We start from the raw sequence: 57,671 nt of genomic DNA, 5'->3' as shown, positions 1-57,671 counted from the left end.
TGGCGAAGCTGGCCGCGGCTTTGCGGTGGTTGCCGATGAGGTCCGCAGCCTGGCGCAGCGGACCCAACAGTCTGCCGAGGAAATCGAGGGGCTGATCGGGGGCTTGCACAGCGGCACGCAACAAGTGGCCGACATCATGGACTACAGCCGCACCCTGACCGACAACAGCGTCACCCTGACGCGCAACGCCGGGGATGCCCTGACCGAGATCGCCCGCACCGTGGCAGTCATTCAGGAGATGAACCCGCAGATCGCCGCAGCCGCTGAAGAGCAAAGTGCAGTCGCCGAGGAGATCAATCGAAGTGTCTTGAAAGTCCGCGACGCCTCGGAACAGACCGCCACCGCCAGTGAGCAGACGGCGGCGGCGAGTCTTGAGCTGGCGCGGCTGGGAACGGATCTGCAACAGTGTGTGGGGCGGTTCAAAGTCTGAGCGCCCCTCGCGCGTTACAGGACCTGACGTAGGAATGCCTGGGCCCGTGGGTCTTTCGGCGCGTCGAAGAACTCGGCCGGGGCCGCGTCTTCGAGCAATTTACCGTGATCGAAGAACAGCACCCGGTCCGCCACTTCGCGGGCAAAACCCATTTCGTGGGTCACGCAGACCATGGTCATGCCTTCCAGGGCCAGGGTCTTCATGACGTCCAGCACTTCGCCGACCATTTCCGGGTCAAGCGCCGAGGTCGGTTCGTCGAACAGCATCACCTTGGGTTCCATCGCCAGCGCCCGGGCAATCGCCACGCGCTGTTGCTGGCCGCCGGACAGTCGCGACGGGAACTCGTTGGCTTTCTGCGCAATACCGACCTTTTCCAGCAGCGCCAGGGCCTTGGCCTCACGCTCCTGCTTGCCGCGCTTGCGCACGACTTTTTGCGCCAGGCACAGGTTTTCCAGCACGGTCATGTGCGGGAACAGGTTGAAATGCTGGAACACCATGCCGACTTCACGGCGATAGGCGTTCACGTCGGTCTTCGGGTCAGCCAGTTGCAGGCCGTCGATGCTCACCGAACCCGAATCGAATTCCTCCAGGCCGTTGAGGCAGCGCAGGAACGTCGACTTGCCGGAGCCCGACGGGCCAATGACCACCAGCACTTCGCCCTTGGCGACTTGAGTGGTGACGTTATCCACCGCGCGCACCACATGGCCACGGGTGTCGAAGACTTTTACCAGATCGCGGACTTCAATCACTTTGCGCGAGCCTCCGCTCAAGCCGGCTGGCCATTTTCGACAGCGGCAGGTTGATCAGCAGGTACAGGCCTGCCACGCAGAACAGGATTTCAAACGGCGAGAACGAAGTGGTGATCACCTCGCGGCCACTCTTGAGCAGTTCGGTAATCGCGATCACCGACACCAGCGAGGTGTCTTTCACCAGGCTGATAAATTGCCCGGCCAGCGGCGGCAGCACGCGCTTGAACGCCTGCGGCAGTACCACGTGGCGCATCGACTGGCTGGCACTCAGGCCCAGGGAGCGCGCGGCTTCGTTCTGGCCACGGGTGATGGACTGCACGCCGGCGCGCACAATCTCGGCCACATAGGCACCGGTGAACAGCGACAGTGCGGCGATCCCGGCAAACTCGCGGGACAGGTTGAGCACCGTGCCGATAAAGAAATAGAAAATGAAGATCTGCACCAACAGCGGTGTACCACGCACCAGTTCGACGTAGATCGTCGATAGATCGCGCAAGGTCGGATTAGTGGACAGACGGCACAACCCGGTCGCCAAACCAATCGCCAAACCGAGAATGCCGGACACCACCGACAGCCACAACGTGGTCCACAAGCCCCACATCAGTGGCCCCAACGCCCAATGCCGGGTCACACCGACCACATCGCCCTCGGCCACATCGTCACCGCGCGCCACTTGCAGGCTGTTGTCGGCCACGCTGAGCTTCTGCTCCACGCCGGCATCGTTGCGCAGGGTCACTTCGGCCACATCGCCTTTGCGCACCAGCTCGACCACGGTGGAGATATCGGCGGCACGCTGCGACGTTTCGGCCTGATAGGCGAAGTACTGCGGTACGCGGTTCCAGCGCCATTCGTAGGACATCAACGACGTGGCGTAGTACAACGCGCCGGCCAGGCCGACCAGCACGACCACGGTCAGCAGGTGCCAGGGCCACTGGGCTTTTTTCTGTTTCATTTCAGGTTCCGGGATTGATGTCGCCTGTCAGGCCGCTTTCGCGAGCAAACCCGCTCCCACACTTGACCGAGTTCCAACTTGAGAATGCGGTCAAAAATGTGGGAGCGGGCTTGCTCGCGAAGGACGCGACTCGGTATTCAGCCGAACTTATTCCATGTCCTTGAGCCACTCGGAGCTCTTGAACCACTTGTCATGTATACGATCGTAGGTGCCGTCGTTGCGGATCTGGTGCAGGAAGTTGTTGATGTAGTTGATGCTGTCGTAGTCACCCTTTTTCAGGCCAAACGCCAACGGTTCGAAGGTGAAGGGTTCTTCCAGGAATACCAGCTTGCCGTTACCGACTTTTTTCTCGGCAACCACGTTGTAGGGGGCGTCATACACAAAGGCGTCGGCCTTGCCGTTGACCACGTCCAGCACGCCTTCCTGCTCGTTGTCATAGCCGTGGTACTTGGCCTTGGAGATCAGCTTCTTGGCGACCATCTCACCGGTGGTGCCGAGCTTGGAGGTCAAGCGGTATTTCTCGTCGTTCAAGTCCTTGTAGGACTTGATGGTGCCTTCCAGGTCCTTGCGAATCAGCAGGGTCTGGCCGACGACGATGAAGGGTTCGCTGAAGTTCAGGCGCAGGTTGCGCTCCTGGGTCAGGGTCATGCCGCTGCCGATCATGTCGAACTTGCCGGTCAGGAACGCCGGAATGATCCCGTCATAACCGGTGGAGACCAGCTCCAGCTTGACGCCCATGGACTTGGCCAGGGCCTTGAGGATGTCGACTTCAAAGCCGATGATCTCGCCACGCTTGTCGGTCATCTCGAACGGCATGTAGGTCGGGTCCATGCCGACTTTCAGCGTGCCGCGCTTGACCGCATCGTCGATGGCGCCGGCCTGGGCCGCAGTGGCGGCAACCAGCGCCGTGACGCCGAGCAGCAGCATCGAAAGATACTTTTTCATCATCAAGTCCCCTGAACGTTTCTTATGAGGTCGGCGCGCAAACGGGCTGCACCATTTCGGGGTGCGATCCTAACCCACTCGATGCCCGTCACAAAGGTTTCACGGGTAATTGTTATCGGCGTATGTCGCAAAGGCCCCACAACGGTGCAGCCAAGCGCAGGACTAGACGCATGCACACGGCAAAGCGCCAACGGATTGATGTGTAAGAAGTTGACTTTCAGTGGATTTCCTTCAACCAGGCTGTGTCTTTAAACCACTTGTCGTGCAAGCGATCATAGGTGCCGTCCTGGGCGATCTGATTGAGGAAATGGTTGATCCAGTTGAGGCTGTCGAAATCGCCCTTTTTTACTCCAAACGCCAGTGGCTCGAAGGTGAACGGCTGTTCCAGGGCCAGCAGCGCGCTGTTTTCCGGGCGCCCCAGGGCGATCAGGTTGTAGGGCGCATCATGGATAAAGGCATCGGCCGCACCGGTCACCACCTGATGCACACCCTCCTCCGGCGTGGCAAAACTGCTTAATCGCGCCGCGCCGAGAAAGCGTTGCGCCGCCGCCTCGCCGGTGGTGCCTTCGGTGGTGGCGATGCGGTAGCTGGCGTCGTCGAGGTCTTCAACGCTGCCGACCTTGCCGAGCAGGCTGGGGTGCAGCAGCACGGACTGGCCGACCACGATGAAAGAGTCGCTGAAATTCAGTTTCAGGTTGCGCTCCTGAGTGACCGTCATGCCGCTGCCGATCAGGTCGAACTTCTTCGCCAGCAACCCCGGCATCAGCTCCGTATAGGGCACGCTGACCAGCTCCAGCTCCACCCCCAGGGCCTGGCTCATCACCCTGAGCAGATCGATTTCAAAGCCGACGATATGTCCCTGTTTGTCGGTCATTTCAAACGGAACGTAAGTGGGCGTGGTGCCCACCTTGAGCACGCCGCGCCGAACGGCGTCATCAATCGCCCCGGCCTGGACCAGGCCGATGTGCAGCCACGCGACAGCGACTATCAGCAGTGCCGAACAATACCGTTTATTCATGAATCCCCCTGTGACTACGTCAAATTCGGGGCGATGCTAACCCAGCCGCGCGCACGGCAATACGCCCCGGACGAGGGTCTTTTGTTTCGAAATAACAAGGAGTTAGAGAGATACGGAAGAGGGTCGAAACGCTGTAGGACACGCGTCTCGAACACCCCCGAGGAGAACCCTCGGGGGCGTCTGAATCAGGCCGGTTGGGCCTGGGACGACAGCGGTTGCAGCGGCAGCAACGGCGCGTGCGGATCGGCCTTGATCGAGTCACGCCAGGCGGCGAGCCACTCGGGGTGCCCTTCGCTCCAGACCTGCTCGTGCAGGCGGGCCAGGGCTACCGGATCACTGAGCAAGGCCAGGCGCTCGGCATTGTTGAGGCCGGCAGGGCCGACTTTCAACGCATGACGCACACGCTCGACACGCACGTACTCGATCGGCTCCGCTTCACGGTGCCGCGAGGTCGCCAGGGCGCAGGCCAGGGCGTTCTGCTGCGGGTCGACCACCGAACGCACGAAGCCGTCGTTGAGTGCGTGCCAACGGTTTTCGTGGGTGTACTTCTCGGTCGACAGCAGGGCTTGCGGCGGATTGTATTCCTCAGGGATCAGGAACAGGCTCTCGTCACGCGACTTGAGGCCCAGCTTGACCCGGCTGGAAATCACCGACACCGGGATCGACAGCATCAGCGAACCGACGATCGGGATCAGCCACCACAGGAAACTTGGGTTCAACCACACCACCAGCAGCGCCCACAGGAAGCCGAGCACGGTTTGCGGGCCGTGGCGCTTGACCGCTTCGCTCCAGGGGGTGGAGTCGTCGTCACGCTGCGGCGAATTCCAGGTCGCGGCCCAGCCGAGGAACGCGGCAAGTACGAAACGCGTGTGGAAAATCATCCGCACCGGGGCCAGCAGCATGGAGAACAACATCTCCAGCAGCATCGACAAGGTCACCTTGAACTTGCCGCCGAACTCTTTCGCGCCCTTGGCCCAGATCAGGATGATGCTCAGCAACTTGGGCAGGAACAGCAGCACGATGGTGGTGGAGAACAGCGCTACCGCCTTGTCCGGATGCCATTGCGGCCACAGCGGGTACAACTGGCGTGGCGCCATGAAGTACTGCGGCTCCATCAGGGTGTTGACCGCCAGCAACGCGGTGGACAACACCAGGAAGAAGAACCACAACGGCGCCGACAGATAAGACATCACACCGGTCAGGAACACCGCGCGGTGCACCGGGTGCATGCCTTTGACGAGGAACAGGCGGAAGTTCATCAGGTTGCCGTGGCACCAGCGACGGTCACGCTTGAGTTCGTCGAGCAGGTTCGGCGGCAACTCTTCGTAGCTGCCCGGCAGGTCGTAGGCAATCCACACGCCCCAGCCGGCACGGCGCATCAGCGCGGCTTCGACGAAGTCGTGGGAGAGAATCGCACCGGCAAACGCACCCTTGCCCGGCAACGGCGCGAGGGCGCAGTGCTCGATAAACGGCTTCATGCGGATGATTGCGTTGTGACCCCAGTAGTGGGATTCACCCAGCTGCCAGAAGTGCAGGCCGGCAGTGAACAGCGGGCCGTAGACGCGGGTGGCAAACTGCTGCATGCGTGCATACAGGGTGTCCATGCCCGACGCACGCGGCGCGGTCTGGATAATCCCGGCATCCGGCGTGGCTTCCATCAGGCGGACCAGGCTGGTCAGGCATTCGCCGCTCATCACGCTGTCGGCGTCGAGGACTACCATGTACTTGTAGTCACCGCCCCAACGACGGCAGAAGTCGTCGAGGTTGCCGCTCTTGCGTTTGACGCGACGGCGACGGCGGCGATAGAAGATCTTGCCGAAGCCGCCGGCTTCGCGGCACACGTCGAGCCAGGCTTGCTGCTCGGCGATGCAGATGTCGGCGTCATTACTGTCGCTGAGCACGAAGAAGTCGAAGCGATCCAGGTCACCGGTGGCGGCCACCGACTCGAACGTCGCGCGCAGCCCCGCAAACACACGCGGCACGTCTTCGTTGCAGATCGGCATCACTAGCGCGGTGCGCGCATCTTTCGGGATCGGCTCGTCGCCGGCACTTTTACCGGAGATCCGGTATTTGTCGTGGCCGGTGAGCAACTCCAGGAAGCCCATCAGCGCGGTCCAGAAACCGGCCGAAACCCAGCAGAACAAAATCCCGAACATGATCAGGATGCTGGTTTGCAGGGCGTAAGGCAGTACCTGGGTGGCGGTTTGCAGCAGGGTCTGGTTGCGGATCTCGTCGAAGTCGACCAGCGACCAGCCCTGGTACGGCATGATGCCTTTCATGTACCAGCCGGCGACGATGGTCTGGCCGAGCATCAGCACCAGCAGGATGTAGCGGCGGATCGAACCGACGGTGCGCCAGCGCGCAGCCGGCAACACACGCTCGTCTTTCGGCGGCTTCGGCGGGTTGGTGCGACCGGTCAGGCGCCGCCAGCCACGCACCAGGATATTGGTGCGCCATGGCTCAGGCACGACCTTGGTACGGCGAATCGGCGGCGTGGCCTTGAGGCACACGCGGCCGTTGGCGTCGAGCGCGAGCATTTCGGCGTCTTGCAGCTCTTCGGCCGTGTTCAGGGTCAGCCGGCGGCCGACCGACGCCTGGGCGGCATCGACCGGCGCATCGAACGTCGACGACGACAAGCGCTCGTGCAGCTCGGTGAAGGATGTGCAGCCCGCCAGTTCGGCGCGCTGATCAGCGGTCATCGGGAGATGCGCCAGATACTCGGAGAGAGTCTCTGGCTGGACTTGAGAATTACTCATCGGCAGGCAACTGATAGCTCCAGGTTTCGGTCAGGACTTGCTCGGTCTTGATCGGCTCCGGCGTGGCTGGGGCAGCTTCTGGCTGCTTGGCTTCCTTGTCTTTCGCGTCTTTCTTGGCCTGTTTCTCGTGCTGCTTGGCCAGGACCTTGTCAGCCTTGAGCACTTGCGTCGAAACCTGCTCCGGCTCCGGCTGCACGATGTCTTGCACCAGTGCGGCGCGCATTTCGGTCGGCTTGCCTGCGTCCTTGATCTTCATGCGCAGGGTCAGGCGCCAGCCTTTGGTGTGCTCGTTGTAACGCACGCTGTTTTCCACGATTTCAGCGTTGTCACCCACGCTCACCTGGCTGCGCACCGGGGCGTCCGGCAGCAGTTTTTTCAGGGACGGACCTTCGAAGTCGACCAGGTAGGCAACGCTGCCATCCGGCTGACGGATCAGGTTCGATTGCTTCACATCACCGGTGGAACGCAGGGTCTGCTTGACCCAGGCGCTGTCCGGCGAGTGGAACGCGGCGTCGTCCAGCGTCCAGTGCAGGCGATAGGCAACATCCAGCGGCTTGCCGACTTCCGGCAATTCGGCCGGGCTCCAGAACGCCACGATGTTGTCGTTGGTCTCGTCGGCGGTCGGGATCTCTACCAGGTCGACGGAACCCTTGCCCCAGTCGCCTTCAGGCTCGATCCAGGCGCTTGGGCGCTTGTCGTAGTTGTCGTCCAGGTCTTCGTAGTGGCTGAAGTTGCGACCACGCTGCAGCAGGCCGAACCCACGCGGGTTCTCGACGGTGAAGTTGCTGACCGACAGGTGTTTAGGGTTGTTCAGTGGGCGCCAGATCCACTCGCCGTTACCGGCATGGATCGACAGGCCGCTGGAATCGTGCAGCTCGCGACGGTAGTTGAGGACCTTGGACGGCTGGTTGGCGCCGAACAGGAACATCGAGGTCAACGGGGCAACGCCCAGCTTGCTGACCTTGTCGCGCAGGAACATCTGGGATTTGACGTCGACCACGGTGTCGGTGCCCGGACGCAGGATCAAGCGGTACGCGCCGGTGGCACGTGGCGAGTCCAGCAGGGCGAAGATCACCAGGTGCTTGTCACCCGGCTTCGGGCGCTCGATCCAGAACTCGGTGAAACGCGGGAATTCTTCACCGGACGGCAGCGCGGTATCAATCGCCATGCCACGGGCGGACAGGCCGTAGACCTGGTCCTTGCCCACGACGCGGAAGTAGCTGGCGCCGAGCATGGTCATGATTTCGTCTTGCTTGTCGCCCTTGTTGATCGGGTACAGCACGCGGAAACCGGCATAACCCAGCTGTTCGGTGGCCTTGGGATCAAACTTGACGTCGCCGAAATCGAAGCGCGTCGGGTCGTATTTGATTTCCTGGACGCTGTCGGCAGTGACTTCGTTGATTTTCACCGGTGTATCGAAATGCATACCCTGGTGATAGAAGGACAGCTTGAACGGGGTGTTCTGATCGGCCCACTCGGCTTTTTCGTTGCGGAAACGAATCTTTTGGTAGTCAGCGAATTTCATTTCGCGGAATTCGTTCGGCAGATTGCTGCGCGGAGCTTCGTATTTCTGCCCGGCCAGCTCTTTTGCCTTGGCCGACACATCATCCAGACTGAATGCCCACAGTTGACCCGCGCCGAACAGGCAAAACAGGGCAGAGCCCGTCACCAGTGCGTTTCGTAACCGTTTGGCAGACAATTTTGGTGCATTACAGGGACTAACAATCACGAGCAACCCTCGCCGAAAACAGATCAAAAAACCAACGGCCAGCTATCTATATGCCAGGTTGGCGAGCATTGTTCCGACTCCCCTGGGTCAAAATGATTCCCCAATGGCGATCGGACAAGTCTCTACCTAAGTCAAAAATGGACCAAACAACGCTGATCCCCGTAGCGCGCGATTATCTAGTAGCCCGCGAGACAACGCATCAGGGACAACGAAGTATTTGTAGCGAAACCCTGCGTTTTTAGGCATTAAAGTCGTTTTTAATACATTCATGTCTGTAAGAGGAAGGTCACAGGGCCATCATTGACCAAATGCACCTGCATATCGGCACCAAAACGCCCCGACGCCACCTTGCCATGCAATTGTTGCGCTTGTAACAGCAAGTGATCAAATAGCGCCGCTCCCAGGGCGGGCGGTGCCGCCGTGGAGAAGCTTGGCCGCAACCCGCTTTTGGTGTCCGCCGCCAGCGTGAACTGCGACACCAGCAGCAAACCACCGCCGATGTCCTTCAACGACAGGTTCATCTTGCCCTCGTCGTCGCTGAACACACGGTAGTTAAGCAGCTTGTGCAGCAGCTTATCGGCACTTTCGGGCGTATCCGACGGCTCGACGGCCACCAGCACCAGCAAACCCTGGTCAATCGCCCCGACGATTTCGCCGTCTACTTCGACGCGGGCGCCACGCACCCGTTGCAACAGGCCCTTCATGCTTCTTCTGGCGGCAGATCAAGCAGGCGGCGTGCCATTTCGGCGGTCGCACGCACCAGCGCATCGGTAATACCCGGCTCGGACGCGGCATGGCCCGCCTCGCGGATCACCTGCAGCTCGCTGTTGGGCCAGGCCTGATGCAGCTCCCAGGCGTTATCCAGCGGGCAGATCATATCGTAGCGCCCATGAATGATTACGCCAGGCAGATGGGCGATCTTGTGCATGTCGCGAATCAGCTGGTTGGGTTCCAGGAAGGAGTTGTTGGTGAAGTAGTGGCACTCGATGCGCGCAATCGACAGCGCACGTTGCGGCTCGGAAAAACGCTCCACATGCTGCGGGCTCGGGCACAGGCCGAGCATGCGCCCTTCCCAGCCGGACCAGGCCTTGGCCGCGTGCATCTGGGCGATCTGGTCGTTGCCAGTCAGGCGCTTGTGGTAGGCCGTGATCATGTCATGACGCTCATCGGCCGGGATCGGCGCGATGTAGTCCTGCCAGTAGTCCGGGAACAGGCGGCTCGCGCCCTCCTGGTAGAACCAGTGGATATCCTGCGGGCGGGCCAGGAAGATGCCGCGCACGATCAGGCCATGCACACGCTCGGGGTGGGTTTGCGCGTAGGCCAGCGCCAGGGTCGACCCCCAGGAACCGCCGAACAGCACCCATTTGTCGATGCCCAGGTGTTCGCGGATGCGCTCGAGGTCGGCGACCAGGTCCCAGGTGGTGTTGTTTTCCAGGCTGGCGCGTGGCGTGGAGCGCCCGCAGCCGCGCTGGTCAAAGGTGACGATGCGGTACAGGTTCGGGTCAAAATAGCAGCGGCTCTGGGCGTCGCAACCGGCGCCGGGGCCGCCATGAATGAAGACAACGGGCAAGCCCTCGGGGGAGCCACTTTCATCGACGTACAGCGTGTGGGTGTCATCGACGGCCAGATCGTGCCGGGCGTAGGGTTTGATCTGCGGGTACCAAGTCTGCATTGCGCGCTCCGTAGGGGGTCGGGTTCATCCCTGGGGGGACGTCTTTTATTTTGCCGTCTGGCACTATAAACCCGAATTGTGCAATGAGCATGTCCTTGAGCACTTAGACCTGTGTCAGCCCTTCGCTCCTGAGGTAGTCCAACAGATAGCCGTACAGCCGGTCGACTTCCGGCACCTGGCCACGCGCGCGCAAACAGCCATGGACCAGGCCTTTGCCGGGGTACAGCACAGCGGCCACGCCTGACTGTTGCAGGCGTTCGGCGTAAAGCATGCCGTCGTCACGCAGCGGGTCGAACTGGGCCACGGCGACCAGTGCCTTGGGCAAGCCGCTGAAATCCCTGGCCAGCAGCGGCATCGCATAGGCCGACGGCTTGCCCGCGCCGCGCAGGTAAAGTGCCAGGTAGCAATCGGTGTCGGCGGTGCTGAGCAGCGGCGCGTCCATGCAATCGCGGCGCGAGGGCAAATCGGCCGGGCCACCCAGGCCCGGGTAGATCAACACCTGGGCCCGGGGCAACGGCTGCCCGTCGTCGCGCAAACCCAGGCATAGCGCCGCCGCCAGGTTGCCGCCGGCACTGTCGCCGATCACCGCCAGGCGTTGGGGGTCGATGGCATACGGTGCCGCCCCCGCCTGGAGCGCCTGCCACACCGCGCGGCAATCCTCATAGGCCGCCGGAAACGGGTGTTCCGGCGCCAGGCGGTAGTCGATGGCGATCACCAGCAACTGCAACGCGCTGGCCAGTTCGAAACAGATGAAGTCATGGGAATCCAGCCCGCCGACCACCCAGCCGCCGCCGTGCATATATAGAAGACAGGGCCAGCCCTGCGCCGGCGTGGGCGTCGTCGGCACGTAGCTGCGTACACCGACGCCGCCGAGAGAGACGTCCTTGACCGTCAATCCCTCAGGCACGGGTGGGGTGAACGCCTGGCACATGCGGTCGTAGTTTTGGCGCAGCCCAGCCAGGGAGGAATCGTCGCTGGTGAAGGACTCGGTCCTGGCGACAAAAGCCGCCATCTGCGGAGAAATCGGGTACATGCGCAAATATCCCTGACAATGGAGATCCACCTGTGGGAGCGGGCTTGCTCGCGAAGGCGGTGTATCAGTCGCCTGATGAGTTGGCTGGCCTATCGCATTCGCGAGCAAGCCTGCTCCCACATTTGCTGTGTATTGTTTGATCTACCGAGCCCGGCTCAGGGTTTCAGCTTGGCTTGTACGGACGCCACGCCATCGCTGCCATCAAATGCAGTCACCCCGGCCAGCCAGCGCTGCAAGTCCTCGGGATGGTCGCGCAACCACTGCTTGGCCACGTCCTGCGGCGACTGGCGCGCCATGATCGGTACCATCAACTGGCTTTCCTGGGCGGCGGTAAAGGTCAGGTTTTCCAGCAGGTGGTTGGCGTTGGGGCAGTGCTCGGCGAAATCCGGGGCGGTGACGGTGGACACCGTGGCACGGCCCTCATTGGCGCCGAACACGTCTTCGCTGCCGGTGAGGTAGGCCATTTTCATGTTGATGTTCATCGGGTGCGGCGTCCAGCCGACAAACACCACGAACTCTTTGCGATTCACCGCCCGCTGCACGGCGGCGAGCATGCCAGCTTCACCGGAAGCCACCAGCTTGAAGTCGCCCAGGCCGAAGTGGTTGGTGTCGATCATTTTCTGGATATCGGTATTGGCGCCGCTGCCGGGCTCGATGCCATAGATCTTGCCGCCGAGTTGGTCCTTGAAGCGGGCAATATCGGCGAAGGTTTTCAAGCCGGCGTCGGCCACGTATTGCGGCACGGCCAAGGTAGCCTGGGCGTCGGCCAGGCTGGGGGTGTCGAAGACCTTGACCTGCTTGGCGGCCAGGAACGGCGCGATGTTGTTGTCCATCGCCGGCTTCCAGTAGCCGAGGAAGATATCCAGGCGTTTGTCACGGATGCCGGCAAAGATGATCTGCTGCACGGCGCTGGTCTGTTTGCTGTCGTAGCCCAGGCCATTGAGCAGCACATCGGCCATGCCCGAGGTGGCGACCACGTCGGTCCAGCTGACCACGCCCATGCGCACGGTTTTGCACGAGGCGGGTTCAGCCGCCATGGCGTGCGCACTGAGCAGCGCGGCGCCGGTAAGCGTCAACAGGTAACGGGTGAACAGTCTTTTCATGAAAGAGGTCTCACTCGGCAGCTTTATTGTGGGGAGTGGCGTCTGGTGCGCCGTACCCACAACCTTACCCAGCGAGAACACTGTCCACACGAACTGGGGCGACCGGCAGTTGCACTGGGGCGACTGTGAAGACCCCTTCGCGAGCAAGCCCGCTCCTACATTCAGACCGCACGCTCATGTTGGAACTCGGTCAAGTATGGGAGCGGGCTTGCTCGCGAAAGCTGTTACAGCAGCAGCGAAAATTACCGGTAGTGCTGCTGCCCCCAGGCCAACAACCCTTCCAGCAACTGCTTCAACACCACCCGCGTCGGCTCGGCCAGGTCAGGCCGATAACGGAACGGCTCAAACTCTTCCATATAGGCGCTCTGGCACAACTCCAGCTGCACGGCGTGGATATCCTGCGCCGGGTCGCCGTAGTGCCGAGTGATATGCCCGCCTTTGAAACGCCCGTTGAGCACGTGGGTGTACTGCGGATGCGCGGCGCAGATGGCTTCCAACCGGCTCGCCAGCTCAGGGGCGCAGGCCGCGCCGTTGAAGGTGCCGAGGTTGAAGTCCGGCAGCTTGCCGTCGAACAGGTGCGGGATCACCGAACGGATCGAGTGCGCATCGAACAGCAATGCGTAGCCGAACTCGGCCTTGAGCCGCGCCAGTTCTTCTTGCAGGGCGCGGTGATACGGGCCCCAGATCTTCTGCAGGTAGCTGGCACGCTCGGCCTCGCTTGGCTCCAGGCCTTCGCGAAACAACGGCACGCCATCGAACAGGGTCGCCGGGTACAGACCGGTGGTGGCGCCGGCGTACAAGGGTTTGTCGTCTGAAGGCCGGTTCAAGTCGATGACAAATCGCGAGTACTCGGCCGACAAGGTGCTGGCGCCCAGCGCCTCGGCAAAGTCATACAGCGTAGGGATATGCCAGTCGGTGTCCGGCAGGCTTTGCGCCTCGGGGATCAGGCCCGCTTCCACCGCAGGCGTCAGGCGCAGGCCGGCGTGGGGCATGCTGATCAGCAGCGGCACACGGCCTTGTTTGAAATTGAGAACCTTATCCACAGCAGCACTCCTCATACGGTGGCGTCGACGCCATGGCGCACGACGCGTTTATCCAACTCGCCGCCCAGCCAGTAGGCCAGGTCAGCGGGACGATCAATCTGCCAGGCGACGAAATCGGCGACTTTGCCCACCTCCAGCGAGCCATGGGTGTCGCCCATCCCGAGGGCGGTGGCCGCATGTTGGGTGGCGCCGGCCAGGGCTTCTTCCGGGGTCATGCGGAACAGCGTGCAGGCCATGTTCAGCATCAGGCGCACCGACAACGCCGGCGAGGTGCCAGGGTTGAGGTCGCTGGCGATGGCGATTTTCACACCGTGCTTGCGCAGCGCCTCCATCGGCGGCAACTGGGTTTCACGCAGGAAGTAGAACGCCCCTGGCAGCAACACGGCGACGGTGCCGGAGGCGGCCATGGCGATGGCGTCTTCCTCGGTCATGAATTCCAGGTGATCGGCCGACAACGCCTGGTAACGCGCCGCCAGGCTGGAGCCATGCAAGGAGGACAGTTGCTCGGCGTGCAGCTTCACCGGCAGGCCGAGTTGCTGGGCGACCTTGAACACGCGCTCCACCTGCGCCGGGGAAAACGCCAGGTATTCGCAGAACGCGTCGACCGCATCCACCAGCCCTTGCGCCGCCAACGCCGGCAGCATCTCGCTGCAGATATGTTCGATGTAGTCGTCGGCGCGATCCTTGTATTCCGGCGGCAACGCATGAGCCGCCAGGCACGTGGCCCGCACGCTGACCGGCAGCGCTTCACCGAGACGCCGCGCCACGCGCAGCATCTTGCGTTCGTTGACCAGGTCCAGCCCGTAGCCGGACTTGATCTCTACCGTGGTGACGCCATCGCGCAGCAGACTGCGCAGGCGCTTTTCGGCGCTGGCAAACAGCTCGTCCTCGCTGGCAGCACGCGTGGCACGCACGGTGCTGGCAATCCCGCCGCCCTGGGCCGCGATCTCGGCGTAGCTCACGCCTTGGAGGCGCTGCTCGAACTCGCCGCTGCGATTGCCACCAAACACGGTATGGGTGTGGCAGTCGATCAGCCCAGGGGTGACCCACGCGCCTTGCAGGTCATGCACTTGCGCGTAATCCGCGCTCGGCACCTGGCTGCGGGGGCCGATCCACTCAATGAGCGAATCGGCGGTCACCATGGCGGCATCCTCGATGATCGAGTATTTGCCGCCGGCCATGGTTGCGACGTGGCAGTGTTGCCAAAGCGTTTTCATCAACGCCTCCCTAAGTTATCGATGAGACAAAGCCGGGTCGTAATGGACCTTGGCCGCCTGCCCCGCAGCGGGCTTGACCCACAGCAGGTAGGCAACGACCAGCAACACGATCCACACCGCCCCGACCAGCAAGGCTGCCTGGGTGTCCGGGAAATAACCCAGCACGCCAAACACGAACAGCATGAACACGATGGCCGCGGCCGGCGCGTAGGGCCAGAACGGTACCGGGAATTTCAAGTCGGCCACCTGCTCCTGGGTCATGGAGCGGCGCATGGCGACTTGGGTAAACAGGATCATCAGCCACACCCACACGGTGGCAAAGGTGGCAATCGAGGCGATCAGCAGGAACACGTTTTCGGGAATCAGGTAGTTGAGCACCACGCCGCCGAGCAACGCCGCCCCCATCACCACCACGGTCATCCATGGCACACCGTGCCTGGACAATTGCGCAAAGCCCTTGGGCGCCTGCCCTTGCTGGGCCAGGCCGTACATCATGCGCCCGGCGCCGAAGATGTCGCTGTTGATCGCCGACACCGCCGCCGAGATCACCACGATATTGAGAATAGTCGCCGCCGAACCGATGCCCAGGTTGCTGAAAATCTGCACGAACGGGCTGCCCTGGCTGCCGATCTGCGGCCACGGGTAGATCGCCATCAGCACAAACAAGGTCAGCACGTAGAACAACAGGATGCGCAGCGGCACGGCATTGATCGCCTTGGGGATCACGCGCTGCGGGTCCTTGGCTTCACCGGCAGTGATACCGATGATTTCGATGCCGCCAAACGCGAACATCACCACCGCGAACGAGGCGATCAGGCCGCCGATGCCGTTGGGCATGAAACCGCCGTGGGCCCACAGGTTGCTGATCCCGCTGGCGTGCGTTTCGCCCGCCGAATGGATGCCGAACAGCATGATGCCGAAGCCGCCGAGGATCATCGCCACGATGGCGCCGACCTTGAGCAACGACAGCCAGAACTCCATCTCGCCAAACACTTTGACGTTGCACAGGTTCAGGCCGCCGATCAGAAACACGATGCCGAGCACCCAGACCCAGCGCGCAACCTCGGGAAACCAGAAGCCCATGTAGATGCCGAAGGCGGTGACGTCGGCGAGGCAGACGATGATCATTTCAAAGGCGTAGGTCCAGCCGAGGATAAAACCGGCCATGGGGCCCAGGTAGGTGCTGGCGTACTGGCCGAAGGAGCCGGCCACGGGGTTGTGCACAGCCATTTCACCGAGGGCGCGCATGACCATGAACACCGCGGCGCCGCCGATCAGGTAGGCCAGCAGCACGGCGGGGCCCGCCATCTGGATGGCAGAGGCGGAGCCGTAGAACAGCCCGGTGCCGATCGCCGACCCCAGTGCCATGAAGCGAATATGTCGGGCTGATAGCCCGCGTTTCAAACCTTTTTCTTGCTGGTGCATTTCTCGTCCCTAATTGTTCTTATGAAGAGAAGATCGTTCCCACGCCCTGCGTGGGAACGCATCCTATGACGCTCCGCGTCACGGCTCTAAAAGCAGACGCAGAGCGTCCAGGGCGGCATTCCCACGCAGCGCGTGGGAACGAGCAGTTACAGACTTGGCAACAGCTTGGCTGGCACCAGTTCATTCAAGCAGCGGCTGGCGAGCAGGTCGGTGGCGGCGATGATGTCCGGGGCGAAGAAGCGGTCCTTGTCATAGAACGCCACTTTGTCGCGCAGGATGCCACGCGCTTTTTCCAGCTTCGGCGAGGTTTTCAAGCCTTCACGCAGGTCCAGGCCTTGGGCGGCTGCCAGCCATTCCACGGCGAGGATGCCACGGGTGTTTTCGGCCATTTCCCACAGGCGCTTGCCGGCTGCGGGGGCCATCGACACATGGTCTTCCTGGTTGGCGGACGTCGGCAGGCTATCCACGCTGTGCGGATGCGCCAGCGCCTTGTTCTCGCTGGCGAGTGCAGCGGCAGTCACCTGCGCGATCATGAAGCCGGAGTTGACCCCGCCGTTGCCCACCAGGAACGGCGGAAGTTGCGACATGTGCTTGTCCATCATCAGCGAAATACGCCGCTCGCTCAGCGAGCCGATTTCAGCGATGGCCAGCGCCATGTTGTCAGCGGCCATGGCCACTGGTTCAGCATGGAAGTTACCGCCGGAAATCACATCGCCTTCAGCGGCAAATACCAAGGGGTTGTCCGACACGGCGTTGGCTTCGATCACCAGCACTTCGGCGGCCTGGCGGAACTGGGTCAGGCACGCGCCCATGACTTGTGGCTGGCAACGCAGGGAGTATGGGTCTTGCACCTTGTCGCAGTTCTGGTGCGACTGGGAGACCTGGCTGCTTTCACCCAGCAGGTCGCGATAAGCCGCTGCCGAGTCGATCTGCCCACGCTGGCCACGGGCGGCGTGAATGCGCGCGTCGAACGGCGAGCGCGAACCCAGCACGGCTTCCACGGTGAGCGCACCGCACGCCAGCGCGCCGGCGAACAGGTCTTCACCCTCGAACAGGCCACGCAGGGCATACGCGGTGGACACCTGGGTGCCGTTGAGCAGCGCCAGGCCTTCCTTGGCGGCCAGGGTCAACGGGGTCAGGCCGGCGACTTTCAGCGCGGCGGTCGCCTCCAGCCATTCACCCTTGTAGCGCGCCTTGCCTTCGCCGAGCAGCACCAGCGACATATGCGCCAATGGCGCCAGATCGCCGGAAGCACCGACCGAACCCTTGAGTGGGATATGCGGGTACACCTCGGCGTTGATCAGCGCGATCAGCGCGTCGATCACTTGCCGACGAATCCCGGAGAACCCACGGCTCAGGCTGTTGACCTTGAGCACCATGACCAGCCGCACCAGCGCATCGCTGATCGGCTCACCAACGCCGGCGGCGTGGGACAGCACCAGCGAACGCTGGAGGTTTTCCAGGTCTTCGCTGGCGATGCGGGTCGAGGCCAGCAGGCCGAAACCGGTGTTGATGCCATAGGCGGTGCGGTTCTCGGCGAGAATCTGCTCCACGCAGGCGACACTGGCTTCGATCTGGGCCGAGGCGCTGTCATCCAGACTGAGGGTTACCGGCTGCTGGTAGATGGCCCGCAGTTGGGCGAGGCTCAGTTGGCCTGGAATCAGGTTTAGCGCAGTCACATTCATGCTCCTTTTGAATTATTTTCAGTGCAAATGGGGAATTGTCTGGTGCAGCAGGGCTGTGTCCTGAAGCAATGCAGCGGCGGCCGCAATGTCCGGTGCCAGCCAGCGGTCCTGCTCATAGGCCGGCACCACTTCACGCAGCAGGCGCCAGGCACTGTCGGTGCCCGCGCCGAAGCGCTGCTCCTTGAGGAATTCGAAGGCCTGGGCCGCCAGCAGGTACTCGATGGCGAGGATCTGCGTGACGTTGGCCAGCACCTGGTGCAGCTTCAGCGCGGCGTTGGTGCCCATGCTCAAGTGGTCTTCCTGCAGGCCCGAGGTGACGAAGTTGTCGAGCACCGCCGGTTGCGCCAACTGTCGGTTCTGCCCGCACAGCGAGGCGGCGACGTACTGCACGATCATCATCCCGGAGTTGACCCCGGGGTTGCTGACCAGGAACGCCGGCAGGCCGCTGACGTGCGGGTTGATCAGGCGGTCCAGGCGGCGCTCGGCCACCGAGCCGATTTCGGCCATGGCGATCGCCAGCATGTCGGCGGCCAGTGCCACGGACTGCCCGTGCGGGTTGGCCTGGGACACTACGCGGTAATTGTCCGGGGTACCGAGCACCAGCGGGTTGTCGGTGGCGCTGTTGAGTTCGGTTTCGATCTGGCGGGTCGCGTGCTCCACCTGGTCGCGCGCCGCGCCGTGGATCTGCGGGATCGAGCGGATGCTCAGCGCGTCCTGGGTGCGGATGCCTTTGCTGCTGGCGATCACTTCACTGCCGTCGAGCAGCGCACGCAGGTTGATGCCGACATGCTGCATGCCCGGGTGCCGCTTGAGCGCGATGATTTCTGCATCGAAGGCATCGATCTGGCCGCGCTGGGCTTCAAAACTCATGGCACCGATCACGTCGGCCCACTGCAGCAAATGATGCGCGTCGGCCAGGGCCAGGCAGCTCAGGCCGGTCATGCACGGTGTGCCGTTGACCAGGCACAAGCCGTCCTTGGCGCCAAGCACCACCGGCTGCAAACCTTCTTCGCTGAGGGCCTGTTGCGCCGCGACGATCCGGCCCCGGTAGCTCACAGTGCCGACACCGAGCAAGGCCACGCCGACATGGGCCATATGGGTCAGGTAACCCACCGAACCCTGGGACGGCACTTGCGGCGTGATGCCGTGGTTGAGCAGCGCCAGCAGCGAATGCACCACCTGCGGATGCAGGCCGGATTTGCCGTGGCTGTAGTTGATGACGGCCGCGCAAATGATCGCGCGGGTCTGCTCGTCGCTCAGCACCGGGCCGACGCCGCAGGCGTGGCTCAGCAGGGTATTGCGCGACAGCTGGCTGAGTTGCTCGCCCTTGAGCGACACGTTGCACAGCGCGCCCAAGCCGGTGTTCACGCCATAGGCGCGCTCGCCGCTGGTGACGATGCGCTGCACGATGGCCTGGGCATTGTCGATACGCGCCCAGGCCTGGCCCGAGAGTTCGAGGACCGCGCCATGGCGAGCGACGGCGACGACGTCCTGCCAGCGCAAGGGGCCGTCGGCGATGATGATTTTTGCAGCCTGGGACATCGTTGACCTCTTCATGTTTATCGTTCCCACGCTCTGCGTGGGAATGCCACCTGGGACGCTCCGCGTCCCGCTGTTAGAGGTGACGCAGAGCGTCACGGGATGCATTCCCACGCAGAGCGTGGGAATGATCAGCTACACCACCGCCGCCCGCCGCTGGACAAACCGGTCCACGTACTCATCCGCCGGCGAATGCAGGATCTCGCGCGGGGTGCCGACCTGGATCAGCTTGCCGTCCTTGAGGATCGCAATGCGGTTGCCGATGCGCACGGCCTCGTCGAGGTCGTGGGTGATGAACACGATGGTCTTGTGCAGGGTCTTTTGCAGCTCGAGCAACTGGTCCTGCATTTCGGCGCGGATCAGCGGGTCGAGGGCGCTGAAAGCTTCGTCCATCAGGATGATGTCGGTGTCGGCCGCCAGCGCACGGGCGAGGCCGACGCGTTGGCGCATGCCGCCGGAGAGCTGGTGCGGGTATTTGTTTTCGTAGCCCTTGAGGCCCACGGTTTCGATCCAGTGCAGCGCACGTTCGGCGCAGACCTGCTTGGTTTCGCCACGCACCTTGAGGCCGTAGGCGACGTTGTCCAGCACACTCTTGTGGGGCAGCAGGCCGAAGCTCTGGAACACCATGCTGATCTTGTGCCGACGGAATTGACGCAGCGCTTCCATGTCCAGTTGCAGGATGTCTTCGCCGTCGACCAGGATCGCGCCGCTGGTGGGGTCGATCAGGCGATTGAAGTGGCGCACCAACGTGGACTTGCCGGAACCCGACAGGCCCATGATCACGAAGATCTCACCGGTGCCGATGCTCAGGGACAAGTCGTTCACCCCGACCACGCAACCGGTTTCGGCCAGGACCTGGTCTTTGCTCTTGCCTTGGCCGATCAGCGACAGCGCATCCTTGGAACGGGCGCCGAAGATCTTGAAGACGTTTTTGACTTCGATTTTGCTGACAGTAGTCATTTGCTCGCCTCATGCCGTGGACGACCATAGGCCTGGGTAATGCGGTCGATGACCACTGCGAGAATCACGATCGCCAGCCCGGCTTCGAGGCCACGGCCGACGTTGAGGGTCTGGATGCCGACGAGGACGTCCTCACCCAGCCCACGGGCGCCGATCATCGAGGCGATCACCACCATCGACAACGCCATCATGGTGGTCTGGTTGATCCCGGCCATGATGCTCGGCAGGGCCAGCGGCAGTTGCACGCCGAACAGTTGTTGCCAACGGTTGGCACCGAAGGCGTTGATCGCTTCCATGACTTCGCCGTCGACCTGGCGAATGCCCAGGTCGGTGAGGCGGATCAACGGCGGTGCGGCGTAGATCACCGTGGCGAAGATCGCCGGGACCTTGCCCAGGCCGAACAGCATCAGCACCGGGATCAGGTACACGAAGCTGGGCATGGTTTGCATGATGTCGAGCAACGGCATCAGTACCGAGCGCAGGCGATTGCTGCGCGCCGACAGGATGCCCAGCGGGATGCCGATCAGCACCGAGATCACCGTGGCGACCATCATCAGCGCCAGCGTCTGCATCAGCTTGTCCCACAGGCCGACCGCACCCACTAGGAACAGCAGGCCGACGATCACCGCCGTGGTCACCACCTTGCGGGTGGCGTGCCAGGCAACTGCGCCGACGATGGCCAGCATCAGCCACCAGGGCGCCGCACGCAGCAACCCTTCCAGGTTGACGATGGCCCATAGCAGGGTGTCGGAAATGTGCCGGAACACATCACCGTAGTTGGTGACCAGTGAATCCACCCAACCGTTGACCCAGTCGGCAATGGAAAACGTAAAACTCTCAGGAAACATATCGTGCTCTCGATCCAGTGGGTTGTGGCCAGGCGCCCGGCCACCCCTGAGGGTAGCCGGGCACACTTGACCTACAAGGCCGCGTCGATTTTCTTGGCTGCGTCGTCGCTCACCCAGGCGTGCCAGACTTCAGGATGTTCCTTGAGGAAAATTTTCGCCAGTTTTGGCGACTCAATTCGCTCCTTGGCCATGCGACCCAGGTTCTGGTTCAGCAGGTCGATCGGCAGGTTGACCTTTTCCAGCACGGCCACCAGTTCCGGCGCCTGCTCGTGGAAGGTCTTGGACAAGCCGACCTTGATGCTCACGCTTTTATCGACGCCGGGTTTTTCTTCAAGCTTGACCAGGTCGACCTGGCCCATCAGCGGCGTTGGCGACCAGTAGTAGAACAGGATCGGCTCGCCACGCTTGTAGCTCGACAGCACGGCCGCATCCAGCGCCGGGCCGGTACCTGGACGGAAGTTGGTGTAGGTGCTTTCCAGGCCGTAGCTCTTGAGCATTTCGCTGTTGTCCAGCTCGCAGGTCCAGCCCGCCGGGCAGTTGTAGAAACGGCCCTTGGACGGCTCTTCCTGGTCCTTGAACACCGAGGCGTACTTGGCCAGGTCAGCGATGTTTTTCAGGTCCGGCGCCTTGGGTTCAAGCTTGCGCTTGGCGTCGCCTTCGATCACGTAGCGCGGCACGTACCAGCCCTCGACAGCGCCCACCACAGGGGCGCCGACGCCGACGACTTTGCCGGCCTTCTCGGCCTTGTTCCACACTTCACTGCGGCCTACCCATTCTTCGGCGAAGACCTGGATGTCGTTGCTGCTCAGGGCGTTTTCCATGGTGATGGAGTTGCCCGGCAGGCTGTCGGTTTTACAGTCGTAGCCTTTCTCCAGCACGGTCTGCAGGATGTCGGTGAGCAACATGCCGCTTTCCCAGTTCAGGCCGGCGAATTTCACCGGTTTGCCGGACTCGCACCAACCGGCCGCCTGGGCGCCGGCAGTGGCCAGCAAGCCTGCAGAGAACAGAGTGGCCAACAGGGTTTTATGCATTTTCATTGTTGTGACGCTCCCAATCTTGAAATGGATTACGGCAGTCAGTAGGCATCCTGCCCTGTCCACGTCCCATCAGGCTTGTGCGGCCAGCCCGTTTGTCGTCGTCGGTGCAGCGCCCTGCTCTATCGGCAGGATCAGGTGTTCAGGAATCGCGCTGTGCCACTTTTTCGCAGCCCAGTAATACAGCGCAGCAGGCACCACCAGGCCGATGATCCAGGAGATATCGGTGTCGCCAAGGCTGGCGACCAGTGGGCCGGTATAGAAATGCGTGGAGATGAACGGCATCTGGATCAGCACGCCGAACACGTAGATGCCGATGCCCATCAGGTTCCAGCGGCCATAACGACCATTGGGGTTGGACAGCGCCGGAATGTCGTAGCGTTCCTTGGTGATGCAGTAGAAATCCACCAGGTTGATCGCGCTCCACGGCGTGAAGAATGCGAGCAGGAACAGGATGAACGCGGAGAAGTCCTTGAGGAACGAGTCCTTGCCCAGCAACGCCAGCGCGGCGGCAATCGATACCATCAGGAAGATGTACAGCAGGCGCACCGCACTCGAGATGTGCCGGCTGCCACGAAAGCCGCTGATGATCGTCGCGATGGACATGAAGCTGCCGTAGGCATTGAGGGTGGTCACCGTGACCTTGCCGAAGGCGATGCTGAAATACAGCACCGCCGCGACAATCCCGGTGCCGCCCAGGCCGACGATAAATGACACCTCATGATGGGCGAATTGCGAGCCGGCCAGGGCCGCCGCGAACACACCGAACACCATCGACGCCTGCGCCCCGATCACCGAACCCAGGCCCACGGCCCAGAAGGTTTTCGACGCTGACGTGCTACGCGGCAAGTAGCGCGAGTAGTCCGCCACATACGGGCCAAAAGCGATCTGCCAGGAGGCCGACAGCGAAATCGCCAGGAGGAAACTGCTGAGGGAAAAATGTTTGTTGCCCAGCAGGGCACCCACGTCGTTGCCCGCCAGCAGCTTGTAGAACAGGTAGATGAAGGCCACCACCCCCAACACACTGGCCACACGACCGATGCCGTGGATGACGCGGTAGCCGAAGACGGTGAACACCATGATCAACCCGGCAAACAGCACAATGCCGACCCAGTCTTCGACGTGCAGCAACTGCGCTACCGCCTGCCCCGCCAGCAATGAACCGCTGGCCGAAAAGCCGACATACATCAGGCACACCAGCACCAACGGGATCACGGCGCCATACACGCCGAACTGCACGCGGCTGGAGATCATTTGCGGCAAGCCCAGTTGCGGGCCTTGCGCAGCATGCAACGCCATGACGCCGCCGCCCAGCAGTTGCCCGATCAACAGACCGATCAACGACCAGAACACATCACCGCCGAGCACCACGGCCAGGGCCCCGGTGACGATGGCAGTGATCTGCAGGTTGGCACCCAGCCACAGGGTGAACTGACTCAATAGACGACCGTGTCTTTCCGCTTCCGGGATGTAGTCGATCGAACGCCTTTCGATCAACGGGGTGGTGCTTGCACGTACGTCATTTGCAGCCATGTGTGTTCAACCTCTGATGGATTGTTCATAAAGCCTGGGTAAAACCGCTTTTCTGTGGGAGCTGGCTTGCCTGCGATGGCATCCCCTCGGTTCTACTGATAGACCGAGTCGCCCGCATCGCAGGCAAGCCAGCTCCCACAGGGGTTACTTGATCATCGGGAGGTTGAGCCCCTGCTCCTTGGCGCAGTCGATCGCGATCTGGTAGCCGGCATCCGCGTGACGCATCACACCGGTGGCCGGGTCGTTGTGCAGCACGCGAGCGATACGCTCGGCGGCTTCGTCGGTACCGTCGCAGACAATCACCATGCCCGAGTGCTGGGAGAAGCCCATGCCCACGCCGCCGCCGTGGTGCAACGAGACCCAGGTCGCGCCGCTCGCGGTGTTGAGCAGGGCGTTGAGCAGCGGCCAGTCGGACACGGCGTCGGAACCGTCCTGCATGGCTTCGGTTTCGCGGTTCGGGCTTGCGACCGAGCCGGAGTCGAGGTGGTCGCGGCCGATCACGATAGGTGCCGACAGCTCACCGCTGCGTACCATTTCGTTGAACGCCAGGCCGAGCTTGGCGCGCTGGCCCAGGCCAACCCAGCAGATACGCGCCGGCAGGCCCTGGAAGCTGATGCGCTCGCGCGCCATGTCCAGCCAGTTGTGCAGGTGCGCGTCGTCCGGGATCAGCTCTTTGACTTTGGCGTCGGTCTTGTAGATGTCTTGCGGGTCGCCGGACAGTGCTGCCCAACGGAACGGACCGATGCCACGGCAGAACAGTGGGCGGATGTACGCCGGTACGAAACCTGGGAAGTCGAACGCGTTCTCGACGCCTTCTTCCTGGGCCATCTGGCGGATGTTGTTGCCGTAGTCGAAGGTCGGGATGCCTTGCTTCTGGAATTCCAGCATCGCCTTGACGTGCACGGCCATCGACTGCTTGGCAGCCTTGATCACGGCGGCTGGCTCGGTCTTGGCGCGGGCGCGGTATTCGTCCCAGCTCCAGCCGGCCGGCAGGTAGCCATTGAGCGGGTCGTGGGCGCTGGTCTGGTCGGTGACCATGTCCGGGCGTACGCCGCGCTTGACCAGTTCCGGCAGGATTTCCGCCGCGTTACCCAACAGGGCAATGGAGATGGCCTTGCCTTCCTTGGTGTACTTGGCGATACGCGCCAGGGCGTCGTCGAGGTCGGTGGCTTGTTCGTCGACATAACGGCTGTTCAGGCGGAAGTCGATACTGACCTGCTGGCACTCGATGTTCAGCGAGCATGCACCCGCCAGGGTCGCGGCCAACGGCTGGGCGCCGCCCATGCCACCGAGGCCGGCGGTAAGGACCCAGCGGCCCTTGAGGTTGGAATCGTAGTGCTGGCGGCCGGCTTCGACGAAGGTTTCGTAGGTGCCCTGCACGATGCCTTGGCTACCGATGTAGATCCAGCTGCCGGCGGTCATCTGGCCGTACATGGCCAGGCCCTTGGCATCCAGCTCGTTGAAGTGTTCCCAGCTGGCCCAGTGCGGCACCAGGTTGGAGTTGGCGATCAGCACGCGCGGGGCGTTGCTGTGGGTCTTGAACACGCCGACCGGCTTGCCGGATTGCACCAGCAGGGTTTCGTCGTCGTTCAGGTGAGTGAGGCTCTCGACGATCTGGTCGTAGCACTCCCAATTGCGCGCCGCACGGCCAATACCGCCGTACACCACCAGCTCCTTCGGGTTCTCGGCCACTTGCGGGTCGAGGTTGTTCATCAACATGCGCAGCGGCGCTTCAGTCAGCCAGCTTTTGGCGGTGAGCTTGTTACCGCGGGCCGCGCGGATTTCGACGTCACGGTATTTTGTAGGCCTGGCTTTAGAAAAATCGGTCACGGCTGGACTCCTCGGCATGATGCGCGAACAGGGATGGTGCGAAGGAGAGTCTTACGCACACATCTTTACTTGTACATACAAGCATATGCAATCAAGCGGCCAACTTTTTGCGCGAGTCGTTTGGAGTTTTTTCGAAAGCGTGTGCGAGCCTTGGAAAATAAGGCTTCGAGGCTTGATGAAATTTCTTACAAAGGAGTTTTGCTACGGGAGGGGTTCGTCACCAACGCGTGGTTTTGCGCCACGCTGGGGCATTCGGTAACAAATTGGTGCGCAGGCTGGAAACAGTTTTCTGCTCACCACAAAACAACTGTGGGAGCAGGCTTGCCCGCGATAGCAGTGTGTCGATCAGCACACCCCATGCTGATACACCGCTATCGCAGGCAAGCCTGCTCCCACCGTTTTTTAATCGTGTTGAGTCAGTTCGATGATGCAACTGCGGCCGCTGACCGAGATATCCAGCAGGCCAGTGTTACCGTCCACTTGCAGGCAGTCGTGATGGCCAAGCACGTGGTCCAGCACCTTTACTTCATCCGCCACGCTGAACACCAGCACCGTGTGCGCCGTGCTGAAAAAGCGTTGCACGCCGTCAATCCACTGCAAGCGTGCGTGGTAGCGCTGGGGCGAGTAGATCAGGTTGAAATCGCGGATCGGCCCCGTGATCAAGCGGCACGACACTTGGCTGTCGCCCTTGAACGCAAAGGGTTGCAGCGGCAACAGGCCCAGCTGTTCCTCGCCATCCACGGTGAGCACCATGCCGGCGCCCTTGATCACGGTGATTACGCGCTGATAGCCGGCAAAGGTGGAAAACCCACCCGACTCGGCGATATCGGCAATCGACAGGCGCCAGCCAAAGCCATCCAGGCCGGTACCGGCGTCACGGGTGATTTCTTCGGTGCTGCCACCGCCGTTTTTCCACGGCATGCGCACGTAATCGGCGGCGCGCCAGACTTTCACTGCACTCATTTACTGAAACGTCCTTCCAGGCTATGACGGGAACCGGGGTGGATCAAACGCGCAGCGGTCACCGGCTGGCGACCCGACCAGGTGCGTCGGCGAATCAACAGGCAGGGCTCGCTCGGCTCGATCTGCAGCAACTTGCACTCGGCGGCGTCGGCGAGAATCGCCTCGACCACGTGCTCGCCTTCGGTCAGCGGTGCGACCTGGTTCAGATAGGCGTAGGGGGTTTGCTGGGTGAAGTCCTGCTGCAGGTACTCCGGCGCGACCAGGGCGTTGACGAAACGGTCCTCGATTTGCACCGGAATGTCGTTTTCAAAGTGCACGATCAGCGAATGGAACACCCGTCCGCCTTCGCGCATTTCCAGCGCTACGGCGCGTTCGGAGCCGGCTGCTTCTTCACCAAGGTGAATGACCTGGCAAGTATGCCGATGCCCACGGGAGGCGATTTCATCGGCGATGTTGTGCACCTCGAACAGCGCCGACTGGCTCTTGGGTTCGGCGACGAACGTGCCGACACCTTGCATGCGCACCAACAAACCTTCGGCGGTGAGCTCGCGCAGGGCGCGGTTGATGGTCATGCGGCTGAAGCCCAGCTGGCTGACCAGCTCGCTCTCCGACGGCACGCGGTAATGGGGCGGCCAGTTGCCGTTGAGGATCTGCTGGCTGATCATCTGTTTGACGCGGGCGTACAAGGGCGCCGGACTTTCGTCCATGTGGGCAGCCAGTGAAGACTTGGCGGGCGGAGTCGGCACAGGGAATCCTTGCAAGAGGAAAAGATGCATAGATTGCCGGAGTTTACCGAGCAGGCAAACGTCTGTATATGTATATACAAATAAACACACGACCGGGGTGACATGATCATGTCCGCTTTCTTTGCCGAACGCGCACTGCTGCCTAATGGATGGGCCAACGATGTACGCTTTGAAGTCAGCGCCGATGGCCTGCTGACCCACGTTGAGCCCAACGCCAGTGCAGACGGCGCCGAACGGCTCAGGGGCCCGGTAGTGGCGGGCATGCCGAACCTGCACTCCCACGCGTTCCAGCGCGCCATGGCGGGCCTGGCGGAAGTCGCCGGCAACCCGAATGACAGCTTCTGGACCTGGCGCGACCTGATGTACCGAATGGTGGGCAAGATCAATCCGGAGCAATTGCAGGTCATCGCCCGACAGCTGTACATCGAGATGCTCAAGGCCGGCTACACCTCGGTGGCTGAGTTCCACTACGTGCACCATGACGTCAGTGGCCAGCCCTATGCTGACCGCACGGAGCTGTCGCGGCAGATCAGCCAGGCGGCCGCCAGCAGTGGCATTGGGCTGACACTGGTGCCGGTGCTCTACACCCACTCGGGATTTGGCGGCCAGGCACCCAATGAAGGCCAGCGCCGGTTTATCAACAGCACGGAAAACTACCTGGACCTGCAAGCGCGCCTGAAACCGATCCTCGCCGCGCAACCGGCGCAGCAGCTGGGGTTGTGCTTTCACTCCCTGCGCGCGGTGACCCCGCAACAAATCAATGACGTGCTGGCCGCCAGCGACAAAGCTTGCCCGGTGCATATCCACATTGCCGAGCAGCAAAAGGAAGTCGACGACTGCCTGGCCTGGAGCGGCAAACGCCCGCTGCAATGGCTGTATGACAATGTCGAGGTGGATGAACGTTGGTGCCTGGTGCACGCCACTCACGCGGACGCCGACGAAGTGGCCCGCATGGCCAAGAGCCGCGCGATTGCCGGTTTGTGCCTGACCACCGAAGCCAACCTGGGCGACGGGATCTTTCCGGCCGTGGACTTTCTGGCACAGGGCGGTCGCATTGGGATCGGCTCCGACAGCCACGTCTCACTGAGCGTGGTCGAAGAATTGCGCTGGCTGGAATACGGCCAGCGCCTGCGCGACCAGCGGCGCAATCGCTTGTATCGCAGCGATCAGCCGATGGTCGGCCGCACACTGTTCGATGCCGCGCTGGACGGTGGCGCACAGGCGTTGGGGCAGCCGATTGGTCGACTGGAAGTGGGTAAGCGCGCGGACTGGATCGTGCTGGACGGCAATGATCCGTACCTGGCCACGGCGAGTGAAGACGGGATCCTGAATCGCTGGCTGTTCGCCGGTGGTGATCGGCAAGTGCGCGATGTGCTGGTCAACGGTAAGTGGGTAGTACGGGATGGGCGCCATCCTGGCGAGGAAGAAAGCAGCCGGGCATTCACGCAAGTCTTGAGGGATTTGCTCGGCTGACGGGCGACACAAAAAAATAGGGGAGCTGGCAAGCCAGCTCCCCTATTGGATTGAGGGTTCCCTCAGTTACTGCGAGGTCTTGGCCATCTGCTTGTCCGACGTACGCCAGATCAACCGTGTGGTGTCATACCCCTGTTGCCGCGCCCTGCTGAGCAGGTCTTCGCGAGTGTCGGCATTCACCGTCGGCGTGCGCGACAGGATCCACATGTAGCGCCGGCTCGGGCTGCCTACGATGGCGGTCTTGTAGTCATCGCTGACGTACAGCACCCAGTAGTCGCCCTTGGCGACGCCGGGCAGCAGCGCGGTAAACCAGTTATTGAATTCAACCCAGAGCTTGTCGGTCTTGCCCGGCACTTGCGGCGTGGCCGTGCCTTTGGCTTCTTCCCACTTCCACTCGCTGGTCAGGCAGCGGTTGAACACCGACATATCGCCATCGGGCAGCAGTGTGTAGCGGGCTTCGGACTGCGCGCAGTTGCGCTGGAAGTACATCGGCAATCGGGCCAACTCATACCAGGTGCCCTGGTAACGCTTGAGATTGACGTTGCTCGCGGTCTTGGGTTGCAGATCATCGCCAGAATGACTGGCGCAGCCCGCCAAAAACAGGCTGGCACAAAGGCACAAAACAAAACGCATCATTCTTCTTCTCCCGCAGGCTCTCGCCCCGGTTTACTTCAGGCCTTGCCCGGAAAACATCAGAACTTTGTCACCGGCATATTGAACGCTGATAAAGCTGTTTTTATCGCCCCACGTGCAGCTGGACATGCCCAGTGCGCCAGAACAATCGGTCGGCTTACCCAGCAGCGACTCCACCTCGGCCTTGGCCATGCCAGCCGACAACTTTGCGTAATTTTCCTGGTTGACCTTGCTGCAAGCGGCCAACAGCACGCAAAAAGCCAGCAAAGCGAGACGGCGTAACGACATGGAAAAACTCCTGGAGGGACGAAGCAGCTTGGGTATCTGCCAGAAGCTTAGAAGGGAAAAGAGGTGTCTGGTTCCCGACGAACGAAAACAAAAAAGCCCCGAAAACGCTGAAACGTTTCGGGGCTTCTTTAACGGTGAACCGGCTCACAACACGGCCGATAATTTATCGCCGTGGGTTATGCCTTGTGATAGGCCGTCACACGCTCAACTTCTTCCTTGGAACCCAGGAACACCGCCACACGCTGGTGCAGGCCTTCAGGCTGGATGTCGAGGATGCGCTGGTGGCCGTCGGTGGACGCACCGCCCGCCTGCTCTACCAGGAACGACATAGGGTTGGCTTCGTACATCAGGCGCAGCTTGCCTGGCTTGGATGGCTCGCGGCTGTCGCGTGGGTACATGAACAGGCCACCACGGGTCAGGATGCGGTGTACGTCAGCGACCATCGCAGCCACCCAGCGCATGTTGAAGTTCTTCTTCAACGGGCCTTCCTCGCCTTCCATCAGCTCGTTGACGTAGCGCTGTACCGGGGCTTCCCAGTGACGCTGGTTGGACATGTTGATCGCGAATTCCTGGGTCGAGGCAGGGATCGAGATGTCTTCGTGGGTCAGTACGAAGCTGCCCATTTCACGGTCCAGGGTGAAGCCCTTGACGCCGTCGCCCAGGGTCAGCACCAGCATGGTCTGCGGGCCGTAGATCGCGTAGCCGGCAGCGACCTGCTCGGTGCCTGGCTGCAGGAAGGCCTTTTCGTTCAAGGCTTCGTTCTGGCTCAGGTATTCGTTCGGGCAACGCAGTACCGAGAAGATGGTGCCGACCGGCGCGTTGATGTCGATGTTCGACGAACCGTCCAGCGGGTCGAATACCAACAGGTAGGCGCCTTTCGGGTATTTGCCCGGAATCTGGTAGGCATTGTCCATTTCTTCGGACGCCATGCCGGCCAGGTGACCGCCCCATTCGTTGGCTTCGAGCAGGATCTCGTTGGAGAGTACGTCGAGCTTCTTCTGTACTTCGCCCTGCACGTTTTCAGTGCCCATGCTGCCCAGGACACCACCCAGTGCGCCTTTGGAGACGGCGTGGCTGATTTCCTTGCAAGCACGCGCCACCACTTCGATAAGGAAGCGCAGATCGGCAGGCGTGTTGTTGCTGCGGGTCTGCTCAATCAAATAGCGACTCAAGGTAACGCGGGACATGGAAGGCTCCGGAGAATGGGGGGGCTAAAAACCCGCGCAGTTTAACGCGAGTCGGGGCGTATTTCCTCCTATCAGAGGATTTAAACCCAATAGAGTTCATGGACTTTATTTAACGTGCCACCGGCGGCTTGCGCAGCAAACTGTAGGCCATGCCTCCCAGCGCCGCCACACCCAGCAGGAGTACGGCCCACAGGCCGAGCTTCTTCCAGTCGGTGCCGGCCTCGGTCGGCGCCACCACGACCGGCGATTTGACCACCACCTCCGTCGACAACGTGGCCTGGCCCAGCGCCTTGACGCGCGCGGCGCTGTAATCGGGAATCAGCGTCGACAGCGGCAGGTTCGCCGCCTTCACCGCGGCATTGCCCAACGCCAGCGTGAACGGCGGCTCACCCCGCGCCAGGAACACCAACTGCGTGGCGCGCACGGCAAAACGCAGGGCCGGTGCTTCAACGCCCAGGCCACCGCCGCGCTCATCCACCTGCAATTTCAGCTGGTTGACCACCTGGCCAGGCAAACGCAGCTCATCCTGCACCACGTCCTGGCCGTTCTGGGTCAGGCGGTACAGCAAGCCATTGCTCAACGGTTGCCAGGCCTGCTGGCTGTCCCGCCGCCCTGCCAAGGTCACCGGCGCCAAGGTGTTGGGCTGCTTCAATTCAACCCGCAAGCGCTCGACATTCAGTCCCACCGGCAACTGCCAACTGTACTCCCCCGCCTTGAGCCGCGACCCCGCCAACTGCTGCGACCACACCAACGGCAGCGGCAGACTGCTGCTCGATGCACTCACCAGCTTGGCCGAGGTCAGGCGCGGCGCCGCCTGGCCTTGCCACATCAGGCGCAGGTAGCGTGCCGACTGCCCTGGCAAGCTGACGTCATGCTGCTCGACTCGCTCATCGGCAAACGACAAGCGTGCCACCTGCCCATCGCCCCAGGATTCCCAGTGCTGCAAGTCATCGCTGGCTTCGATGCTGAAACGCTGGAAGCCCTCGTGCTCGCGGCTCCAGTCGAGGCTCAACTGCTGCAATGGCGCCTTGATCGCGCTGGCATCCAGCACCCAGCCGCGCAATACCTGCTTGCCGGGCTTCGCGCCGCTCGAGGGTTTGATTTCCACCAGCGTGCCCGCCGTAGTGGCTTTCATCGTCACGCCAGGCGAAGCGTCACGGGTATCGGAGGCGTACAGCGGGAACCACTTCACGTCAGTGATGTTGCGGCTTTCGGTGCGTTCGGAGGCCTGGCGCGACAGCGCATAGGCTTGCGGCTCGCCGGCGGCGTTGAACACGCGCACATCGCTCAGGTCAGCCTGGCGCGCGGCCAACTGCACGGCGAGGGGCAACTCCAGGCGATACCAAGGGCCGTTGCCACTCACCGCCAGCGGTACCTGGGTGGTGAAATCGGCCGGGGTTTCCTGCGCCCACACGGCCAACGTCGTACACAAGCCCACCGCAATTACGCTCAACTTACCGATCAAGAGGCTGCTCCTTCAGTTTCCAATACAGGTTCGGCACGCTTGGGCGGCAGCGGCGCAAAGTAGCCCACCACCAGCAACAGCCCGCCCACGCCGATGAACGACACGATCCGCGCCAGGCCGCCGCGGTTGCTCAGTTCGACAAAGAACAATTTGGCGACCACTACCGCAATCAACACCGCCCCGATCAACCACACTTCACGACGATGGCGCAGGTGGCCACCGATCATCAAGCCGAGGGCGATGAGGGTCCAGACGATCGACAGGCCGGCCTGAACCAGCATCGACGCCAGCAACGCATCCAGATGGAACGGCACGCCGCCCCAATGGTGGGCCGTGCGCATCACCAATGCAGTGAAGAAGGCAAACAGCGAAACGCCCGCGACACCCTGGGCGATCAACTCGGCACGTGGCCCACGTTGCGGCGCCACGCTGCGCGACCACAGGTACACACCCAGCAGCGCAAACAGCAGGCCCAGGTCCAACGGGTTGAGCAGCGGCACATAGGGCAAAGGGTTCGCCGTGCCGTCACTGAAGCTGTTCGCCAGCCAGAACCAGCCGAGCATCAGCACTGCCAGCGGCAAGGCGGCCAGCACGCGGTACTCACGCGGGTACGCCGCCACTGGCCATGGCCAGGTGCGCGGCGCGGCGGCCAGCACCAGATACAGGCTGGGCAGCATCGCCCAGCCCAGCCAGCGCCAGGCGTTGTATTCACTCGAGAGCCGCAACAGGCCGTACCGCAGCTCCAGCGCCAGTACGCCGATCAGCATCCAGCAGCCGAGCACATGGGCCACGCTCAGCACTCTGGCCGGCACACTCGCCGCCAGACGCCGCAACGCGATGAAGTGCACCGCGAACACCGCCAGCCAAGCCAGCCAGCCGTAGTGCGCCGCCGGGTGATAGTAGTTGTGCGCCGAGACCAGCAGCACCACGCCCGCCGCCGGCATCAGCAACGCGCATAGCACACCGAGCGACGCCCAGTGCAGCCGCGTCGCCAGCAGCGCCCAGATCGCCACGCTCAGCGCCGCGATGCCGAGCAAGGCCGGGCCCTGCAGCTCGTCAGGAAGAAACCGCAGCACTTCACCGACCAACGCCAGCGTCCACCAGGCCGCGCCCCACACCAACAGCAGGTCGGACAGACGCTGCAGCTTCAGCACAGCAAACACCGGCGCATGCGGCTCACGTTGCAAACGCCAGGCGCCGACCAGGGCAGCCAGGCCCAGCACCATCGGTGTCCAGAACCCGCTGTGGGCCAGCGGCCGCAAACCCTCGCTGGTCAACGGCCCCAGCAGTTGCGGCACCGCCAGCAGGAACGCGCTGCCTCCGATCACCTGCAACAGCAGGCCAAAGACGAAACTGACGCGCTGCTGCAAGTGCAGGCTCAGCCAGATGATCAACACGCCACTGGCCGCCCACACCGCGCTGGCGCTTTCCCACGGCAACACGAACAGCACCGCGAGGTTGATCAGCACCAAGCCGGCCAGCAGCACCACCGAAAGCCCGCGCAGCAAGCGCACGTCACCGCGCACGCTGTCGTCGCGGGCCGCCAGCAACATGCCGCCGATCAAGGCCAGGCCGATCAGCGAGGCGGTCAGCAAACCGCTCCAGCCCGCATTGAAGACCGCCGCGCCGTCACCGCCTTGCAAGCGCAGCAGGAACACAGCACCGCCGAGCAACTGCACCGCGAATGCCGTGAACAGAAAGGTGCGCGAGCCGATGCGCAGGCCGACGAACAGCGTCACCAGACCGGCGATTGCCCAACTGATCGCGGTGCCTTGGGTCAGCCAAAAGAACGGTGCAAGCAGGTACAAAAAGCCCAGGCCCAGGCTCGCCAGCACGGGCAGCCCTTTGCGCTCCCACGCTGAGGCCTGCTGCGCCGAGGCCTTGCGCAACTGGTCGAAGCTGAACAGCAACGCCGCGCCGAGCAGCAGCGCACCCAGCGGGGCGCCGTCGAGCAAGGTGTGCTCGCCGATGCGCAGCTCACTGAGGAATGCCAACGCCGAACCCACTTGCAGCAACAAGCCGAAGGCACGCGCCAATGGCCGCTCCTGACGCAAGCCAAGCCAGAAGATCCCGGCGCCCTCGACCGCCCAGGCGGCGGCAGTCCAGCGCGCATCGAGACCCAACGGAATGGCCAGGCTGGCAAAGATCACCCCCAGCGCCAGGCAGGTTTCCGCCAGCAGCAACGCGCGCCCGCCACCCAACAGGCGAGCCAGGCCCATGTAGATGATCCCCAGGCCCAACGCGCTGAACGCAGCGGCAAACTCCAGGTGCTGTACCAGTGCGAACTGCAGCCCGAACCCCACCAGCGGCGGGCCAAACAGCATACTGCCGTCGACATAGTGCCCCTTGGCCAGCGACCAACGCAGCAGTGCGGCCCGGCTGTCATCGTCGGGCGCGTCACGCATTTCCAGCAATGTGCGCCGGGCGAACAACAGGCCGATGGCCAGGTACATCAGGAAAAACAGGATCAGGAACGGCTCGGTGCTCCACAGCAATTCGGGCGTGTAGGAGCGCATGCCCCAGGCGAAGCCGATGCCAAAGGTGCCGACAAAACCGATCAGGTTGAGCAGGCGCCAGGCCTTGAACCACGCGATGGCAAGGATGCCGGCGTTGAGCAGGGCGAAATAACTGAACAGCGCCACATGGTTGCCGGCACCGGTTGAGGTGAGGATCGGCGCCGCAAAGCCGCCCAGCGCCGCCGCACAGGCCAGCCCCAGCGCATCCTGGGTAATCGCCAGGATCGCCGAGAACACCGTGACCGCCACCAACAGCCCCAGCGCCGCGCTCGGGTCGATCAAGGGGTGCAGGCGCATCGCGGCAAACACCGTCAGGTACAGCACCGCAATCCCGGTACCCTGCAGCATCAGTCCGTAGTTGCTGTTGCGCAGCCGCAGCCACCAACCCAGGCCCAGCAGGCCCAATGCGGCAGCGGCAACGCCGGCGTAACGCAGTTCGATCGGCACGACCATGCCTTCGGTGGCGTAGCGCAGCAGGAACGCCAGGCCGAGAAACAACAGCACCACGCCGACACGCAGCACGGTATTGCCGCCAAACAGCCAATTGCGTGCGCCGCTGATCGCGCGTTCGATCAGGTTGGGTCCACGAGGGATTGCAGGTTCCTGGGGCCGCGGCGTGGGCGCGGGGGTCCACACGCCATCCGGCAGCGGTTGGCTGGCTTCGACAGCCGCAGCGACGGGGGCTATTTCTGCTTCTGCCGGCAACTCCCACACAAGCTCTGGAGCCTGGGTGACAGGGGTCGGCTCAGGGATAAGCGGTTCGACACTCACAGGGCTGGCCGGCGTGGGCACTTCCAATTGCCGCAGGCGCTCACCCAGCGCGATCAGCGCTTTCTGCGTGGTTTCCAACTGACGTGCCTGCTGATCCGCCTGGGCCGAGAGCTTCGCCAGGCGAATCGCCTGACCCACGCCCAACCCCAACAGCGCACCGAAACCGGCATCGGTGAACGACTCATCGAGCGTCCAGCCGAGCACCAGGCCAATCAGCATGAGAATCCATTGCATGGTCGATATCCCTAAGCAGCCCGAGGCGGGCGAACTGGCGCCTAGTATATCGACGCAGACCCCATGTGGAAGCACGCTTATGCGGGCGCCGGGCTTGCCCGCGATGCAGACACGTCGGTGTATCAGTCACACCGAGGTGATGCTATCGCAGGCAAGCCAGCGCCCACATAAACCCGTACACATGTTCAGGTCAGCGATGGTTAGTCGAGGGCTTTCCAGATCTCGGTCGCGTACTCCCTGATGGTCCGGTCCGAGCTGAACCAACCCATCCGCGCCGTATTCAGCACTGCCGAACGCCACCATGCCTTGGAGTCGTGCCAATGCGCTTCGACTCGCGCCTGGGCGTCCCAGTAGGAATCGAAGTCGGCACACACCAGGAAGCGGTCGTAGTCGACCAGCCCGTCGATCAGGCCGACATAACGGCCCGGGTCATCCGGCGAGAACACCCCACCGCGAATCGCCTGCAGTACATCGTTGAGCCGATGCGATGCGGCAATCTCCGGCCCGGCGTTGAACTCACCCGCGTGCTTGCGGGCTTCCACCTGCTGCGCGCTGAGGCCGAAGATAAACATGTGCTCGGCGCCCACGCGCTCGTGCATTTCCACGTTGGCGCCGTCCATGGTGCCGATGGTCAGCGCGCCGTTGAGGCCAAATTTCATGTTACTGGTGCCCGAGGCTTCAAAGCCGGCGGTGGAAATCTGCTCCGACAAGTCCGCCGCCGGGATGATGCTTTCCGCCAGGCTGACGTTGTAGTTGGGCAGGAACACCACCTTGAGCAAACCGCGCACGGTCGGATCATTGTTCACGGTGCGCGCAATGTCGTTGGTCAGCTTGATGATCAACTTGGCCTGGTGATAACTGGCCGCCGCCTTGCCCGCGAAGATCTTCACGCGCGGCACCCAGTCGGTGCCAGGTTCGGCACGGATCGCCTGGTACAGCGCCACGGTGTGCAACAGGTTCAGCAGTTGGCGCTTGTACTCGTGGATGCGCTTGACCTGCACGTCGAACATCGCCGCCGGGTTGATCGCGATTCCCAACCGCTCATGAATGATGTCGGCCAAGGCCCGCTTGCTGTGCAGCCGCTGCTCGGCAAACGCCTTGCGAAAGGTCTGCTTATCAGCAAAGGGCTCAAGCTCCACCAGGCGCTCTTCGGGCTTGTCGAGAATGTCCGGGCCCAGCGCCTCCACCAGCATCGAGGTGAGCTTGGGGTTGGCCTGGTACAGCCAGCGGCGGAAGGTGATGCCGTTGGTTTTGTTGTTGATGCGCTCTGGGTAGAGCTTGTGCAATTCGGAGAACACCGTGCTGCGCATCAACTGGGTGTGCAAACCGGACACGCCGTTGACACTGTGGGAGCCGAGGAACGCGAGGTTACCCATGCGCACGCGACGGCCGTTGTCTTCTTCGATCAGCGATACCGCGCGCAGCACGTCGAAATCGTGGATGCCTTTGGCGCGCAGCGAGTCGATGTGCTGGGCGTTGATCAGGTAGATGATCTGCATGTGCCGCGGCAGCATGCGTTCCATCAGGCCGACCGGCCAGGTTTCCAGCGCTTCGGGCAGCAGCGTGTGGTTGGTGTACGACAAGGTTTCGACGGTGACATCCCAGGCGGCTTCCCATGGAATGTCGTGCAGGTCGACCAACTGGCGCATCAACTCGGCGACGGCGATGGACGGGTGGGTGTCGTTGAGCTGGATCGCCGCGTGCTCGCCCAGGCTCAGCACCGAGCCGTGCATGTTCTTGTGGCGGCGCAGCAGGTCCTGCAGCGAGGCCGAGACGAAGAAATATTCCTGGCGCAGGCGCAATTCCTGCCCCGCTTCGGTGCTGTCGGCCGGGTAAAGCACGCGCGAGATGCTTTCGGCGCGGGCCACTTCGGCCACCGCGCCCAGGTGGTCACCGGCGTTGAAGCGCTCCAGGTGCAGGTCTTCCACCGCCCGCGCACGCCACAACCGCAGGGTATTCACACTGGCGCCGCGCCAGCCGACCACCGGGGTGTCGTAGGCAACGGCGCGCACGGTTTCGTTGGGCGACCACACCTGGATCATCTTGCCGGAGGCATCCGCCAGGGTTTCGACGCTGCCGCCAAAGCCGATCGGGTAAATCACTTCGGCACGTTCGAACTCCCACGGGTTGCCGAAATCCAGCCAGCGTTCGGTTTGCTCCTGCTGCCAGCCATCGACAATCGCCTGGCGGAACAGGCCGTGTTCATAGCGGATGCCATAGCCATGGCCGGCAATGCCCAGGGTCGACATGCTTTCCATGAAGCAGGCCGCGAGACGGCCCAGACCGCCGTTGCCGAGCGCCGCGTCGGGCTCCAGCAGGCGGATGCGCTCCAGGTCCACGCCCAGCTCGGACAGGGCTTCGCGCGCAATCTCCAGCACGCCAAGGTTGCTCAGGCTGTCGTAGAGCAAGCGGCCGATAAGGAATTCCAGCGAGAGGTAATACACCCGCTTCTGGCCCTTGCGGTAGATCCGCCGCGTGTGGTCCATCCAGTGGTCGACCATCTGGTCGCGGGCGGCCAGGGCAATGGCTTCGAACCAGTCATGGTCGAAGGCGTGATCCGGGTCCTTGCCCACCGCGTAGGTGAGTTTGGTCAAGACGGCATCGCGAAATGCGGCTACCTCTGCTTCTCGTGCAAGTGGTTCCTGAGACATCAAATGCGACCTCGGGCGAGATAGAAGGAGTTGCTAGAGCCTAGACGGTCTGACAGACGGTAGACGCTCTGGTTCGGCAGTTTTTTAACTCATTCACCTTTGCGGAAATTAGATGCAGGGGCCGTGCCTGCTTTTCCCTGGCGCACCGTTGGAGATGAAATCTGCAAAATATTGTTCAAAAAATCACCAATCCCGGTATGATCGCGCGCCCGGATATCGCCCCACCTTGGAACCCTGATGAAGCCTCAACTGATCGCCGCCGCGGAACTCGACCGTCTCGAGACCTGGCAGAAATATTCCGCCCACATGTGCGGTGGCTGCGTGTCCAGCTGCTGCACGCTGCCGGTCGAGGTGAAGATCAAGGACCTGATCCGCATTGGCATCGTCGATGAGTTCGAGCGCGGCGACCCGCCGAAGAACATCGCCAAGCGCTTGCAGAAGGAAGGCATCGTCGAGCGCTTCAATTCCAAGTCGGAAATATTCACCCTGCAGCGCATGAGCAACAACGATTGCCTGTACCTGGATCGTAAGACGCGTTTCTGCACTATTTATGACAAGCGCCCGGACACCTGCCGCAACCACCCCAAGATCGGCCCGCGCCCAGGGTATTGCGCGTACAAGCCGAAGGAAGTGGTGCGCGAAACCAAGTTCAAGACCCTCGACAAGTTCTGATCCAACCCCCCCTTTGGCAAGCGGGCCTGCTCTGATGAACGAGCTCGCTGTGATGAACGAGCCTGTTGTGGTGGACGGGCTTGTTGTGATGAACGAGCCTGTTGTGGCGAGCGGGCTTGCCCCGCGTTGGGCTGCGCAGCAGCCCCAAACCCAAACACCTCGGTTTGCCTGAAACAACGCACCGATTCCTGGAGGGGCCGCTTCGCAGCCCAACGCGGGGCAAGCCCGCTCACCACAACAAGCCCGCTCACCACAAAAGCCGCCGGCGCCCCCAATAAGCAGGCATAAAAAAACGCCCCCGGCCTTTCGACCGGGGGCGTTTTTCATTCAGCCTGAGTTAACTCAGTTCTTGGCTTTCTTGGCAGCGCGGGTACGCTCGCCTTCGTCCAGGATCTTCTTACGCAGGCGGATCGACTTCGGTGTCACTTCGCACAGCTCGTCGTCCTGGATGAATTCCAGGGCCTGTTCCAGGGTGAAGCGAACAGGTGGAACCAGGGCGATGGTTTCGTCTTTACCCGAAGCACGCATGTTGTCGAGCTTCTTGCCTTTGGTTGGGTTGACGCCCATGTCGTTGTCACGACTGTTCAGACCAACGATCTGGCCGTTGTAGATCTCTTGACCGTGTTCAACGAACAGCTTGCCACGCGCCTGCAGGGTTTCCAGGGAGTAGGTCAGTGCCTTGCCGGTTTCAACCGATACCAGAACACCGTTCTGACGGCCGGACATGTCGCCGGACTTCATGGTGTCGTAACGATCGAAGATCGAGGTCAGGATGCCAGCACCGTTGGTCAGGGTCAGGAACTGGTTACGGAAACCGATCAGACCACGAGCAGGGATGTTGTATTCCAGACGTACACGGCCCTTGCCATCCGGCACCATGTTGGTCAGGTCGCCCTTACGCAGGCCCATCTCTTCCATGACCTTGCCCTGGGATTCTTCAGGGGTGTCGATGGTCACGTTTTCGAACGGTTCCTGCTTCACGCCGTCAACCTGACGGATGATCACTTCAGGACGACCAACGCCCATTTCGAAGCCTTCGCGACGCATGGTTTCGATCAGTACCGAGAGGTGCAGCTCACCACGGCCGGAAACCTTGAACTTGTCAGCCGAGTCGCCTTCTTCAACGCGCAGAGCAACGTTGTACAGCAGCTCTTTGTCCAGACGCTCCTTGATGTTACGGGAGGTCACGAACTTGCCTTCTTTACCGCAGAATGGCGAGTCGTTTACCTGGAAGGTCATGGAAACGGTTGGCTCGTCGACGGTCAGAGGCTTCATCGCCTCGACAGCGTCCGGGTGGCACAGGGTGTCGGAGATGAACAGCGAGTCCATACCGCTGATGCACACGATGTCGCCAGCAGCCGCTTCTTCAACGTCGATGCGGTGCAGACCGTGGTGACCCATCAGCTTCAGGATACGACCGTTGCGCTTCTTGCCGTCGGCGCCGATAGCGACAACCGGGGTGTTCGGCTTGACGCGACCACGAGCGATACGGCCAACGCCGATAACACCCAGGAAGCTGTTGTAGTCCAGTGCGGAGATTTGCATCTGGAACGGACCGTCACGGTCAACAGCCGGCGCAGGTACGTTGTCGACGATCGACTGGTACAGCGGGGTCATGTCTTCAGCCATGTCGGTGTGGTCCAGACCGGCAATACCGTTCAGGGCCGAGGCGTAGACGACTTTGAAGTCCAGCTGTTCTTCGGTAGCACCCAGGTTGTCGAACAGGTCGAAGATCTGGTCCAGAACCCAGTCCGGACGCGCGCCTGGACGGTCAACCTTGTTGATGCACACGATCGGACGCAGGCCGGCTTCGAACGCCTTCTTGGTCACGAAACGGGTTTGCGGCATAGGGCCGTCTTGAGCGTCAACCAGCAGCAGAACGGAGTCAACCATCGACATTACGCGTTCTACTTCGCCGCCGAAGTCGGCGTGGCCCGGGGTATCCACGATGTTGATGTGGTAGCCGTTCCAGTTGATAGCGGTGTTTTTTGCCAGGATGGTAATACCGCGCTCTTTTTCCTGGTCGTTGGAGTCCATCACGCGCTCGTCGTTGAGCTCGTTGCGCTCCAGGGTGCCGGATTGACGCAGGAGTTTGTCTACCAGGGTGGTTTTACCATGGTCAACGTGAGCAATGATGGCGATGTTACGTAGATTTTCGATCACTTGTGTATCTCGATCAGAGGATTCGGTGTGCTGACAGGTCGTGGCAGCGATTAACAGTAGAGTCAGGCCTTGCCGTTACAGCTTGACGGCAGAGTCGGGGGGCCGGTGACGCAGGCCACAGGCAAACAGCCCCGGGCTCTTAGCTCGGTCGATAAACGCGCACATTGGCATACCCCTCACTGAGCAAATGGTGAGCATGCAGGCGACTCATCACGCCTTTGTCGCAATACAGCAGGTACTGACGGCTGTTATCCAGTTCCTTGAAACGCGCGTTCAATGCATAGAACGGCAGCGTTTGTACGTCGATGCCGGCGATCTCCAGCGGCTCATCCTCTGCGGCATCCGGATGACGGATGTCGACGACGATCTGGCCGGCCAGGGCTTCGCTGACTTCTTCGATCTGCACATCCTGGCCCAGTTCATCGATGACACGATCGATCGGGACCAGCTTGGCGTTCTCGAGCGCACGCTCCAGAATCGCCATGTCGAATTCTTTTTCTTCATGCTCCACGCGGTGACGCTTGGCGTGGGTCTTGGGGTTCACCGAGATGACCCCGCAGTACTCGGGCATGTGCTTGGCAAAGTCGGCGGTGCCGATCTGCTCTGCCAGGTCGATGATGTCCTGCTTATGGCTGGCGATCAGCGGGCGCAAGACCAGCTTCTCGGTGACACAATCGATGATCGACAGGTTCGGCAGCGTCTGGCTGGACACCTGGGAGATCGCTTCGCCGGTCACCAGCGCGTCGATCTGCAGTTGATCGGCGATTCGGGACGCAGCGCGCAACATCATACGCTTCAATACTACGCCCATATGACTGTTATCGACTTTGCCGAGAATTTCGCCCAGCACTTCCTCGAACGGTACGCTCACAAATAGCACGCGCTGGGAGCTGCCGTACTTCTTCCAGATAAAGTGCGCGACTTCCATCACGCCCAATTCGTGTGCACGCCCGCCCAGGTTAAAGAAGCAGAAGTGGCTCATCAGGCCGCGGCGCATGATCTGGTAGGCCGCCACCGTGGAATCGAAACCGCCGGACATCAGCACCAGGGTCTGTTCCAGGGCGCCCAGCGGGTAGCCGCCGATGCTGTCGTGCTGGCTATGGATCACAAACAACCGTTGGTCGCGAATTTCCATGCGCACTTCAATTTGCGGCGCCTTGAGGGAAATTCCGGCGGCGCCGCACTCGCGACGCAGCTTGCTGCCGACGTATTTTTCGACATCCATGGAGCTGAACGGGTGCTTGCCGGCACGCTTGCAGCGCACCGAAAAAATCTTGCCTTCCAGCGCGCTGCCGTAGTGCTGCTTGCACTTTTCGGTGATGTCGTCGAAGTCGCCCAGCGGGTACTCGTCGACCTGCAGGAAATGCGCGATGCCCGGCATGCAGCTCAGGCGCTCAGTCATATCCTTCAAGGCTTTGGCGTCGGTTACGCGGGTTTCCAGCTCGAGGTTGTCCCACACGCCGTTCACCACCACAGCCGGGTCCAGATCGCGGAGCACGGCACGGATGTTCTTGGCCAACTGACGGATGAAACGCGTCCGTACCGGTCGGCTCTTGATGGTGATCTCGGGGAAGACTTTAACGATTAATTTCATGGAAACAGCGCGCGCAGGGCCTGCCGAAAAAGGGGGGCGCGGATTATAGCGGAAATCGCTCAAGGTTTAACCAGTTAATATGCATCAGCCGCTTCACGCACCAAAACGGGTCATTTATAGAAATTAACGCTACATTGCAGTGCGTTATTTATTCCGTTTCAGCGGATTGCACCTTTATAGGGGCCATTTTGAAGCAAAAAGGCCATGTTGGCGCACTGGCATGCAATTTGCTCTCTTGTGAGGCAGGTTGCCATGGCGGAGTATCCGCGCCGGCATCACCCACATTCTAAGGGCTAACTCCACTACCCCAGCCCGAAGCCACCCGGAGGACACCATGTCGAAGTCGGTTCAACTCATCAAAGATCATGACGTTAAATGGATTGATCTGCGCTTCACGGACACAAAAGGCACTCAGCACCACGTGACCATGCCGGCTCGCGACGCGCTGGATGATGCTTTCTTCGAAGAAGGCAAAATGTTCGACGGCTCCTCCATCGCCGGCTGGAAAGGCATCGAAGCTTCCGACATGATCCTGATGCCGGACGACAGCACTGCCGTACTGGACCCGTTCACCGAAGAAGCCACCCTGATCCTGGTGTGCGACGTGATCGAGCCTTCGACCATGCAGGGCTACGACCGCGACCCACGTGCGATCGCCAAGCGTGCCGAGGAATACCTGAAGTCCACCGGTATCGGTGACACCGTATTCGTAGGCCCAGAGCCAGAATTCTTCATCTTCGACCAAGTCAAGTTCAAGTCCGACATCTCCGGCTCGATGTTCAAGATCTACTCCGAGCAAGGTTCGTGGATGTCCGACCAGGACGTGGAAGGCGGCAACCATGGCCACCGTCCAGGTATCAAAGGCGGCTACTTCCCGGTTCCACCGTTCGACCACGACCACGAAATCCGTACCTCCATGTGCAACGCCATGGAAGACATGGGCCTGGTCATCGAAGTGCACCACCACGAAGTGGCCACTGCCGGCCAGAACGAAATCGGTGTGAAGTTCAACACCCTGGTTGCCAAGGCTGACGAAGTTCAGACCCTGAAGTACTGCGTACACAACACTGCCGTGGCCTACGGCCGTACCGCTACCTTCATGCCTAAGCCACTGTACGGCGATAACGGTTCGGGTATGCACGTTCACCTGTCCATCGCCAAAGAAGGCAAGAACACCTTCGCTGGCGAAGGCTATGCCGGCCTGTCCGACACCGCCCTGTACTTCATCGGCGGCATCATCAAGCACGGTAAGGCCCTGAACGGCTTCACCAACCCGTCGACCAACTCCTACAAGCGTCTGGTCCCAGGTTTCGAAGCACCGGTGATGCTGGCCTACTCGGCTCGCAACCGTTCTGCCTCGATCCGTATTCCTTACGTGTCCAGCCCTCGCGCTCGCCGTATCGAAGCACGCTTCCCGGATCCAGCAGCCAACCCGTACCTGGCCTTCGCTGCCCTGGTAATGGCCGGCCTGGACGGTATCCAGAACAAGATCCACCCTGGCGACGCCGCCGACAAAAACTTGTACGACCTGCCGCCTGAAGAGGCCAAAGAGATCCCACAAGTGTGCGGCAGCCTGAAAGAAGCCCTGGAAGAGCTGGACAAGGGCCGTGCGTTCCTGACCAAAGGCGGCGTATTCAGCGACGACTTCATCGATGCCTACATCGAGCTGAAAAGCGCAGAAGAAATCAAAGTACGCACCTTCGTACACCCACTGGAATACGAGCTGTACTACAGCTGCTGATCCGGTAGCGCTGCGTAACGCGGCGTGATGAAAAAGACCTCCTTCGGGAGGTCTTTTTTTTGCCTGCACATCATGAAAAATGCAGCCTCGGGCTCGCGCGTGATTGCGCCGCATCCAGTACCTGTTGTATTGACTGACACTGCCATCGCGGGCAAGCCCGCTCCCACAGGAGATCGCCTTTGAAGCTTCGACTTGCCTCTGTCCTATTATTTATCAGCGCCAATGCACTCGCCGCCCCACCGACCCTGGAGCCTTTGCTCAACAGCATCGCCGAACGCCTGGAGATTGCCGATCAGGTCGCGCTGAGCAAGTGGGACAGCAAAAAGCCAGTGGAAGACAAGAAGCGCGAGCAAGAAGTGATCGCCAGCGTCATCGCCCAGGCGCCAACCTACAAGCTGGCGCCCGCCGCCGCCGAGCAGTTTTTCTCGGCGCAGATCGAAGCGAACAAACTGGTGCAGTACACCCATCTGTCTGACTGGCAGTTCCAGGGCAAGGCGCCGGACGATCCGCGACCGGACCTGGTCAAGCAGATTCGCCCGAAACTGGATGAACTGCAAAAACGCCTGCTGCAGCAACTCGCTGACTTCACCCCGCAGCGCACCGACGCGCAGTGCCCGCAATGGCTCGCCTCAGCCGTGCATGAGCCACTCAATGATCCGCTGCGCCAACTGGCAATGATCCGCGCCACAGCCGAGCTGTGCATCAACAAAGGCTAAAAGCTGCAACCCCATCAAAACTGTGGGAGCTGGCTTGCCTGCGATAGCGCAGGCAAGCCAGCGCCTCCATGCGCGCAACCTTTCAAGTCATCCCCTCACTTCCTGAACAACCTTCACAAAACCGCACTATATTGGTGCGATAGGCTGCACCCTTCCCACCTGTCCAGCCCATTTTGGTTCGATTCTTCCCGATCAAGCTGGCAGAACGCCACAGTTTCGCGCCTAAAACCCCTATTTCAGGGCTTTAACGCTTCTTTTCGGAGCCTTGGTTTGGTTTTTGCATTTTCCTTGTATCAGCGTGTGCCTCAAGCCCGCGCCATGCTCCAAAAGAGGTCCTGATGACCATCAGCGATGCACTGCACCGTTTGCTACTCGACAACCTGACCACCGCGACCATTCTGCTCAATGACGATCTGCGCCTTGAGTACATGAACCCGGCGGCGGAGATGCTCCTGGCCATCAGCGGCCAGCGCAGCCATGGGCAGTTCATCAGCGAGCTGTTCACCGAATCGGCCGAAGCCTTGAGTTCGTTGCGCCAGGCGGTGGAGCAGGCACACCCGTTTACCAAGCGCGAGGCGATGCTCACGGCCCTGACCGGCCAGACGCTGACCGTCGACTACGCCGTTACCCCGATCCTGAGCAACGGCGCCACCCTGCTGCTGCTCGAAGTCCACCCCCGCGATCGCCTGCTGCGCATTACCAAGGAGGAAGCGCAGTTGTCCAAGCAGGAAACCAGCAAAATGCTGGTGCGCGGCCTGGCCCACGAGATCAAGAACCCCCTCGGCGGGATTCGCGGCGCGGCGCAGCTGTTGGCCCGTGAGCTGCCGGACGAGAACCTCAAGGACTACACCAACGTCATCATCGAGGAAGCCGACCGCCTGCGGAACCTGGTGGACCGCATGCTCGGCTCCAACAAGCTGCCGTCGCTGGCGATGACCAACGTGCACGAGGTGCTGGAACGTGTCTGCCAACTGGTCGAAGCCGAAAGCCAGGGCTGCATCACCTTGGTGCGCGACTACGACCCGAGCATTCCCGACGTCTTGATCGACCGCGAGCAGATGATCCAGGCGGTGCTCAATATCGTGCGCAACGCCATGCAGGCCATCAGCAGCCAGAACGAACTGCGCCTGGGCCGCATCAGCCTGCGCACCCGTGCCCTGCGCCAATTCACCATTGGCCACGTGCGCCATCGCCTGGTGACCAAGGTCGAGATCATCGACAACGGCCCGGGCATTCCTGCGGAACTGCAGGAAACCATTTTCTTTCCCATGGTCAGCGGCCGTCCGGACGGTACCGGGCTGGGCCTGGCCATCACCCAGAACATCATCAGCCAGCACCAGGGTCTGATCGAATGTGAAAGCCATCCTGGCCACACCACGTTCTCGATCTTTCTGCCTCTGGAACAAGGAGCCCCATCGACATGAGCCGTAGTGAAACTGTCTGGATCGTCGATGACGACCGTTCTATCCGCTGGGTCCTCGAGAAAGCCTTGCAACAGGAAGGCATGACCACCCAGAGCTTCGACAGCGCCGACGGGGTGATGAGTCGCCTGGCTCGCCAGCAGCCGGATGTGATCATCTCCGACATCCGCATGCCCGGCGCCAGTGGCCTGGACCTGCTGGCACGGATCCGCGAGCAGCACCCGCGCCTGCCAGTGATCATCATGACTGCGCACTCGGACCTGGACAGCGCTGTCGCGTCCTATCAGGGCGGTGCTTTTGAATACCTGCCCAAGCCGTTCGATGTGGACGAGGCGGTGGCGCTGGTCAAGCGCGCCAACCAGCACGCCCAGGAACAGCAGAACCAGGAAGCGCCACCCGCCCTGACCCGCACCCCGGAAATCATCGGCGAAGCGCCGGCGATGCAGGAAGTGTTTCGCGCTATCGGGCGTTTGAGCCACTCCAACATCACCGTGCTGATCAACGGCGAGTCGGGTACCGGTAAAGAGTTGGTGGCCCATGCCCTGCACCGTCACAGCCCACGGGCCGCATCGCCGTTCATTGCCTTGAACATGGCGGCGATCCCCAAGGACCTGATGGAGTCCGAGCTGTTCGGCCATGAAAAAGGTGCCTTCACCGGCGCAGCCAACCTGCGTCGCGGGCGTTTTGAACAGGCCGACGGCGGCACGTTGTTCCTCGACGAAATCGGCGACATGCCGGCCGACACCCAGACCCGCCTGCTGCGTGTATTGGCAGACGGTGAGTTCTACCGCGTCGGCGGGCACACGCCGGTCAAGGTCGACGTGCGCATCATCGCCGCGACGCACCAGAACCTGGAAACCCTGGTGCACGCGGGCAAATTCCGTGAGGACTTGTTCCACCGCCTCAACGTGATCCGCATCCATATTCCGCGGATGTCGGACCGTCGTGAAGACATCCCGACCCTCGCCCGCCATTTCCTCAGCCGCGCCGCCCAGGAGCTGGCCGTCGAGCCGAAGCTGCTCAAGAGCGAGACCGAGGAATACCTGAAGAACCTGCCGTGGCCAGGCAACGTGCGCCAGCTGGAGAACACCTGCCGCTGGATCACGGTGATGGCTTCCGGGCGCGAAGTGCACATCAGCGACCTGCCGCCGGAGCTGTTGAGCCTGCCACAGGACTCGGCGCCGGTGACCAACTGGGAACAGGCGCTGCGCCAATGGGCCGACCAGGCCTTGGCTCGCGGCCAGTCGAACCTGCTGGACAGTGCCGTGCCGGCCTTCGAGCGGATCATGATCGAAACCGCCCTGAAACACACCGCCGGCCGCCGCCGCGATGCCGCCGTGCTGCTGGGCTGGGGCCGCAACACCCTGACGCGCAAGATCAAGGAGTTGGGGATGAAGGTCGATGGCGGGGATGACGACGAAGGTGATGAGGCCTGATCACTCATCCCTGATCCACTGAAGATCTAATGTGGGAGCCGGGCTTGCCCGCGATGGCGCTGTGTCAGTCACTGGATGTATCGACTGACACAGCGCCATCGCAGGCAAGCCAGCTCCCACATTTGTTTTGTACCAGACTAACGACCGTGCACCGCTTCAATGCACCATGAACCGGCATCGGGCACGTATCCCAAGCGCAAAACAGCCGCCTGATTAAGAAAAAACCAAATCGCAAAAACACCAAAGCCCCGTATTCCGGGGCTTTGCGCTTTTTGGCAATTTTTTTTGGCATACATTGCAAACTCTGGCACGCGCCCTGCAATAACCCTTGTACTACCCAGTTTCGGGGACCTTGGTACAGGCAGGCCGAGAATCCCCTCTTTACACCCGGGGTGCTTGATGCGAATCGCGTCGCGCTCCACACCGCTTTGGGGAACCTCGGTACAGGCAGGCCGGGGATTCCCTCTTTAACACCGAAGCCGTAATGGCTTCACCCCGTTTTGGGAGCCCTGGTACAGGCAGGCCGGGAACTCCCTTCTTTACACCCGGGGCTTATGTGGCACAGCGCCCATAGCCCCAGCCCGTTTTGGGGACCTTGGTACAGGCAGGCCGGGGATTCCCTCTTTTATTGCTCTTGGAGATGGATCTCCAGCCGCCAGCGGCCATCGGCCTTCTCCCCTTTCCACTCCCCGCGCAATGGCCGAGCCGCCACCAGGTTCAGCAGCAAGCCGCCATCGGTCTTGCGCACGCGCCAGTTCACATCCTTATCGTTGACCTTGAGTTGCCCACCGGCCGCCTTGCCTTGCGCATCAAACAGCAGCGCCACGGTGCCATCAACCAACTCGCCGTGCAGCTTGGGTTCGCTGTTGAACCACACCACCACGCCGTCTGCCACTGTCTCGACCTGCTGCAATTCGACCGGGTCAGGGGTGGTCAGGCGGCCGATCATCAGGCCGATCATCAGGCCAACAATCGCCAACGAGCCCATGACCTTCGGGAATAGCTTCGGCCTGGGGTCTTCTTCAGGGGTAGAATGCAGCGCATCTTTGCCTTCGGAGCCGTGCATGTTTCACGTCATCCTTTTTCAACCAGAAATTCCGCCGAATACCGGCAACGTTATCAGGCTATGCGCCAACAGTGGCTGCCACCTGCATTTGATCGAGCCGCTGGGCTTCGACATGGACGACAAGCGCCTGCGCCGCGCCGGCCTGGACTACCACGAGTATGCCACCCTGCAGCGCCACGCCGACCTCGCCAGCTGCCTGGAAAGCCTGGGCCATCCACGCCTGTTCGCGTTCACCACCAAGGGTTCGCGGCCGTTCCATGACGCCAGCTTTGCCGAAGGCGACGCCTTCCTGTTCGGCCCGGAAAGCCGGGGCCTGCCAGCCGAGGTGCTCGACGCCCTGCCCGACGGCCATCGCCTGCGTTTGCCGATGCGCGAGGGCTGCCGCAGCCTGAACTTGTCCAACACCGTGGCCGTTGCGGTTTACGAAGGCTGGCGGCAACTGGGGTTCAAGTAACACCCAAAACAAAATGTGGGAGGGGCTTGTGTGGCAACCGGGCTTCTGTGGGAGCCGGGCTTGCCCGCGATGCAGGCACCTCGGTGTCTCAAAAACACCGTGGTGACGCTATCGCAGGCAAGCCAGCTCCCACAGAAAACCGGCTCTCACACAAGCCCGCTCCCACATTGGATCGGCGTCGTTGCTCAGAACAGCTTACTGAACCGTTGGCGAGCCTTCCTGTTGCATGCGCTGCAGCTCTTGGGCGTACAGGGCATCGAAGTTCACCGGCGCCAGCATCAGTGCCGGGAACGAGCCACGGGTGACCAGGCTGTCCAGGGTCTCACGGGCATACGGGAACAGGATGTTCGGGCAGAACGCGCCCAGGGTGTGGCTCATGGACGCTTCGTCCAGGCCCTGGATCAGGAAGATGCCAGCCTGTTGCACTTCAGCGATGAAGGCCACTTCTTCGCCGTTCTTGACGGTCACCGACAGGGTCAGCACGACTTCGTGGAAGTCGCCTTCCAGTGCCTTTTGGCGAGTGTTCAGGTCCAGCGCAACGCTTGGGGTCCATTCCTGACGGAAGATCGCCGGGCTTTTCGGCGCTTCGAACGACAGGTCGCGCACATAGATACGCTGCAACGAGAATTGTGGGCCTTGAGCTTCTGCTGCTTCGGTGTTCTGTTGGTCAGTCATCTCAGATCCTTGATCTTGGGGTCTTTTAGGGGTTGGGAGTCAGACGAGCAGCAGCGCATCGAGTTTACCCGCGCGCTCCAGGGCGAACAGGTCATCGCATCCACCGACATGTTTGGCGCCGATCCAGATCTGCGGCACGGACGTGCGCCCCGCCTTCTGGGCCATTTCGGCGCGCACCTGGGGCTTGCCGTCGACCTTGATCTCTTCGAAGGCAACACCCTTTTTCTCCAGCAAGGCCTTGGCCCGCATGCAGTAAGGGCACCAATCGCTGGAATACACGACAACCTGGCTCATATCACTTCACCAGCGGCAGGTTATCGGCCTTCCAGCTGCCGATACCGCCGGACAGTTTGGCGGCGGTAAAACCGCTCTTGAGCATCTCGCGGGCGTGGGTGCCGGCGTGCTGGCCTTGGGCGTCGACCAGGATGATGGTCTTGGCCTTGTATTTTTCCAGCTCGGCCAGGCGCGCGATCAGCTTGTCCTGCGGAATGTTCAGGGCGCCAACGATATGACCGGCGGCAAATTCCTTGGCCGCACGGATATCCACGACAACGGCCTCATCCTTGTTGACCAGCGCGGTCAGCTCCGACGTGCTCAGGCTGCGGCCACCGCGGCTCAATTCATGAGCGATCAGCAGCGCCAGCAGGATGACGAAGGCACCCGCGAGCAGGTAGTGGGCAGTGGCAAATGCAATCAGGTGATCAACCATCAAGGAGGTTCCAGGGCGTTAAAATGGCGGTAAGTATACACAGCCGCCAAGGGGGGCCAACCCCCGTAAAGCGGTGACGTGGTCGGAACTTCGCTTTAAACTGCCACTCCCTTTTCAATTGTCTTCCTTTATTAACGCCGCGAGAGGATCTATGACTACTACGCCTAAACCTTTGGTCCTGATAATTCTCGATGGCTTTGGACACAGTGAAAGCCACCACGACAACGCCGTATACGCGGCCAGGAAGCCCGTGCTCGACCGCCTGGTCGCCACCGTTCCCAACGGCCTGATCTCCGGTTCCGGCATGGACGTGGGCCTGCCGGATGGCCAGATGGGCAACTCGGAAGTCGGCCACATGAATCTCGGCGCCGGACGAGTGGTCTATCAGGACTTCACCCGCGTGACCAAATCGATCCGCGATGGCGACTTCTTCGAGAACCCGACCATCTGCGCAGCAGTCGATAAAGCCGTCGCGGCCGGCAAGGCCGTGCACTTCATGGGCCTGCTCTCGGACGGCGGCGTCCACAGCCACCAGGACCACCTGATCGCGATGGCCGAGCTGGCCTTCAAGCGCGGCGCCGACAAAATCTACCTGCACGCCTTCCTGGACGGCCGCGACACTCCGCCGAAAAGCGCGCAATCCTCCATCGAGCTGCTTGACGCCACCTTCGCCGCCCTGGGCAAGGGCCGCATTGCCAGCCTGGTCGGCCGTTACTTCGCCATGGACCGCGACAACCGCTGGGACCGCGTGGCACAGGCCTACAACCTGATCGTCGACGGCCAGGCCGAATTCAACGCCGCCACCGCCCAGGAAGGCCTGGAAGCCGCCTACGCGCGTGGCGAGAGCGATGAATTCGTCAAGGCCACCACCATCGGCGAGCCGGTGAAAGTCGAAGACGGCGACGCCGTGGTGTTCATGAACTTTCGCGCCGACCGTGCCCGCGAGCTGAGCCACGTCTTCGTCGACGCCGGTTTCAAGGACTTCGAACGCGCGCGCCAGCCGAAAGTCGAGTTCGTGATGCTCACCCAATACGCCGCCAACATCCCGGCCCCGTCGGCTTTCGCCCCGGGCAGCCTGGAAAACGTGCTGGGCGACTACCTGGCGAAAAACGGCAAGACCCAGCTGCGGATCGCCGAAACCGAGAAGTATGCCCACGTGACCTTCTTCTTCTCCGGCGGGCGCGAAGAGCCGTTCCCCGGCGAAGAGCGCATCCTGATCCCGTCGCCAAAGGTCGCCACCTACGACTTGCAGCCGGAAATGAGCGCGCCTGAAGTCACCGACAAAATCGTCGACGCCATCGACAACCAGCGTTATGACGTGATCGTGGTCAACTACGCCAACGGTGACATGGTCGGCCACAGCGGCAACCTCGAAGCTGCCACCAAAGCGGTGGAATGCCTGGACCTGTGCGTCGGCCGCATCGTTGACGCGCTGGAAAAAGTCGGCGGCGAAGCGCTGATCACTGCCGACCACGGCAACTGCGAGCAGATGTCCGATGAATCCACAGGGCAAGCCCACACTGCCCACACCACCGAGCCAGTGCCGTTCATCTACGTCGGCAAGCGCGACCTGAAAGTGCGCGAAGGCGGCGTGCTGGCGGACGTGGCGCCGACCATGCTGAAGCTGATGGGGCTGGAGAAACCGAAAGAGATGACCGGCACTTCGATCCTGGTCTAAGTTTCGGATACCCCCCAAAACAGTGTGGGAGCGGGCTTGCCCGCGATAGCGGCAGATCAGCAGACATTTATATGGCTGATCCAACGCCATCGCGGGCAAGCCCGCTCCCACATTGGTTTTGCAGAGTTTTCAAAGATGTCGTTTTGCCATACCGGCGCCACTCGGCACCTATCTTGCCTTCCAGCCCGAATTGGGCGTTTTTTTTGCGGCGCTTGGCGGGCATACTAGGCCGTCCCTTTCCCTGGTGTCGCCCGCCTCTATGCTTCGCGCCTTGATTACCCTTGCTCTCGTCTGCCTGCTCCAACCGGCATTTGCCGATGAGCGCGCACAAACCCAACAACAGTTGGACGCTACGCGTCAGGACATTACCGAGCTGAAAAAGCTGCTCGGCAAGCTCCAGGAAGAAAAATCCGGGGTACAGAAAGACCTGCGCGGCACGGAAACCGAGATGGGCAAGCTGGAGAAGCAGGTCCAGGAGCTGCAAAAAGAACTAAAGAAGAGCGAGTCGGAACTGGAGCGACTCGACGCTGAGAAAAAAAAACTCCAGAGCGCACGCGTTGAACAGCAACGCCTGATCGCGATCCAGGCCCGCGCCGCCTATCAGAGCGGCCGTCAGGAATACCTCAAGCTGCTGCTCAACCAGCAGAACCCGGAAAAATTCGCGCGCACCCTGACCTACTACGATTACCTGAGCAAAGCCCGCCTGGAGCAGTTGAAAAGCTTCAACGAGACCCTGCGCCAATTGGTCAATGTCGAACAGGAGATCGCCAACCAGCAGTCGCAGTTGCAGGACCAGAAAAGCGCCCTCGACACCCAGCGCGACGAACTCGACAAGGTCCGCAAGGAACGCCAGCTGGCCCTGGCCAAGCTCAATGACGACGTGAAGGCCCGTGACGCCAAGCTGCAAGCCCGCGAGCAAGACCAGGCCGACCTGGCCAAAGTCCTCAAGACCATCGAAGAAACCCTGGCGCGCCAGGCACGCGAGGCCGAAGAAGCGCGGCAAAAGGCGTTGATCGCCCAGCAGGAAGCCGAAAAAAAGCGTCAGCGTGAGGCCGAACTGGCTGCCACCTCGGACGCTCCCGCGCCGCGTAAACCGGCACATGCAGCGCCCGGACCGCTGGTTTCCAGCGCCGGCGAGTCGTTCGGTGGCCCTTTTGCTTCAGCTCGCGGCAAACTTCCATGGCCAGTTGATGGTCGATTACTGGCACGCTTCGGTGAAACCCGTGGCGATGACACCCGCGCCAAGTGGGATGGGGTGATGATCAGCGCCTCCGCCGGCAGCCAGGTGCATGCCGTTCACGGTGGGCGCGTGGTGTTCGCCGATTGGCTGCGGGGCGCCGGTTTGCTGGTGATTCTTGACCACGGTAATGGCTATTTGAGCCTTTACGGCCACAATCAGACTTTACTCAAGTCGGCAGGTGATGTTGTAAAAGCCGGTGAATCCATCTCCACTGTGGGTAACAGTGGTGGCCAGGACACCCCGGCGCTGTACTTCGCTATTCGTCAGCAGGGCCGCCCGAGCGACCCTGCACAATGGTGCAGAACCCAAGGATAAGGGTCGCATCTACATTAGGAGTTCGTTCGACATGCTGCATTTGTCCCGCCTCACTTCGCTGGCCCTGACGATCGCCCTGGTGATCGGCGCGCCCCTGGCTTTCGCCGACCAGGCTGCCCCGGCTGCACCCGCCGCCTCGGCCGCGACCACCAAGGCACCGTTGCCGCTGGACGAATTGCGCACCTTTGCCGAGGTCATGGACCGGATCAAGGCCGCTTATGTCGAACCCGTAGACGACAAGACCCTGCTGGAAAATGCCATCAAGGGCATGCTCAGCAACCTCGACCCGCACTCTGCTTACCTGGGCCCTGAAGATTTCGCCGAGCTGCAGGAAAGCACCAGCGGTGAATTCGGCGGCTTGGGCATTGAAGTCGGCTCCGAAGACGGCAATATCAAGGTCGTCTCGCCAATCGATGACACCCCGGCGTCCAAGGCCGGCATCCAGGCCGGCGACTTTATCGTCAAGATCAACGGCCAGCCGACCCGCGGCCAGACCATGACCGAAGCCGTCGACAAGATGCGCGGCAAGATCGGCCAGAAAATCACCCTGACCCTGGTGCGCGACGGCGGCAACCCGTTCGACGTGACCCTGACCCGTGCCACCATCGTGGTCAAGAGCGTGAAGAGCCAACTGCTGGAGTCGGGCTACGGCTACATCCGTATCACCCAGTTCCAGGTCAAGACCGGCGACGAAGTGGCCAAGGCCCTGGCCAAGCTGCGCAAGGACAACGGCAAGAAACTCAGCGGTATCGTGCTCGACCTGCGCAACAACCCCGGCGGCGTGCTGCAGTCGGCGGTGGAAGTGGTCGACCATTTCATCACCAAAGGCCTGATCGTCTACACCAAGGGCCGTATCGCCAACTCCGAGTTGCGCTTCTCGGCGACCGGCAACGACCTCAGCGAAAACGTGCCACTGGCCGTACTGATCAACGGCGGCAGCGCCTCGGCATCGGAAATCGTCGCCGGCGCCCTGCAGGACCAGAAGCGCGGCGTGCTGATGGGCACCACCAGCTTCGGCAAAGGCTCGGTGCAAACCGTGCTGCCGCTGAACAATGACCGCGCGCTGAAAATCACCACCGCGCTGTACTACACGCCGAATGGTCGTTCGATCCAGGCCCAGGGCATCGTGCCCGACATCGAAGTGCGCAAGGCCAAGATCACCAACGAGATCGACAGCGAGTACTACAAAGAGGCTGACCTGCAAGGTCACCTGGGCAATGGCAACGGCGGCGCCGACCAGCCAACCGGCAGCGGCACCAAAGCCAAGCCGATGCCGCAGGACGACGATTACCAGCTGGCCCAGGCGCTGAGCCTGCTCAAGGGCCTGAGCATCACACGCAGCCGTTGATATGCGCTTTGCCCTGATCCTCGCTGTGCTGTGCAGCCTGGCGGGAGTCGCTCACGCGGCCCCCGCCAGCGAGCCCCACAAAGCCTACCTGACCCTCATCATCGACGACCTCGGGCAAAACCTGACCCGGGATCGTCGCGTGCTGGCCCTGCCTGGTCCGGTCACCACCGCGGTCATGCCCGACACGCCCCACGCTGCCGAATTCGCCCGTGAAGCGCACAAGGCTGGCAAGATCGTGATCCTGCACATGCCCATGGACCCGGCCACCGGCCCGTTCGCCTGGCACCCCGAGCTGCCCATCGAAGAACTCGGCAAGCGCCTGGACGCCGCCTTCAAGGCCGTGCCGTACACCGCCGGTATCAACAACCACATGGGCAGCCGCATGACCGCCCAGCCGGCCGCCATGGCCTGGCTAATGGCCGAGCTGCAGCGGCGCAACAAATTCTTCGTCGACAGCCGCACCAGTGCGCAAACCGTCGCCGCCGCCGAAGCACAGAAGATCGGCCTGGCGCATGTCTCGCGAGACGTATTCCTCGACGATGAACGCACCGAAGCAGCAATCACCACGCAACTGCAAACCGCGATCAAGCTGGCGCACAAACAGGGTTCGGCGGTGATGATCGGCCACCCTTATCCACAGACCCTGGCGGTGCTGGAGCGCGAGCTACCCAAGCTCAAGGCCCAAGGGGTCGACTGGATTGATATCAAGCTGATGATCAGCGTGCGCGGTAACCAGGCGATGGCCGGGCACGGCAAGAATGGTATTTACCGCTGACGATCCACTGTAGGGGCTGGCTTGCCATTGATAGCGGGGCATCAGTCAGTGGCTTCAGTGACTGACCCAGCGCTTTCGCGGGCAAGCCCGCTCCCACATTTTTTGGGCGTGTTTAGGCTGCTGATTGGGTAGCGCAATCTGTGGGAGCTGGCTTGCCAGCGATGGCGGGGCATCAGTCAGTGGCTTCAGTGACTGACCTGGCGCTTTCGCGGGCAAGCCCGCTCCCACATTTTTGGGCGTGTTTAGGCCGCTGATTGTGTAGCGCAATTTGTGGGAGCCTGGCTTGCCAGCGATGGCGGGGCATCAGTCAGTAGCTTCAGTGACTGACCTGGCGCTTTCGCGGGCAAGCCCGCTCCCACATTTTTTGGGCGTGTTTAGGCTGCTGATTGTGTAGCGCAGTCGGTAGGAGCCTGGTTTGCCAGCGATAGCGGGGCATCATTCAGCAGCTTCAGTGACTGACCCGGCGCTTTCGCGGGCAAGCCCGCTCCCACATTTTTTGGGCGTGTTTAGGCCGCTGATTGTGCAGTGCAGTCGGTGGGAGACTGGCTTGCCTGCTCCCATAGAAGTGCTCGCCAGTTAAAGATAGTTCGCCATGATCTGGTCGACGACGCCGTCTTTACGCAACTGGTCCAGCGCGGCCTGCAGCTTGGCCACCAGTTCGTCAGGGACCTCCTTGTTCAACGCGAGGTAAAGCTGCGCACTGTTGAACCGCAGCACGGTCTTGAGCCCGGTCACACCGACCTGACGCGCCAGGTAACGCCCGGCAGGATCACCGGTGGCCCAGAGGTCGATCTGGCCATCCATGAGCTTTTGCGCGTTGTCCTGGTCGCGCAGTACCACCAGCGGGTTGAGCCCCTGTTTCTCAAGGGTCTCGGCGATCGCATCACCCTTGTAGGCGCCGATCTTGTAGCGGCGCGCGTGCTCCAGGTCGGTCAGTTGGATCTTGCTGTCAGCCTTGGCCAGCATCACCCAATCATCCGGGCCGATCGGGCCGACCCACTTGAACAGCGCTTCGCGGTCCGGCAGTCGCGCCATCACGAATACGCCGTAGCCAGGCTTTTCCAAGGCGAGTTTGTAGATTCGCTCCCAAGGGAAACGCAGCGTGAGGTTGTAGGAAATGCCGGCGCGCTTGAAGGTCTCGCGGACGATGTCCACGGCGATGCCTTCGATGTTTTCTTCCTTGGCGAAGTTCTTGCCGTTCTTGGCCATGTTGTAGGGCGGGAAATTTTCCGTCAGCAAC

General features: G+C 61.8%; 46 protein-coding genes and 1 pseudogene (2 of these 47 running past the window's edge). 12 read left to right on the top strand and 35 right to left on the bottom strand.

Annotation, left to right across the window (positions count from 1 at the left end):
- Nucleotides 1-430 carry the end of a methyl-accepting chemotaxis protein gene (locus AC07SI_RS07010; RefSeq protein WP_495005432.1) on the top strand. It extends 1,478 nt beyond the left edge of the window, so the window shows 430 of its 1,908 coding nt (coding positions 1,479-1,908); its start codon lies off the left edge, out of view; it ends in the stop codon at nt 428-430.
- A gap of 14 nt (nt 431-444) precedes the next feature.
- On the opposite strand, the gene AC07SI_RS07005 is transcribed toward AC07SI_RS07010, so the two are convergent.
- The 22 genes and pseudogenes from AC07SI_RS07005 to hutC form a co-directional block, all read right to left on the bottom strand.
- The gene (locus AC07SI_RS07005) at nt 445-1,179 is read right to left on the bottom strand and encodes an amino acid ABC transporter ATP-binding protein (RefSeq protein WP_058423697.1); all 735 of its coding nucleotides are present in this window, start codon (nt 1,177-1,179) and stop codon (nt 445-447) included.
- The gene (locus tag AC07SI_RS07000; RefSeq protein ID WP_065899870.1) at nt 1,172-2,131 is read right to left on the bottom strand and encodes an amino acid ABC transporter permease; all 960 of its coding nucleotides are present in this window, start codon (nt 2,129-2,131) and stop codon (nt 1,172-1,174) included. The genes AC07SI_RS07005 and AC07SI_RS07000 overlap by 8 nt, the downstream gene beginning before the upstream one ends.
- 147 nt (nt 2,132-2,278) lie before the next feature.
- Nucleotides 2,279-3,076, bottom strand: coding sequence for a transporter substrate-binding domain-containing protein (locus AC07SI_RS06995; RefSeq protein ID WP_065899930.1), 798 nt, complete (start codon nt 3,074-3,076; stop codon nt 2,279-2,281).
- Nucleotides 3,077-3,293: 217 nt separating this feature from the next.
- Nucleotides 3,294-4,094: a transporter substrate-binding domain-containing protein gene (locus AC07SI_RS06990; protein WP_120447428.1), complete on the bottom strand. Its 801-nt coding sequence runs from the start codon at nt 4,092-4,094 to the stop codon at nt 3,294-3,296.
- Between the two features lie 183 nt (nt 4,095-4,277).
- A pseudogene (gene mdoH, locus AC07SI_RS06985) lies at nt 4,278-6,850 on the bottom strand (glucans biosynthesis glucosyltransferase MdoH); the annotation flags it as partial.
- Nucleotides 6,843-8,522, bottom strand: a complete 1,680-nt coding sequence (locus AC07SI_RS06980; protein WP_207200698.1) for a glucan biosynthesis protein G — start codon at nt 8,520-8,522, stop codon at nt 6,843-6,845. The gene AC07SI_RS06980 and the pseudogene mdoH, both read right to left, overlap by 8 nt.
- 323 nt (nt 8,523-8,845) lie before the next feature.
- A complete protein-coding gene (gene dtd / locus AC07SI_RS06975) occupies nt 8,846-9,283 on the bottom strand; it encodes a D-aminoacyl-tRNA deacylase (protein WP_106805386.1) in 438 nt (145 codons plus the stop codon).
- Complete coding sequence (gene pip / locus AC07SI_RS06970; protein WP_065899862.1) at nt 9,280-10,251, bottom strand: prolyl aminopeptidase; 972 nt, start codon at nt 10,249-10,251, stop codon at nt 9,280-9,282. The genes dtd and pip overlap by 4 nt, the downstream gene beginning before the upstream one ends.
- Before the next feature lie 103 nt (nt 10,252-10,354).
- Nucleotides 10,355-11,284 carry an alpha/beta hydrolase gene (locus tag AC07SI_RS06965; protein ID WP_495005431.1) on the bottom strand — a complete coding sequence of 310 codons (930 nt, stop codon included), beginning with the start codon at nt 11,282-11,284 and terminating at the stop codon, nt 10,355-10,357.
- Nucleotides 11,285-11,439: 155 nt separating this feature from the next.
- Nucleotides 11,440-12,387 carry a choline ABC transporter substrate-binding protein gene (gene choX, locus AC07SI_RS06960; RefSeq protein WP_120447426.1) on the bottom strand — a complete coding sequence of 316 codons (948 nt, stop codon included), beginning with the start codon at nt 12,385-12,387 and terminating at the stop codon, nt 11,440-11,442.
- A 242-nt stretch (nt 12,388-12,629) separates the two neighbouring features.
- On the bottom strand, nt 12,630-13,430 hold the full coding sequence (gene hutG, locus AC07SI_RS06955) for an N-formylglutamate deformylase (protein ID WP_495005430.1): 801 nt from the start codon (nt 13,428-13,430) through the stop codon (nt 12,630-12,632).
- An 11-nt stretch (nt 13,431-13,441) separates the two neighbouring features.
- Nucleotides 13,442-14,647, bottom strand: coding sequence for an imidazolonepropionase (hutI, locus tag AC07SI_RS06950; protein ID WP_495005429.1), 1,206 nt, complete (start codon nt 14,645-14,647; stop codon nt 13,442-13,444).
- A gap of 15 nt (nt 14,648-14,662) precedes the next feature.
- A complete protein-coding gene (locus AC07SI_RS06945) occupies nt 14,663-16,072 on the bottom strand; it encodes an amino acid permease (protein ID WP_065899851.1) in 1,410 nt (469 codons plus the stop codon).
- 146 nt (nt 16,073-16,218) lie between these two features.
- A complete protein-coding gene (hutH, locus tag AC07SI_RS06940) occupies nt 16,219-17,757 on the bottom strand; it encodes a histidine ammonia-lyase (protein ID WP_106805389.1) in 1,539 nt (512 codons plus the stop codon).
- Nucleotides 17,758-17,775: 18 nt separating this feature from the next.
- Nucleotides 17,776-19,299 carry an HAL/PAL/TAL family ammonia-lyase gene (locus AC07SI_RS06935; protein WP_201143373.1) on the bottom strand — a complete coding sequence of 508 codons (1,524 nt, stop codon included), beginning with the start codon at nt 19,297-19,299 and terminating at the stop codon, nt 17,776-17,778.
- Nucleotides 19,300-19,431: 132 nt separating this feature from the next.
- Nucleotides 19,432-20,256, bottom strand: a complete 825-nt coding sequence (locus tag AC07SI_RS06930) for a quaternary amine ABC transporter ATP-binding protein (RefSeq protein WP_065899844.1) — start codon at nt 20,254-20,256, stop codon at nt 19,432-19,434.
- Nucleotides 20,253-21,104, bottom strand: coding sequence for an ABC transporter permease (locus AC07SI_RS06925; protein ID WP_012721776.1), 852 nt, complete (start codon nt 21,102-21,104; stop codon nt 20,253-20,255). Before AC07SI_RS06925 ends, AC07SI_RS06930 begins: the two co-directional genes overlap by 4 nt.
- Before the next feature lie 71 nt (nt 21,105-21,175).
- A complete protein-coding gene (locus AC07SI_RS06920; protein WP_065899842.1) occupies nt 21,176-22,141 on the bottom strand; it encodes an ABC transporter substrate-binding protein in 966 nt (321 codons plus the stop codon).
- Nucleotides 22,142-22,210: 69 nt separating this feature from the next.
- Nucleotides 22,211-23,671 (bottom strand): purine-cytosine permease family protein, encoded by a 1,461-nt coding sequence (locus AC07SI_RS06915; protein ID WP_282397132.1) that lies wholly within the window; start codon nt 23,669-23,671, stop codon nt 22,211-22,213.
- Nucleotides 23,672-23,815: 144 nt separating this feature from the next.
- On the bottom strand, nt 23,816-25,519 hold the full coding sequence (gene hutU / locus AC07SI_RS06910; protein WP_065899838.1) for a urocanate hydratase: 1,704 nt from the start codon (nt 25,517-25,519) through the stop codon (nt 23,816-23,818).
- A gap of 384 nt (nt 25,520-25,903) precedes the next feature.
- Nucleotides 25,904-26,464, bottom strand: a complete 561-nt coding sequence (locus tag AC07SI_RS06905) for a HutD/Ves family protein (RefSeq protein ID WP_065899836.1) — start codon at nt 26,462-26,464, stop codon at nt 25,904-25,906.
- A complete protein-coding gene (gene hutC / locus AC07SI_RS06900; protein WP_017738808.1) occupies nt 26,461-27,171 on the bottom strand; it encodes a histidine utilization transcriptional repressor HutC in 711 nt (236 codons plus the stop codon). The genes AC07SI_RS06905 and hutC overlap by 4 nt, the downstream gene beginning before the upstream one ends.
- A gap of 147 nt (nt 27,172-27,318) precedes the next feature.
- Here hutC and AC07SI_RS06895 point away from each other — a divergent pair, with 147 nt between their 5' ends.
- Nucleotides 27,319-28,683 (top strand): formimidoylglutamate deiminase, encoded by a 1,365-nt coding sequence (locus AC07SI_RS06895; protein WP_495005428.1) that lies wholly within the window; start codon nt 27,319-27,321, stop codon nt 28,681-28,683.
- A gap of 66 nt (nt 28,684-28,749) precedes the next feature.
- Here AC07SI_RS06895 and AC07SI_RS06890 read toward each other — a convergent pair whose 3' ends face one another.
- The 6 genes from AC07SI_RS06890 to AC07SI_RS06865 all read right to left on the bottom strand — a co-directional run bounded on the left by AC07SI_RS06890 (nt 28,750) and on the right by AC07SI_RS06865 (nt 38,428).
- On the bottom strand, nt 28,750-29,319 hold the full coding sequence (locus AC07SI_RS06890) for a lipocalin family protein (RefSeq protein WP_106805393.1): 570 nt from the start codon (nt 29,317-29,319) through the stop codon (nt 28,750-28,752).
- 30 nt (nt 29,320-29,349) lie between these two features.
- Nucleotides 29,350-29,604: a hypothetical protein gene (locus tag AC07SI_RS06885; protein ID WP_017849914.1), complete on the bottom strand. Its 255-nt coding sequence runs from the start codon at nt 29,602-29,604 to the stop codon at nt 29,350-29,352.
- Between the two features lie 176 nt (nt 29,605-29,780).
- Complete coding sequence (locus tag AC07SI_RS06880) at nt 29,781-30,791, bottom strand: class 1 fructose-bisphosphatase (RefSeq protein WP_065899834.1); 1,011 nt, start codon at nt 30,789-30,791, stop codon at nt 29,781-29,783.
- A 109-nt stretch (nt 30,792-30,900) separates the two neighbouring features.
- Nucleotides 30,901-32,253 carry a DUF3999 domain-containing protein gene (locus tag AC07SI_RS06875; protein ID WP_495005498.1) on the bottom strand — a complete coding sequence of 451 codons (1,353 nt, stop codon included), beginning with the start codon at nt 32,251-32,253 and terminating at the stop codon, nt 30,901-30,903.
- Complete coding sequence (locus AC07SI_RS06870) at nt 32,253-35,777, bottom strand: DUF2339 domain-containing protein (protein WP_495005427.1); 3,525 nt, start codon at nt 35,775-35,777, stop codon at nt 32,253-32,255. The genes AC07SI_RS06875 and AC07SI_RS06870 overlap by 1 nt, the downstream gene beginning before the upstream one ends.
- 200 nt (nt 35,778-35,977) lie before the next feature.
- Entirely contained in the window at nt 35,978-38,428 is a 2,451-nt protein-coding gene (locus AC07SI_RS06865; RefSeq protein WP_106805396.1) for a glycogen/starch/alpha-glucan phosphorylase, read from the bottom strand.
- 237 nt (nt 38,429-38,665) lie between these two features.
- Between AC07SI_RS06865 and AC07SI_RS06860 the strand changes: the two genes are divergently transcribed.
- Nucleotides 38,666-39,100 carry a YkgJ family cysteine cluster protein gene (locus AC07SI_RS06860; protein ID WP_017529542.1) on the top strand — a complete coding sequence of 145 codons (435 nt, stop codon included), beginning with the start codon at nt 38,666-38,668 and terminating at the stop codon, nt 39,098-39,100.
- Nucleotides 39,101-39,442: 342 nt separating this feature from the next.
- Here AC07SI_RS06860 and typA read toward each other — a convergent pair whose 3' ends face one another.
- Both typA and thiI read right to left on the bottom strand, forming a co-directional pair.
- Nucleotides 39,443-41,263: a translational GTPase TypA gene (gene typA / locus AC07SI_RS06855; RefSeq protein ID WP_058423717.1), complete on the bottom strand. Its 1,821-nt coding sequence runs from the start codon at nt 41,261-41,263 to the stop codon at nt 39,443-39,445.
- A gap of 139 nt (nt 41,264-41,402) precedes the next feature.
- On the bottom strand, nt 41,403-42,857 hold the full coding sequence (gene thiI, locus AC07SI_RS06850; protein WP_106805397.1) for a tRNA uracil 4-sulfurtransferase ThiI: 1,455 nt from the start codon (nt 42,855-42,857) through the stop codon (nt 41,403-41,405).
- 334 nt (nt 42,858-43,191) lie between these two features.
- On the opposite strand from thiI, the gene glnA reads away from it, so the two are divergent.
- From glnA to ntrC, 4 genes are all read left to right on the top strand, one after another.
- Entirely contained in the window at nt 43,192-44,598 is a 1,407-nt protein-coding gene (glnA, locus tag AC07SI_RS06845; protein ID WP_065899824.1) for a type I glutamate--ammonia ligase, read from the top strand.
- Nucleotides 44,599-44,777: 179 nt separating this feature from the next.
- Nucleotides 44,778-45,314 carry a chorismate mutase gene (locus AC07SI_RS06840; RefSeq protein ID WP_065899821.1) on the top strand — a complete coding sequence of 179 codons (537 nt, stop codon included), beginning with the start codon at nt 44,778-44,780 and terminating at the stop codon, nt 45,312-45,314.
- A 338-nt stretch (nt 45,315-45,652) separates the two neighbouring features.
- The gene (gene glnL, locus AC07SI_RS06835) at nt 45,653-46,738 is read left to right on the top strand and encodes a nitrogen regulation protein NR(II) (protein ID WP_016979130.1); all 1,086 of its coding nucleotides are present in this window, start codon (nt 45,653-45,655) and stop codon (nt 46,736-46,738) included.
- Nucleotides 46,735-48,171, top strand: a complete 1,437-nt coding sequence (ntrC, locus tag AC07SI_RS06830) for a nitrogen regulation protein NR(I) (protein WP_008435682.1) — start codon at nt 46,735-46,737, stop codon at nt 48,169-48,171. Before glnL ends, ntrC begins: the two co-directional genes overlap by 4 nt.
- A 625-nt stretch (nt 48,172-48,796) precedes the next feature.
- Here the strand turns inward: ntrC and AC07SI_RS06825 are convergent.
- On the bottom strand, nt 48,797-49,237 hold the full coding sequence (locus tag AC07SI_RS06825) for a hypothetical protein (RefSeq protein ID WP_213550275.1): 441 nt from the start codon (nt 49,235-49,237) through the stop codon (nt 48,797-48,799).
- On the opposite strand from AC07SI_RS06825, the gene AC07SI_RS06820 reads away from it, so the two are divergent.
- Nucleotides 49,236-49,691 (top strand): tRNA (cytidine(34)-2'-O)-methyltransferase, encoded by a 456-nt coding sequence (locus tag AC07SI_RS06820; protein ID WP_010563141.1) that lies wholly within the window; start codon nt 49,236-49,238, stop codon nt 49,689-49,691. The genes AC07SI_RS06825 and AC07SI_RS06820 overlap by 2 nt on opposite strands.
- 195 nt (nt 49,692-49,886) lie before the next feature.
- Here the strand turns inward: AC07SI_RS06820 and secB are convergent, their stop codons facing one another.
- The 3 genes from secB to AC07SI_RS06805 are packed head-to-tail and all read right to left on the bottom strand — an operon-like array spanning nt 49,887 to nt 51,075.
- Entirely contained in the window at nt 49,887-50,366 is a 480-nt protein-coding gene (gene secB / locus AC07SI_RS06815) for a protein-export chaperone SecB (protein WP_065899817.1), read from the bottom strand.
- A gap of 39 nt (nt 50,367-50,405) precedes the next feature.
- The gene (gene grxC, locus AC07SI_RS06810; protein ID WP_065899814.1) at nt 50,406-50,660 is read right to left on the bottom strand and encodes a glutaredoxin 3; all 255 of its coding nucleotides are present in this window, start codon (nt 50,658-50,660) and stop codon (nt 50,406-50,408) included.
- A gap of 1 nt (nt 50,661) precedes the next feature.
- On the bottom strand, nt 50,662-51,075 hold the full coding sequence (locus tag AC07SI_RS06805) for a rhodanese-like domain-containing protein (RefSeq protein ID WP_065899812.1): 414 nt from the start codon (nt 51,073-51,075) through the stop codon (nt 50,662-50,664).
- 151 nt (nt 51,076-51,226) lie between these two features.
- On the opposite strand from AC07SI_RS06805, the gene gpmI reads away from it, so the two are divergent.
- The 4 genes from gpmI to AC07SI_RS06785 all read left to right on the top strand — a co-directional run bounded on the left by gpmI (nt 51,227) and on the right by AC07SI_RS06785 (nt 56,431).
- Nucleotides 51,227-52,753, top strand: coding sequence for a 2,3-bisphosphoglycerate-independent phosphoglycerate mutase (gene gpmI / locus AC07SI_RS06800; protein ID WP_106805400.1), 1,527 nt, complete (start codon nt 51,227-51,229; stop codon nt 52,751-52,753).
- Between the two features lie 259 nt (nt 52,754-53,012).
- Nucleotides 53,013-54,308 (top strand): murein hydrolase activator EnvC family protein, encoded by a 1,296-nt coding sequence (locus AC07SI_RS06795; protein WP_065899809.1) that lies wholly within the window; start codon nt 53,013-53,015, stop codon nt 54,306-54,308.
- Nucleotides 54,309-54,339: 31 nt separating this feature from the next.
- Nucleotides 54,340-55,656: a S41 family peptidase gene (locus AC07SI_RS06790; RefSeq protein ID WP_065899807.1), complete on the top strand. Its 1,317-nt coding sequence runs from the start codon at nt 54,340-54,342 to the stop codon at nt 55,654-55,656.
- Nucleotide 55,657: 1 nt separating this feature from the next.
- Nucleotides 55,658-56,431: a divergent polysaccharide deacetylase family protein gene (locus tag AC07SI_RS06785; RefSeq protein WP_106805403.1), complete on the top strand. Its 774-nt coding sequence runs from the start codon at nt 55,658-55,660 to the stop codon at nt 56,429-56,431.
- A gap of 576 nt (nt 56,432-57,007) precedes the next feature.
- Here AC07SI_RS06785 and AC07SI_RS06780 read toward each other — a convergent pair.
- Nucleotides 57,008-57,671 carry the 3' portion of a substrate-binding periplasmic protein gene (locus AC07SI_RS06780; RefSeq protein ID WP_282396777.1) on the bottom strand. The gene runs 92 nt beyond the window's last position, so only the last 664 of its 756 coding nucleotides appear in the window; its start codon lies off the right edge, out of view; it ends in the stop codon at nt 57,008-57,010.

The sequence above is a fragment of the Pseudomonas sp. GW821-FHT05D12 genome (assembly GCF_059419825.1).
This window is presented reverse-complemented; position numbering and strand designations above follow the sequence as displayed.

Coding starts and splice junctions, on each gene's coding strand:
- AC07SI_RS06790 (WP_065899807.1), top strand. CDS start 54,340: ATGCTGCATTTGTCCCGCCTCACTTCGCTGGCCCTGACGATCGCCCTG.
- AC07SI_RS06920 (WP_065899842.1), bottom strand. CDS start 22,141: ATGAAAATGCATAAAACCCTGTTGGCCACTCTGTTCTCTGCAGGCTTG.
- dtd (WP_106805386.1), bottom strand. CDS start 9,283: ATGAAGGGCCTGTTGCAACGGGTGCGTGGCGCCCGCGTCGAAGTAGAC.
- pip (WP_065899862.1), bottom strand. CDS start 10,251: ATGCAGACTTGGTACCCGCAGATCAAACCCTACGCCCGGCACGATCTG.
- AC07SI_RS07000 (WP_065899870.1), bottom strand. CDS start 2,131: ATGAAACAGAAAAAAGCCCAGTGGCCCTGGCACCTGCTGACCGTGGTC.
- AC07SI_RS06805 (WP_065899812.1), bottom strand. CDS start 51,075: ATGGTTGATCACCTGATTGCATTTGCCACTGCCCACTACCTGCTCGCG.
- thiI (WP_106805397.1), bottom strand. CDS start 42,857: ATGAAATTAATCGTTAAAGTCTTCCCCGAGATCACCATCAAGAGCCGA.
- AC07SI_RS06935 (WP_201143373.1), bottom strand. CDS start 19,299: ATGTCCCAGGCTGCAAAAATCATCATCGCCGACGGCCCCTTGCGCTGG.
- glnA (WP_065899824.1), top strand. CDS start 43,192: ATGTCGAAGTCGGTTCAACTCATCAAAGATCATGACGTTAAATGGATT.
- AC07SI_RS06990 (WP_120447428.1), bottom strand. CDS start 4,094: ATGAATAAACGGTATTGTTCGGCACTGCTGATAGTCGCTGTCGCGTGG.
- hutC (WP_017738808.1), bottom strand. CDS start 27,171: ATGGACGAAAGTCCGGCGCCCTTGTACGCCCGCGTCAAACAGATGATC.
- AC07SI_RS06825 (WP_213550275.1), bottom strand. CDS start 49,237: ATGCACGGCTCCGAAGGCAAAGATGCGCTGCATTCTACCCCTGAAGAA.
- hutU (WP_065899838.1), bottom strand. CDS start 25,519: ATGCCGAGGAGTCCAGCCGTGACCGATTTTTCTAAAGCCAGGCCTACA.
- AC07SI_RS06905 (WP_065899836.1), bottom strand. CDS start 26,464: ATGAGTGCAGTGAAAGTCTGGCGCGCCGCCGATTACGTGCGCATGCCG.
- AC07SI_RS06930 (WP_065899844.1), bottom strand. CDS start 20,256: ATGACTACTGTCAGCAAAATCGAAGTCAAAAACGTCTTCAAGATCTTC.
- AC07SI_RS06865 (WP_106805396.1), bottom strand. CDS start 38,428: ATGTCTCAGGAACCACTTGCACGAGAAGCAGAGGTAGCCGCATTTCGC.
- AC07SI_RS06945 (WP_065899851.1), bottom strand. CDS start 16,072: ATGCACCAGCAAGAAAAAGGTTTGAAACGCGGGCTATCAGCCCGACAT.
- AC07SI_RS06965 (WP_495005431.1), bottom strand. CDS start 11,284: ATGTACCCGATTTCTCCGCAGATGGCGGCTTTTGTCGCCAGGACCGAG.
- hutI (WP_495005429.1), bottom strand. CDS start 14,647: ATGAAAACGCTTTGGCAACACTGCCACGTCGCAACCATGGCCGGCGGC.
- choX (WP_120447426.1), bottom strand. CDS start 12,387: ATGAAAAGACTGTTCACCCGTTACCTGTTGACGCTTACCGGCGCCGCG.
- secB (WP_065899817.1), bottom strand. CDS start 50,366: ATGACTGACCAACAGAACACCGAAGCAGCAGAAGCTCAAGGCCCACAA.
- gpmI (WP_106805400.1), top strand. CDS start 51,227: ATGACTACTACGCCTAAACCTTTGGTCCTGATAATTCTCGATGGCTTT.
- glnL (WP_016979130.1), top strand. CDS start 45,653: ATGACCATCAGCGATGCACTGCACCGTTTGCTACTCGACAACCTGACC.
- AC07SI_RS06860 (WP_017529542.1), top strand. CDS start 38,666: ATGAAGCCTCAACTGATCGCCGCCGCGGAACTCGACCGTCTCGAGACC.
- AC07SI_RS06785 (WP_106805403.1), top strand. CDS start 55,658: ATGCGCTTTGCCCTGATCCTCGCTGTGCTGTGCAGCCTGGCGGGAGTC.
- AC07SI_RS06925 (WP_012721776.1), bottom strand. CDS start 21,104: ATGTTTCCTGAGAGTTTTACGTTTTCCATTGCCGACTGGGTCAACGGT.
- AC07SI_RS06795 (WP_065899809.1), top strand. CDS start 53,013: ATGCTTCGCGCCTTGATTACCCTTGCTCTCGTCTGCCTGCTCCAACCG.
- ntrC (WP_008435682.1), top strand. CDS start 46,735: ATGAGCCGTAGTGAAACTGTCTGGATCGTCGATGACGACCGTTCTATC.
- AC07SI_RS06995 (WP_065899930.1), bottom strand. CDS start 3,076: ATGAAAAAGTATCTTTCGATGCTGCTGCTCGGCGTCACGGCGCTGGTT.
- AC07SI_RS06870 (WP_495005427.1), bottom strand. CDS start 35,777: ATGCAATGGATTCTCATGCTGATTGGCCTGGTGCTCGGCTGGACGCTC.
- AC07SI_RS06820 (WP_010563141.1), top strand. CDS start 49,236: ATGTTTCACGTCATCCTTTTTCAACCAGAAATTCCGCCGAATACCGGC.
- AC07SI_RS06895 (WP_495005428.1), top strand. CDS start 27,319: ATGTCCGCTTTCTTTGCCGAACGCGCACTGCTGCCTAATGGATGGGCC.
- hutH (WP_106805389.1), bottom strand. CDS start 17,757: ATGAATGTGACTGCGCTAAACCTGATTCCAGGCCAACTGAGCCTCGCC.
- AC07SI_RS06915 (WP_282397132.1), bottom strand. CDS start 23,671: ATGGCTGCAAATGACGTACGTGCAAGCACCACCCCGTTGATCGAAAGG.
- AC07SI_RS06885 (WP_017849914.1), bottom strand. CDS start 29,604: ATGTCGTTACGCCGTCTCGCTTTGCTGGCTTTTTGCGTGCTGTTGGCC.
- grxC (WP_065899814.1), bottom strand. CDS start 50,660: ATGAGCCAGGTTGTCGTGTATTCCAGCGATTGGTGCCCTTACTGCATG.
- AC07SI_RS06890 (WP_106805393.1), bottom strand. CDS start 29,319: ATGATGCGTTTTGTTTTGTGCCTTTGTGCCAGCCTGTTTTTGGCGGGC.
- AC07SI_RS06880 (WP_065899834.1), bottom strand. CDS start 30,791: ATGTCCCGCGTTACCTTGAGTCGCTATTTGATTGAGCAGACCCGCAGC.